Consider the following 56,176-nt stretch of genomic DNA (forward strand, 5'->3'; position numbering starts at 1 on the left):
ATGATGGGTAATTCATGCCGGTGTGGAACTCCAAAGTATCCGTATTCATACGAGTATGTAACTGGTTCCGCTTGCCCGTAAAAGACTGGAGCAGCTTTTGTTTTGAAAGCGAAGCGGTAGCCCCGCTTGAAAACGTATTGTGAGCAAGCATTTCATGTCGAGATCGAGTGCGAAGTCGCTCCCTTCCCTCAGCGTTCGCATCGATCTGGGTGCAGACGCCCGGATCGGGCCGGGCAAGATCCAGCTGCTGGAGAACATCCACACCTGCGGCTCGATTTCGGCCGCCGGCCGCGCGATGGAGATGTCGTACAAGCGAGCGTGGGATCTGGTCGACGAGATCAACCGCATCTGCCGGCAGGCCGCCGTCGAGCGGCAGACCGGCGGCAAGAACGGCGGCGGCGCGGTGCTGACGTCGTTCGGCATCTCGCTGGTCAAGCGCTACCGCAAGATCGAACGCAACGCCGCGAGCGCGGCGCGCAAGGAGTTGCAGGCGCTGCGCAGCGAGATCGGCCGGAAGAAGCGGGCGGGGTAGTACTACTCGTCGTCCCGGCGAAGGCCGGGACCCATACGCCGTGACGCTCGTTGTTATAGAAGGCATCTAACGCCAGCACTCTCACCGATGGGCCGCGGAGTATGGGTCCCGGCTCAAGGCCGGGACGACATAGACCTTCGCTAACCCGTCTTGATCCAGACCGCCTTGACGTTGAGATACTCCTCAAGGTGCTGCTTGCCTGACTCGCGGCCGTAGCCGCTCATCTTGTAGCCGCCGAACGGCACCGCCGGATCCATCGCCTGGTAGCAATTGACCCAGACCGAGCCGGCGCGCAGCGATTTTGCAATCTGATGCGCCTTGCTGACATTGGTGGTCCAGACGCCGCTGCCCAATCCAAACGTGGTGGCGTTGGCCCGCGCGATCAGCTCGTCAGTGTCCTTGAACGAGATCGCCGAGATGACGGGTCCGAAGATTTCCTCCTGCGCGATCCGCATATTGTCCTGCACGTTGGCGAACACCGTCGGCGCCACGAAATAGCCCTTCGACAGCGCGCCCTCGGTCAGCGGCGTACCGCCAGTCAGCGCCTTGGCACCCTCCTGCTGGCCGATCGAGAGATAGCCGGAGACGCGCTTCATCTGCTCCGCCGACACCAAGGGTCCGATCTGGGTATTCGGATCGAGTCCGTTGCCGACCTGCAGCTTCTTGCCGAATTCGGCGACGCGGCCGACGAACTCGTCATAGATCTTGTGCTCGACGAACAGCCGCGTGCCCGCGCTGCAGATCTGGCCGGAATTGGCGAACACCGCCATCGCCGCGCCCGGCACCGCCGCATCGAGGTCGGCGTCGGCGAACACGATGTCCGGCGACTTGCCGCCGAGCTCCAGCGACACCCGCTTGAGGTTGCCGGCGGAGGCCCTGACGATGGCTTGCCCGGTCACATGCGAGCCGGTGAAGGCGACCTTGTCGACGCCGGGATGCGAGGACAATGCCGCGCCCGCGGTCTCGCCGTAACCAGGCACCACGTTGACGACGCCGGGCGGGATGCCGGCCTCCATGCAGAGTTCGGCCAGCCGCAGCGAGGTCAGCGGCGATTCCTCGGCCGGCTTCAGGATCACGGTGCAGCCGGTCGCGATCGCCGGACCGATCTTCCAGACGCTGGCGCTGAGCGGGCCGTTCCAGGGAATGATCGCGCCGACGACGCCGACCGGCTCCTTCAGCGTGTAGGAGAAGATGTCGCCGGGCAGCGAGTTCTCGATGGTCTCGCCATGCAGCGCGGTCGCCTGGCCCGCATAATACCGGAGCATGCCGAGCACGCGCAGCCGGTTGCCACGGGTGCGGCTGATCGGCGCGCCCATGTCGAGCGTATCGAGCTGCGACAGCTCCTCGAAATTCTTCTCGACGAGATCGGCGAGCTTGAGCAGCAGGTTCTGCCGTTCGAACGGCTTGACCTTGCTCCACGGACCCTCGAAGGCCCGCCGGGCTGCCGCGACCGCGCGGTTGATGTCCTCGGCGTCGCCCTCGGCTACCGTGGCGAGCAGTTCGCCGGTCGCCGGGTTATGAGTCTCGAACTTCTTGCCGGAGGCCGCGTCGACCCATTGGCCGTCGATCAACATCTTCTTGTAGGAACCATCCGCATAGGGGTGGCGCGTGATCGGAATTGCCTGTGATACAGCCATGTATTTACTCCCTTGGATCGACAGCCGTTTTTGTGATGAAGATCGTTATATCTGGATAACTATATCGTTGGACTCCGAACCGTAAAGCGGAATGAGCCGCCGGAAGCGGGACGGGAAATGAAGACCTGCCATGCCGGTTCGTACGTGCCGATATTGTCCTGATGAAGATTTGCGCCGATAAATAGTGTAACCCGATTTGTGTCCGGAGGAAGTCTGCATGCCACATCCAGCCATGTCCACCAATCATGTCGCCGTGATCACTGGAGGCGCGTCCGGCATCGGGCTCGCGGCCGCGATGCGGTTCGCCGGCCTCGGCATGAAGGTCTGCATTGCCGATATCGGCGCCATCAGGCTGGCGGAGGCTGCCACAAAGCTGTCGCCTGTCGCCAAGGGCGGCGACGCCGATGTGATGACCGCCGAGGTCGATGTCAGCCGGTTTGAGGACGTCGCCAGGCTCGAAGCTGCGGTGCAGAAGCGGTTCGGCGGCACCGATATCCTGATGAACAATGCCGGCATCGGTCCCGACAGCAACAGCTTTGGTCCGCTGGAGAACTGGCAGCGCATTCTGAACGTCAACCTCTGGGGCATCATCCACGGCACCCAGGTTTTCGCGCCGCACATGATCGAACGCTGCCGGCCCGGGCTCATCATCAACACCGGCTCCAAGCAAGGTATTACGACGCCGCCCGGCAATCCCGCTTACAATGTCTCTAAAGCCGGCGTCAAAGCGCTGACCGAGGCGCTGCAGCATGAACTGCGCAACACCGAAGGCTGCCGGATCAGCGCGCACCTGATGATCCCCGGTCATGTTTTCACCGCCCTCACCTCCCGCGGCCGCACCCAGAAACCTGATGGTGCCTGGACGCCCGAGCAGACCGTCGATTTCATGATTGAGCGCATCGATGCTGGCGATTTCTACATCCTCTGCCCTGACAATGACGTGCCGCGGCAACTCGACGAACGGCGCATGCTGTGGGCCGCCGGCGACATCGTCGAAAACCGCCCGGCACTGTCGCGCTGGCACAAGGATTACGCGGAGGCATTTGCGCGGTTTGTGAAGGGCAGATGATTTCACTCGACGTCGTCCCGGCGAACGCCGGGACCCATACGCCGCGGCGGATGTTGTTTGCAGAAGGTCTCTATTGCCAGCGCTCCAATCGACGGGCCGCGGCGTATGGGTCCCGGATCGCGTTCGCTGCGCTCACTTGTCCGGGACGACGAAAATTGTTCTCGCGACGCATTGCGCCCGAGCTTTGCTGGAAACTTCCCGCCCTCCTCAAACAGAGGGCGCAGGGAAGACCGGGTGCGCGCTGCACCCGCGGTCCCGTGTGCGGTTTGCACTAAGTAGGCTGCACACGAGCATACAGGGCAGCGGAGAACACCCGGCCTTCCCTGCGCAATGGCTTTACGGCTTATGCCGTGATCTCCCCGGAGACGAGTTCTTGGTTGACTCCGTCGCTGCCGTTTCCGCTCGCGCTTCTCCGACAGCTTGACACCGGCAACGGGTGCCAGGACCACACGGTTTTGCCGTACGCCTGTCCACGCCATCGTCAGGCGTGAACCAGCGTCCACCGCATCCCGCCGCGCGTTCGTGACGGTGCGCAACGCCCCTCTTGTCGGGCGGGACGCGACGATTCAAACCGCTGATTTGCCCGACGAGGGAAGCGGAATTTTGCCCGTCGGGTTAATTTGTCGCAGTTCTCTCCGTCATTCCCCGATGCGCAATTGCGCATCTGAGGGCTCGCAACTTGTCCGCCGAAGCTCGCAGAGCGTAGGCGGAAGCGAGAGCCCGGAATCCATCGGGCGACGACACATGCGGCCTGATGGATTCCGGGCTCGCGCTACGCGCGCCCCGGAATGACGACAGGAGAGAGTCGTGATATGAGTACTGGCCAACTCGCGCGGGAGCGGCTTGTGAAAGCATTCGGTCTGGCTGTCATGCTGGGCGTCATGGTGACGCTGTCGCCGGCGTGCGCGCTTGAGGTGAGCGGGACTTCCGGCTTTCTCGGGGAATGGGAAGTGACTGCCACGGTCACGGAAACGGCATCCGGGCGCATCAGGGACTACCGTGGCCCGCTCGTGCTGAAGCATATCGGCCTGTGCACGCAGGACGGCCCGGTGGAGAAAAAGGGCGAAATGCGGCTGCAGATTTCGGCTTCGTCCCAATTGAACGCGACATTGTCGATGCCGGGCACCGAATGCACGGCGAGCGGACCATTGTCCGATGGCTACAACGGCACCATGACCTGCTCCGATCGGCAGGTCATTCCGCTTCGGCTCCGGGTGAAATAACCAAGGCGGACGCCACTGGCTAGAGTGTGATGACTTCTCTTCGATCCGTCATCCCACTCTAGCTCTTTGTTTGAGCATGACCTTTTCGGAAAACCGGTTCCCACTTTTCCGGATCATGCTTTAGCCGCCGGTTATGCCGGCGACGCGCAGGCCCGCGACGAACCGGTCGATGAAGCCCTGATCATTGCAGAAGAAGAGCTCCTGCCGCGCGGTATCCGTTTTGTAGCCCGGCTTGCGTTGCAGCAGTTCAGCGGCCACCGCTTCGGCCTGAGCCTTTTCGCCTTGACGGCCGAGCGCGGCCGCCAGGGTCGCAAACGCCCGATACGGGACATTGGGCTGCCGGGTTGCCCTGCGGGCAAACTCGACGGCGATGTCGTACTCACCGAGCGAGAAATGCGCCCAGGAGCGCACGTGGTGGAAACTCCAAAGATGGCTGTCGCGCGGACTGAGCATGGTCGCTCGATCGAGCAGCGTTTCCGCTTCGATCTCCCGCCCGTACCACAATAGATTGAACCCTTGCGCAAAATACCCTTGCGCAAAGCTTGGATTGAGTTCCAGCGACAGGTCGATCGCCGCCAGCGCTTCATCATTCTGACGGTTCAGGCACAGCGCGCGGCCGAGCACGCAGTGACAAAAACAATCGAGGTCGTCGAGCGCCACGGAGACACGCGCCTGGCGCAACGCCGTCTCCAGCCGCGCCGGGCGATCCCTGGGCTCGTCATACAGCGCGCGCTGAACATTGACGTAGCCGAGCGCGCCATGGCCGCGGGCGAAATCCGGATCGGCTTCGAGCGCGCGCTTAAAATAGACCTCGGCCTGGTCAAACCCCGGTGTGGTAAATCGCCATAAATTCCATAGGCCGCGCTGGTAGCAATCCCAGGCATCCAGGCTTTCCGGTGCCTTGCGGGCAGCCAGCTGCTGCTCCACCTTCGACAGCTCCGGTTCGATCGTGGCCGCGATCTGCCGCGCCATCTCCTCCTGGATGTCGAAAATATTCTCGAGCTGAAGATCGTATTTGTCGGACCAAAGCTGTTTTCCGTCCGCAGCCCGGGCCAGTTCCGCCGTGATCCTGACCGCGTCGTGACTCTTGCGAACACTGCCGGACATCACATAACTCACGCCGAGCTGGGCACCGACCTCACGCGCATCGACCACGCGCCCCCCGAATCCCACCGTCGAGTGGCGCGAGATCACGGAAAGCCAGCGATTGCGGGCCAGCAGGCGGATGATGTCTTCGGTCAGGCCGTAGCTGAAATAGTCGTTCTCCGGGTCATTCGACATGTTCTCAAACGGCAGCACCGCGATCGACGATCGCGCGATGGCTTCCGCCTTCACGACTTCCGAGACGACATCGTCGAGATGAGACACGTCGGTGGCAATCGAGACCCGCGCGGGAGCGACACCCGCCGCAGCGCCATCGTCAGGCGCAAGCCGGACCGCATCGGCATCGGACGCTGCGACCGCCTGAACATCGCCGACGAACCGGAAGCCGCGCCGGTGCAACGTCCTGATAAAAAGCTGATCCGTTCCGTTGTCGCCAAGCACGCGTCTGGCGCCATTGATGCGGCTGGAGAACGCGGCTTCCGAGATCACCCGGCCATGCCAGACCGTGTCGATCAACTCATCCTTGCTGACGACCCGGTCATGGTTGCGCACCAGGTGAACAATGACATCGAAGACCTGAGGCTCGATGTGGACGGACACGCCCTCGCGGCGCAGCTCGTGTTGACCAAGGTCGATCTCGAAATTGGAAAATCGGTATCTCATTACCACCTCAGCGGAGGCCGCGCCACAATCCTCAGCATTGCAGATCGAAATCAACCTCTGGCGGAGGAAAAACCAACGTCTCCTGAAGGAGTCCGCCAAGCGTGAGGGCGCATCTCAATTTACAGACGGGTCAAGGATCATACAACCGGAGACGCCACATGATCGGCTCATCTGATTTCCACGCTTACGGATATTCCGCCAGACGGCCCGTTGCCGCACGGCAACGCGGCCAGCATCATGCAATGTGGGCGCTTGCGCCGTTCCAGTCCACGACGGTGCCAACCCTGCTGAGGAAGATCCTCGTCATGGCCGCGCGCCTGAGGCGATTCCTCAATGGCCAGGTGGCGGCCGCGATCGCCCACCAGGAGCGAGAGGCCGCGTCAATCGCGCAGCGAAAGCTCGATCAACCCCGGCTGGACAAGACGCGGATCTACTGCGGCCCGCTCGACCAGATCGTGGCCGCAGCGAGGCAGCGCAAGCACGCCGCCTGACACGGCTTGAACGAAGCGATTTCCGAGCAACTGCATACTTCAAAGGAGACTGAAGATGTCGATTACGATGCAAACAAGTACGCCTCCCGCCATCCCTTCCTTTGCGATGAGAATGCTTGCCCTCTGTTACGGCGGCCTCGCCTATCTGATTTTCCTCGGCACTTTCCTGTACGCGGTCGGCTTCGTCTCGCGACTGGTCGTCCCCAAGACCATCGACACCGGCCCGACCTCTTCGCTGTCGACGGCGTTGCTGATCAATTTGGTGCTGATGTCGATCTTCGCCGTACAGCACAGCGGGATGGCGCGGCAGGGCTTCAAACGAGTGTTCGCACGCTTCGCCTCACCGGCGATCGAGCGCTCCACCTACGTCCTGCTCGCCAGCCTCAGCCTGATCCTGCTGTTCTGGCAATGGCAGCCGATGCCGGCGGTGGTCTGGAACATCGAAGGCCCCGTGTTCGCCGGCGTCGTGACCGCGATTGGCTTCATGGGCTGGCTTATCGTGCTCTACAGCACCTTCCTGATCAGCCATTTCGAGCTGTTCGGATTGACGCAGGTGGTGGCGCATTTCGCCGGACGCCTGACCGCGCCCATCGCGTTCAGGACGCCCGGGCTCTACAGCCTGATCCGGCATCCGATCTATCTCGGCTTTATCATCGCCTTCTGGTCAACGCCTTTCATGACGCTGGGGCACTTGCTGTTCGCGTCAGTGACGACGGCCTACATCTTCGTCGGCATCTGGCTGGAAGAGCGCGACCTGGTCGCATTCTTCGGCGACGAATACCGCAAATATCGCGAACGGGTCGCCATGCTTTTGCCGGGCCTGTTCTGAGCGAACGCGACGATTTCCACGACGACGTGAAAAGGCCCCCGGCGACGCCGGGGGCCTGGAGATCATTGGTCCTTCGCTGGGTTCAGCGGCAGATCGTCTTGTAGGTGACGACGTGCTCGCCGGTGTAGCGATCAAAGCGGGTGACTTTCTTTTCGAAGCAGTCGTCGTTGTAGCCACCGGTGCGGTATCCATGGTCCTGGCGCGCATTGGCCGCAGCGGTGGCGACAACTGCGCCGGCGACCAGAGCGGCGGCGACGCCGAGGACAGAGCGGCCATTGCCGGCGGATGCGGTGGTCGGCGCGACAATCGTCGAGCCAGCGATCAGAGCGACGGTCAGGGTAGCGATGATGGTCTTGCGAAACATGATGATCTCCAGGGGGTATCTGTGGCGGCGAACCATTTCGCCGATGACCTGACCCTAGAGAGCTTCCTTCCGACACGCTGTTCCCTGGGGAACAGGCCAGACTCCGCACCGTAACGAACTACGGCATAACCCGAATGGGTTGGATTACAGCGTCTCTTGCTTGTGGCCGCATTGCTTGCAGGCGAATTTGACGCGGGTGGCGCCCTTTTCGGCCTGCAGGCGGTTTGGCGCGCCACATTTGCCGCAAGTTGTCTCGATCCGCGTATTGCCCTGCTTGATGGTCAGGTTTCTTTTTTCCATGGTCTCGCGGATCAGGCGCTCGGCCTCCTCGCGCATCGCTTGCTTGTCCATCAGCCGCACCTGTCATGAAGAACGCTTGCCGCGCACGTTAGATTGTGACGACGCATCTTCGAAGCGGCGTCACAATCCATCTTATCGTTTGAGCATAATCTCCTCGGAAAACCGGTACCCACTTTTCCGGATCATGTCTGTCAGGCACCTAACACATTTCGATGTCGGCCGTCACGCCGCTTCCGGCGTCAATGCGAGGATGCGCCGCACCAGCGCCAGCGCGGTTTCGGTGGCGGGATCGGCGGAAATGACGGGAACGGCCAGCACCAGCAGATCGACCGGTTGATGCGACAAAATAATCACATGCGTGGCATTGCCGGCCTTCATCAGCGACATCAACCGTTCGACCGCGGGATCCGTCGCGGCAAGGCCCCATGGCGCTTCGGGACGGCGCAACACCCGGCGCGTCGACAGCGCGTTCCGCAACAATGGCGGATCGTAGGCGGCAAGATCGCTTTCGCGGTAGCGCCGGGCACTCTCGAACATCGGATGGCGCGCCAGTTCCGCGATCAATTCGTCGCGGGTACCGGCCGCGGACGCCGCGACGGAATTCAAAACACCCGGCACCTGGGCTTCGAACAGCGCGCGCAGCGTATCGGTCATCAGGCCGATGGTCAGCACGCCCGCAATCGCGATCGCGCAAAACCGCATGATTTGCGCGGCATCGACATCCGGCGACACGCAGGCGGCTGCCGCGCCAAGCAATGCGGAACTCACCAGCCGCAGCGCCGTCATCAGGATACCCTGACGCCGCGTTTCGGTGCCGCTGCCTGCGATCAGGACGGCGGTGACGACCAATAGCGCGCCGAGCGCGCCAAGCCGGACCGGCATATCAGGCGCCAGCGCCTGATAATCCGTGACGATGAAGGGGATCACGATCAGCGCGCCGGCCGCGAGGCGGCCGATGCTGCGGTTTTCGGAGGCCAGCAGCGAGGTACGGTCCCGCGTCGCCAACAGCCACGCGCAAACGACAAATCCCGCAAGCTGGAATATCGCCAGCGCGATCGCATAAGGCGTCGTGTAGCTCTCCAGCCCGAACACGCCGCCGAGGCCGATCACGACCGCGCCCGCCATTGCCGCGATCTTGGCCGCACGCGGCGCGTGACGCCGCAAAATGCCTTCGGTGACAATCAGCGCGCCAAGCGGCAGCAACGCTGCCGGAATCAGCGACAGCCGGTCGAGCAGCACACTGCCGGTCCACCACGCCACGCCGCGCGCAAAAAACAACAGCGCGACCACGCCGAGCAGCAGGAGCAGGCGCAGGGTCAATGGGCTTCGGGGATCGCGCCGGTAGAGCGCGAACATCGCGACGCAAAGCCCGAGCGCGCCGCAGAGATTGACGATGGAATCGGCGATCACGCCTGATGACATCGGGCTCATCGGCCACTCCCTCGCGGCCGCAAGGTGCCGAACGCGCGCGTATCGTCCATCCAGTGCATCACAGGCAGCACCAGCCGTTGCAGCGCCAGCACGGCGGAGGCCGCCAGCAGCGCCGGCATCGAGCCGGCCGGCACCTCGCGCTGCAGATAGCGCCGCGCCCCGGCGAGATCGACGCGGCCGAGCTGCAGCACATCGTCGCCCCTGGCGTAGTCGAGCTCGCGCAGGCAGAACGCGTTGTATTGCTCGTCGCGATGCTTTGGCGCGGCGTCCCAGGTTTTCTTCAGCGCGTCCGACCCGCCGGTATAGGCGTCGGTGATGACGAAACGCCCCTCGTCGAAACCGGCGTCGTCGCCGACGCCGAACACCGCGCGATGGTGCCGCATGATGCCGCGCGCCAGTTGCAGATGGGCGAAGCTCTGCCGTGCGCCGGCATCGGCCGAGGGGTAGACATCCGAAAACGTGTCGCAGACCATGCCGAACACGGAAGGCACCTGCGTGACGTTCGAGATCCATTTGGGACGAAAGCCGTCGCGGGCGAACAGCACCAGCGTGGTCAGGCCGTACAGCACCCAGGACAGCCCCTGCCCCTGCACGTCAGGATCGACCATCACGAGGCCGAGATGGGTGACCTCTTGCTCCTCGCCGTCGAGCTCGACGGACATCACCGACAGCGCGTTGAAGGCGATCGGGCGGCCGGTGGCTTCCTCACGGATCAGCGTGACGATAGCGCGCGACAGACGTTCGCGTTTCCCGGAGAAGATGCCGTAGGTGAGGCTGCCGGCCGGCAGGGTCTTGCCGGCGACGGTGCGCAAATCCGCAACCAGTGCGTCGAGGTCTGGCTGCGCCAGTGAAAGCCCCGGGCTTTCGACGATCCGCGTCTGCAGGCCGGTATGGGTGCGCAAGGTGAGATCGATGGTTTCCTGCGAGAACGCTTTTAGCCAGAACGCGCCATAGCTGCGCAGGCGCCCGGCCGCGGAGCTGATCTGCCCGAGGCCATGACGGATCGCCGAATTGCCGCTCCCAGAAGACGCCATGACACCTGCCATTATACAGGCAAGACTTGTGCGCGGCGCCTGTTAAGGAGCCATGAGTTCGGCCGGTCAGGGTTGCGAAAGGGTAAAAGATGTTTGAACGGCGACGTGAAAGTGGCGGGGACAGTGTGACTAGTCGCGAGATACCTTAAGCCCAAGACTAGCGAGAGAAACGCCAATACAGGCCGTTGCGAGCAGGAGCGGAAAGCCGGAGTAAAAATCGAGGACGATTTGAAGTGCGACCCAATCAGATTGTGGGTCCGGATGCCCCTTCCAGAGGACACGCATTGCAATGGGCGTCCAACTGCCTGTCATAAACCAGTACACGAACTGGCTTAGAGCTCCGAGCGCCGCCCACAATGTTGCTAGCGATCCAAGGACAAACACAAGCCAGCCAAGCTTTCTCGTTAGCCAGATCAAGGCCTAAACCCCTAAGCCAATTGCGACGATCGCCGGACAGACAAACGGCGGATGCCGAAGCACCCGCCGTCTGCCTTCGCCAGCCACGGCGCTCAGGTAACGCGGACCGATTACGTTGATTTGGAAACTTCCATCAGCAGGCGCTCGGCCTTGGCGTCCTCGAGACGGTTCACCATCCGGTCGCTCTCGTGCATGTCGCGCACGGTCTTGGTCAGGGTGACGCAGCACTGCACGAGCATCAGGATGCCCATCGTGAGATAGCCCTTGATCCAGAGATCGACGGGCAGGAAGTAGACGCCGACGGCGACCATGAAGGCCGAGGCCGCGAACGAGACGTAGGTGAAGGTGACCCACGCGTTGCTGTGATGCTGGACATTCTGGTTCATGGCTCGATCCTGCTGATGCGGCTGAAGTGAATGACCGGTCCCGGCCCGCTGACGTGAACCCCGTTGCGGAACTTATCCGCCGTCGGATTTCTGCGCCCGCGCCAGTTAAGGAGATATGACTCAAGCACCCTCAGGTTGCACAAAGGTAAACGATACATTGAGCGGCCATTGCAAATGACTCATGATCGGGAACTGCTGATATCGTCGGGCCGGGTTTTTTGGGCGTTATAGTCGTGCGCAAGCAACGAGCACAGGCCCATGCAGAATGCGCCGCCGAGGCCTAACTGCACCGACATATCCTGCGGCATCGGTCCAAGCAGGGCGCGCGGCAGCACCATGGCCGCCGTCGCGCCGACCAGCGCCGTCAAGGGCGCCCTCAGCAGAAGCGGGATCGCGCGGGCCAGTTGCCCGTCAAGGACGCCCACGATCGCCGAAACCGGAAAGGTGACAAGAAACAACAGCACCGCGAAGAAGAGGACAAAGCTTTCAAAGGGCATTCCAACCGCGACCCAGGTCGCAAGGACGACCGATAACGGACCCAGCAGCAGGAACACCAGCGTTCGATTCATTGAAATCAGCCCTCGTCAAAGTCTGGCTCTGCAATCGTTGATCGGGATCGCTCCCGGATCAAGCCCTGGAGCCGCGATAATCGTGAGACAGCAGCGAGCACACGCCCATGCTGAGTGCGCCGATCATTGCGATCGGAAACAACCGATGCAGCGACGGCGGCACCGTCGTGTTCCCGAGATGGACCCACAAATAGAGCCCGACGGCAACGGCCGCACCGACCATGGTAGTCATGGGAACCCTCAGCCAAATAGGCACGACATAGGCCAGAACTCCATCAACGGGTCCGACGATCGCACATACGATCAGGGTGAAGAAAAACACGATCGGAACGCCGTAGGAATCGAAGTGCGCCCCGATCGCGACGGTAACTATCGACCACGCAGCGAGAACCCCAAATACCGGACCCAGCAATGCGAACACGAGCGCTCGATTCATTGAAGTCAGTCCCTCATTGCCACTTGGCTACGGCCATATTCGTGCGACAGCACCGAGCACACGCCCATGCAGAATGCGCCGCCGATCGCAAGCGCCATCGACATCTCCTGCGGCAGCGGTCCGAGCAAGGCGGCCGGCAGACCAACGGCGGCCACCGCGCCGACGAGCCCGGTCAGGGGCGCCCGCAAGAAGATCGACAAGGAGCGGGACAGGATGCCGTCGACGAGTCCGGTGATTGCCGAGACCAGCAGGGCGATGACAAACACCTGCTTGGCGATGAGCACGAGCCAGGCGTTAAGTCCCCCGCTCGCAACGTCGGGTGACAAGGCGACGAGAACGCCGAGGATCGGGCCCAGCAACAGGAACACCAGCGCCCGTCGCAGCGAGGGCGGACCCCATGCCGGTACGCCGCCAAATTCATCATCGAGAGGATTTTCGGAAGACATATGCATCGTCCTCACCTTTCTCTTGCCAGGTAAATTGGAGTTCGCGCGGGATTGCGCTCCAACGCGATCGTTGATGGGCCGGGGCGCGCCCCCGGAGAAACGGACGGCGGATGCCGAAACACCCGCCGCCCGCCTTCGCCAGCACGCGCCACAGGTTTACGCGGCCTTCGAAACTTCCATCAGCAGGCGCTCGGCTTTCGCATCTTCGATGCGGTTCACCAGCTTGCCGCTTTCGTGCATGTCACGGACGGTCTTGGTCAGGGTGACGCAGCACTGGACCATCATGATGATGCCCATCGTGAGATAGCCCTTCATCCAGAGATCGATCGGCAGATAAAACAGGCCGACGGCGACCATGAAGACGGAGGCGGCGAACGAAACATAGGTGAAGGTGACCCAGGCATTGCTGTGGGGTTGGACATTCTGGTTCATGATAATCTCCTGTGTGTGGACGTTTGAGGTTGGGTATCAATCGAAGGCTTGCTTCACAAAGTAAGTTCAGGTCGTCTGCGTGCGCTTGGCGTTCAGCCGCGCGAGCACGTCGTCGGCGGTGGTTTTCAGTCGCGGGCCAAAGCCCTGTTCGGCGAGCTTCTCGGCGGTCGCCAGCGGTCCTGAGGCGGCATCGAGTTCGATCAGGGCTTCGTCGGCGGCCTGGGCTTCCATCTGCCTTTCGCGCAGACGCTTCAGTGTCCGCTCGGCTTCCGGCAGCGTGGATTCGTAAGGGCGCGTCGCCTCCACCCCGCCGCGGCGCATGGCGCGGACCGCTTCCGAAGCACGGGCGATGCGGCGACCGCGGTCGAGTTCGGTGATCCGGGACTCCGCACCGGCGACCTGGCGCTTCATCCGCGTGATCTCGGACGCGAACAGCGTGCGCGCGGTCATCGCGGCGTCGCGGTCGGCTTCGAGGTTGGCGATGGCCTGCGCGGCCTCGCGGGCGAGATCTTCCCGGCCGGCATCAAGCGCCGCGGTGGTGCGCACTTCGAGATCGGCGATCCGGGCGTTGGTGGCGTCGAGCCGGCGGCCCTCCTGCTGATCGCCTGCGATCGCCAGCGCCAGCGTCCGCTTGGAACGCTCGACCGCCGCGGCGGCGTCGCGCATCTGCTGGTCGAGGATCAGAAGCGCCGAGCGGTCTTCCAGTTCTTCTCCCGCCGCAGCCACGCTGCCCCGGAAAAGCGTCAAAACAGTTTTGAACATTTGCAGCTCCCTGTGTTATGAGCATTGCTCATGAATTAGTTGTAGCACATCTTGAGCATTGCTCAAGAACTATTTTGAGCATCGCTCAAGAAAAATGAGAGAAATGTCTAAGGCACTGGAAAGACGAGCTAAATTACGCAAGGATTTGATCCTGGCGGCGGAACGGAGCATTTCCACGGGCGGTTTGGGGGCCCTGAAGACGCGGGAACTGGCGCGGGAGATCGGCTGCGCCAACGGGGCGGTGTATAATCTGGTCGACGATATGGACGAACTGGTCCTGCTGGTGGGATCGCGTACGCTGCGACGGCTCGACGCCGCCCTGAGCGAGGCCGAAAGCGCAGGTCCCCCCTCACCGGCCGAAACGCTGGTGCGCATTGCGGTCGCCTATTGCGACTTCGCCGCCGAAAATCTCGAACTCTGGCGCGCACTGTTCGAACACCGCATGACGCCGGGTAAACCGATTCCGGAATGGGCGGTCAGCGAGCAGATGGACCTGTTTCGTCACATCTTCCAGCCGCTCGCGGCACTGCTGCCGTCACGATCTCCAGGCGAACTCGGCGTCACGGCGCGCAGTCTTTTCTCGGCCGTGCACGGCATGGTGCTGCTCGGCCTCGAACAGAAGCTGATCGCGGTGCCGGTCGAGGCGCTGCGCGCGGAGATCGCGGTGATCGTGCGGGCGATGGTGAAGGGGCTGACCTAGAGCCATATCCGTTCCGATCAAATCGGAACGGGGCTCTGGATTCTTAGTTTGACGCGTTTTCTTGACGCGAACCGGTATCCACTTCGCTCGAAAACGCTCTAGCCTCGCAATGCAGCCGGCATCGCCTGCGGCGCCCACGCAAGTCCAAGGGAGGCGAGCGCATGGAACAGGCCGCACACGAACCAGCCCATCGTCAGCGCCAGAAACGACAACTTCGCCAGGATATCAGCCAGCGGCAAATCATGGCCCGCGATCGAGCTGTTGTAGATCTGGGCCGAAATCACCAGCAACAGCGCGCCGATCAGGGCAAAGAAAGTGGCGCGCTGCGATCTGGTGAGCCACCGCATCACCAAAAAGTAGAACGGCGAGACGAACGCCCCCGCCATCAAACCACCGACGATCCAGAAATCCGCCATCTCAGCCCCCTGAGTTTCTCGTAAGCCAGAGATACACGGGAGGCGTTGAAGGGCGTTGCGGAGGTGGAGTCGGATTTTAGTAAAATTGTATCGACCCGTAGGGTGGGCAAAGCCACCGGGTCGCGCGAATGCGCGCCCGATGACAGGCTCCGCGTGCCCACCATTACACGATCGGGCTAGAATGGTGGGCACGGCGCAAGGGCGCCTTTGCCCACCCTACATGTTCGTCACACCGTCAGAACCGTAGACCCCGTGGTCTTGCGCGCGGCGAGATCGGCATGGGCCTTGGCCGCGTCCTTTAGCGGATAGGTCTGGTGCACCTCGATCTTGACCGCGCCTGATTTCACCACCTCGAACAATTCGTTCGCCATCGCCACGAGATTCTCGCGCTTGGCGGCGTAGGTGAACAGCGTCGGGCGGGTGACGTAGAGCGATCCCTTCGCAGCCAGCAGGCCGAGGTTGAGCGGTTCGACCGGACCGGAGGCCGCGCCGAACAGCGCGGCGACGCCGAGCGGCGCCAGGCAATCGAGCGATTTCAGGAACGTGTCCTTGCCGACGGAATCATACACCACGGGCACCTTGGCGCCGCCGGTGATTTCGTCGACCCGTTTTACGAAATCCTCCTTGGTGTAAATGATCGTGTGGGCGCAACCATGGGCTTGCGCGAGCTTCGCCTTCTCCTCACTGCCGACGGTGCCGATCACGGTGGCGCCGAGATGCTTGGCCCACTGGCCGAGGATCAGGCCGACGCCGCCGGCGGCGGCATGCAGCAGGATGGTATCGCCGGATTTGACGCGATAGGTCTGGCGGATCAAATATTGCGTGGTCAGACCCTTCAGCATCATCGCGGCCGCGGTCTTGTCATCGATGCCGTCGGGCAGCTTCAGCAGGCGATCGGCCGGAATCAGCCGCGCCTCGGAATAGGCGCCAAGCGGCGAGGCGCCATAGGCGACGCGATCACCGGGCTTCAGGTCGGTGACGCCGGGACCTACTTCCTCGACCACGCCGGCGCCCTCGCTGCCGAGCCCGCTCGGCAGTTGCTGGGGATAGACCCCCGAGCGGTTGTAGATGTCGACGAAGTTCAAACCAACCGCGGTGTGGCGGATGCGCGCCTCGCCGGGGCCGGGCTTGCCTACCTGGACTTCCTCCCAGCTAAGGACCTCGGGACCGCCGGTCTTATGAAAACGAATGGCGTGCGTCATGGGATGCTTCTTCCTTCGGGTGGGATGAAAAGAGAAAAATGTTGCGGCGGTTCAGGTCTCGATGATGACGTAGCTGTCCTCGACATGGACCGCGAACGTCTCGGCCACGTAAGGGCCCTTCTCGAGGTCTTCAAGACCTTTGGCAAGATCTTCGACAAGTGCTTCGCCGCTTTCGATCGCGACCGGATAGGAGCGGATCTTGAAGCGCTTCGGATCGAAATATGATTGGCCGTTGCGCATGTCGAATTCCCAGCCGTGCCAGGCGCAACGCAGCAGTTCGCCGACCCGCGAGCGCCGATAGACGCCCGGCTCCGGCGAGGTCAAGCGCGCCACGCACGCCGCCTTTTCCAGCGGCGCACCGGCATGCGGACAGCGATTGAGCAACGCGAAGAACTCGCCATTGACGTGGAACACGACGATATCGCGGCCTTCGACGCCGAAAACCTTGTTGCCGCCGGGCGGGATGTCTGACGTGCGGGCGACGATGTGCCGGGTCATTATAGTTTGTACACCCCGCGCGCATTGCTCGAGAAAATCTTCTGCCGCTCGATCTCCGACAGCGGGGTCCTGAACGCGAAGCGCGGATCGTCAAAATCCCAATGCGGGTAATCCGACGAGAACAGCAGGCGATCGACACCGACCCATTCGATCAGCGAGCGCAGATGTTTTGCCTCGTCCGGCTCGTCGATCGGCTGCGTCGTGAACCAGAAATGCTCCTTCACATATTCCGACGGCTTGCGCTTCAGGTGCGGCACCTCGCTGCGGAAGGTCTCGAAATGCCGGTCCATCCGCCACATGGCGGGCGGGATCCAGCCGAAGCCGCCTTCGATGAACACGATCTTCAGGTTCGGGAAACGTTCAGGGATTCCTTCGAGCACGAGGCTGCAGAGCATCGACGCCATGGTATGCGCGTTGCTCTGGTGCTCCTCGGCATAATAAGACGGCCAGCCGCCACCGGTCGGCGCGTGCCCGCCATAGCCGCCGACGTGAATGCCGAGCGGCAGGCCGAGCTCCTGGGCGCGCTCATAGATCGGCCAGTAACGCCGCCGCCCCAGCGGTTCGTTGGCGCGCGGGCAGACGTTGATCTGCACATAGCGGCCGGTCTTGGCGCAGCGTTCGATCTCGGCGATGGCGAGCGCGGTGTCGTCCTGTCCGGCGAGGATCGAGGCCTTCAGGCGCGGATCGCGATCCGACCAGAAGGCGAGCTGCCAGTCGTTGATGGCGCGCTGGATCGCGGCGCCGAATTCGAGATTCTGCTGCGAGAAGATGAAGAGGTCGAGCACCTGCAAAATGCCGTACTCGACATCGAGGGGATCGAGGTGCTGCTTCTGCATGAAGGCAAGATCGGAACCCGGAGGCCCGCCGGTCGGCGGCCACGCGTCACGCCGCGCGATCAAGGGCGAAGAGCGCGGATAGGGCGTGGTGCCGATGTAGGGCGTGCGAAGATGGCTGCCATACTCCCTGAAATGCTGTTGCCAGCGCTTCGTCATGAACTGGTCGAGGTCGCTATGCGCATGAATGCTCGGATGCACGTCGCAATCGATGATCCGCAGCCGGCTCTTGGCGGCGACTTCCTGTTCAAGAATCGGGCGGTCGATGACATCACTCATGCGATCCTCCTTGGTAGAATGTTAAGCCGCAAGCTTCAGCCGCGGAAACGTCTCAAGCGGATTGTCGGCGCACATACGCTGCACGATGCTGGCCGGCAGATGCGGCGGCATCGCGTCATCGCCGTCGAACTGCCAGTGCGGATAATCGGACGCAAACAGGAACATCTTGTCGGAACCGATCTGTTCGATGATATCGGCAACACCAGCCGCATCCGGCGGGCCATCGAACGGCTGCATGGTGACGCGAAAATGATCGCGGATGATCGCGGCCGGTTCGCGCTCGACCCAGGGCACCTCGACGCGCACGCCGCGCCAGGTCTTGTTGGCGCGCCACATGAAGGCGGGCAGCCAGCTGACGCCTGATTCCATCAGCACCACTTTGAGGCCGGGGAATTTGCCGAACACGCCCTCATAGACCAGGCTCAGTATCTGGGCCTGAAACGCCTGCGCCTCCATCAAATAAAATTCGTAGCGGTAGGACGGCCAGCCGACCGAACTCGGCGCGCCGCGATACTGGCTGCCGGCATGGATCGCGATCGGGAGCTTGTGTTTCTCGGCGGCCTGGTACACCGGCCAGAAGTGCCGCTTGCCGAGCAGCTGATCGCCCTGCGCCAGCACCAGCACGGAGACAAAACGATTGTCGGCGGCCCTGCGTTCGATTTCCTCGACAGCGAGATCCGGCGCCTGCATCGGCACCACGATCGAGGCGCTCAAACGCGGATCCTTTGCCAGCCATTCGGCCGATATCCAGTCGTTGATCGCCTTGCAGAAGTCTGCCGCCATATAGGGATCGAACACCGCCTGCGCGCCGTAGAGCACGTTGCAGATCGCGTGGCTGGCGCCGAGCTGGTCGAACGCACCGCGCTGCACCATCGCCAAATCACTGCCCGGCTTGCCCATCGCGGGGCGCCAGTCGGCGCGGCCGGACAGCGGCATGCTCGGCGGATAGGAATTGAGATCGAGGCCGTCGATGGCGCGGCTGACGACCTGCTCTTTCCAGTGATCGTCGAGATAGGGCAGCAGCGTGGTGCGGGTTCCGCCCACCGCGGGATGGATGTCGCAGTCGATCCGCGTGGCGCTCATGCGCGTTTCCCTGGAATATCTCGTTATTGGCGACCGTTCCGCCGCGCCGCAAATGTGCCGCCGATGCCCCGGCAGCGCAAGGGTCGAGCGTGGAAACCGACCGGGTGGCAGACCTTGGATGGACGCATAGCGAGCGAAATCCGCGGCTTGCGGCACGGCGGCAAAGCGCAAATACTCGCATCAAGCGGGCCGGGAAAGATTCCACCTGAACCCGCAAGAAACAAGGACCGGGGGAGAAACGTTATGACGCATACGGAGCGGAAGGCCGCCAGTAGCGAGAACAGCATGCAGATCGACCGGCGCAGATTCCTGGGGAGCACGGGTCTTGCTGCCTTCGGCATCACCCTCGGCATTTCCGGCGGCGGCGCCGGCATTCCCGCCGCCTATGCACAAGGCGCCGCGCCCGCAGCGGCCGCGCCGAAGGGGCCGCAATATCTGAAATTCCCCGGCAAGAATGAAAAGCTCGTCCTGCTCGGCGACAAGCCGCTGGTGGCGGAGACGCCGGAGAGCCTGCTCGACGACGACACCACGCCGATCGAAAAATTCTTCATCCGCAACAACGGACAGCTGCCCGAAGAAACGAAGAATCCCGACGCCTGGAAAATCACCATCGACGGCGAGGTCAACAACAAGATCGAGATCACGCTCGGCGAGTTGAAATCGAAATACAAGGCAGTGACGCGGCGCATCGTGCTGGAGTGCGGCGGCAACGGCCGCGGGGCGTTCTCGCCGCCGGCGCGCGGCAACCAGTGGAGCAATGGCGGGGTCGGCTGCGCCGAATGGACCGGCGTGCCGCTTGCCGATGTGCTCAAGAGCGCAGGGCTGAAGCCAAGCGCAAAATACACCGCGCATTATGCCGCCGATTTGCATCTGTCCGGTGACGCAACCAAGCCGACCATCTCGCGCGGCGTTCGGATCGAAAAAGCGATGGATCCCAACACGCTGATCGTATGGGCCATGAACGGCCAGCCGCTGCCGAACATCCATGGCGGGCCGGTGCGCCTGATCGTGCCGGGCTGGCCCGGCTCGGCATCGCAAAAATGGCTGACGCGCATCACCATCCGCGACAAGGAACATGACGGGCCGGGCATGACCGAATTTTCCTATCGCGTTCCGATCAAGCCGATGATCCCGGGCGACAAGGGCGACCCGGCGAATTTCCGGATCCTGGAATCGATGCCGGCTCGCTCTGTCATCACCAGCCCGGCGAACGGCGCCAAGTTCGCCGCCGGGACGAAGGAGCTGAAACTGCGCGGCGCGTCATGGGCCGGCGATCTCACGGTCAAGCAGATCGACGTCTCGACCGATTTCGGGGCGAGCTGGCAGCGGGCGAAACTGGAAAAGCCGAAGAACAAATATGACTGGCAGCGCTGGACCGCGAGCGTGAAGCTGGCTTCCGACGGCTATTTCGAAATCTGGACCCGCGCGACCGATTCAAAGGGAACGATGCAGCCGCACCAGGCCGGTTTCTGGAATCCGCAGGGCTATGGCGGCAACGCCATGCACCGGATCGCGGTGCTGGTGGGCTGATGCTGCGAGCTTTGGGAATGGCGGTCGCCACACTGCTGTCGATGACGCCGGCGATCGCCCAGACCGCCTTCACGCCGCGTGACGAAAGCCCGGAGGAATTTGCCGCCGGGGCCGGCCGCGACGAGACCTTCTATGCCTGCACCGCCTGCCATGGCTTCAAGCTCGTGGCCCAGCAAGGTTTGACGCGCGCGCAGTGGGACGATTCGATCAACCTGATGATCAGGCGTCACAACATGCCGCCACTCGACGACAAGGATCGCGCCGTGGTGCTGGGCTATCTCGAAGCTGCCTATCCGCCGCGGCCGCCGGCGGGTCGCGGCGGCTGGCAGAACCCGTTTGCCAAGTGAGGCGACGCGGTTCGCACAGCGGCGGCGGCGCTGGTTCTTCATTTGAACCGGACAATAGAGGTTCCCGACATCAGAACCGGGGCCGGTTCCTTGCGCTCGCGGCTCCGGATCATCCGAGGTACCTCCGCTGCGCAGTAGAGGGAAAAAACGGCATGAGCGTAGGTTAGGCGCCGCAGGCAAGCATTACTTGCCATCTGCTGTCCGTAAAACGGCGACGTACCGAACTCTCCGTTTCTTCCAAGTGGCAGCGTTGGTGCCATCGGCAGGCTCTTTCAAGACTTCCGCCTTTCTGAAAGCCAACCGGACGCGCGTTTGTACGCGTGAGCCCAGTTCTGTGACGAGCAGATAGGCCGAGCCCTGCCAACTTTGTGCAGTCTGGGGGAGAACGGCAACAGCACCTTTCAGCAACCACTACGTGACCGGCCCCCTTCTCGCTGCCATCGCTGACCTCAAGGGAGATGGCAAATTGGATCTTGAGTGCGGGCACTACTCGCCTCGCATGGTCTCAAAGGGAGAAGTCAAATGGCGATAACGTTTGCCACACACACCGACTATGCCGTTGGACCTCAGCCGCAATTCATCACCAATGGAGACCTGAACTCCGACGGTGTCCTTGACCTGGTCGTTGCGGACCGGAGCGGCGGGTTTGTTTCAGTGCTGCTCGGGACCGTCAATGGCACCTTTCTGGCACCCACGAACTATTCGACTGGATCGGGCAGCAGGATGGTAAAACTGGGTGACTTTGACAATGACGGGGCGCTTGACATAGCGGTCACGAACAACAGTTCCCAGAATGTTTCAGTATTACTTGGAAACGGCGATGGCACTTTTGGGGCAGCGACGAACTTCGCGGCAGGGTCGGGCCCTTTTGGTTTAACCGTTGGGGACTTCAATTCTGATGCCATGCTCGACCTTGCGGTAGCAAACGTAGGCTCGAACAACGTATCTGTGTTGCTCGGCAACGGTAATGGTACATTTGGTCCGGCCTTGGACATCGCGGTAGGACAAGGTCCGAGTGATGTTACCAACGGCGACTTTAATGGTGACGGGGAGCTTGACCTCGCCGTTTCGAGCAGTGGGGCCAACTACCTATCGGTGCTGATCGGAAATGGTGATGGCACCTTCAGCCCACCAATTAATTTCGCTACAGGCCCATACAATCCATATCGTATCACTACCGCCGATGTTAATGGGGATGGCAAGCTTGACCTACTAACAGCCAATGCCGTCTATGATAACGTGTCGGTACTGCTTGGAAATGGCAATGGCAGCTTTGGGGCGGCCACGGCCTTTACGACGGGGCCAGAGCCTTTTGCTATCGAAGTGGCCGATTTTAACGATGATGGCAAGCTTGATGTGGCTGCCGCAACCATTGGCAATAATAAGATCGCGGCACTGCTCGGCTTAGGGGACGGTACGTTTGCCGCGCCGCTTCATTTTGACGTCGGCTCTAGCCCCCAATCTCTCACGAGTGGGGATTTTAACGGAGATGGCAAGCAAGATATAGCTGCTTCCAATGTTTTCAGTGGCAGCGTTTCAGTTCTGCTGAATACAACAACAACACCCAACAACGCTCCAGTTATCACCTCCAACGACGGTGAGTTGGCTGTCTTCTACCCCTTCGATGAAACGGGCGGTTCGATCGCGCACGACCAGCAGGGCGAGCACGATGGGACGATTATCGGCGCCACTCACGTGCCGGGAGTGACAGGTAACGCCCTGCAATTCAATGGATCGTCGGATTATGTCAGCGTGCCCGATTCACCCGATTGGAATTTGGGAAGCGAGTTCACCATCGAGTTCTGGGCCAACTTCAATTCCGTCCCCGATGGTGGCCAGGGAGGCGGCTTAGGGGGTGTCCCGATAGGGCAAGATGAAGGTGGCGGATCACGGAATAAATGGTTCTTCGAAGTCTTTTCCGGGGGGATCGGCTTCCACGTCAACACAACCAGCGGAGAGCTCTTCTTTATTGCCGCCCCGTTTGAGCCCACACCCGGACAGTGGTACGCGTTCGCTCTCACCAAGTCTGGATCGTCCTACCAGTTTTATGTCGACGGGCAACTTGTCGGCTCGGCCGAAGCGACATTGGCCATCCCGGATGTCGCCGCGCCGCTGATGATCGGGCGGGCCGAGGAAGCTTTTTACTTCGATGGCCAGCTTGACGGTGTGGCAATTCATCACCGCGCGTTGTCGCCAGCCGAGGTCCAGCAGGGCTATCAGGATGGCGCAACGACGCCAGATGCAATCTCTGCAACAATCTCGATATCCGAAAATACCACCGCGGTAACGACGGTAACGGCGACCGACCCCGATGCTGGCCAAACTCTGAGCTATTCAATCGTTGGCGGCGCTGATGACGCGCTGTTCACGATCGACACGGAGACCGGCGCGCTCGCCTTCGTCACGGCGCCTGACTTCGAGGCTCCAGCCGACGACGGTCCCAACAATGTCTATGACGTGACCGTGGAGGTCTCGGATGGCAACGGCGGCACAGATACGCAAGCAATCGCGGTCACCGTGACAGATGAGAATGAGGCCCCGACCATCACCTCCAACGACGGTGAGTTGGCTGTCTTCTACCCCTTCGATGAGACTGGCGGTTCGATCGCGCACGATCAGCAAGGCGAGCACGACGGAACAATTTTTGGCGCCACTCACGTGCCGGGAGTGACGGGTAACGCCCTGCAATTCAACGGTTCGTCGGATTATGTCAGCGTGCCCGATTCACCCGATTGGAATTTGGGAAGCGGCGACTTCACCATCGAGTTCTGGGTCAATTTTAACTCCATCCCCGGCGGCGGCCTCAATGGTGACGCCCCCATAGCGCAAGACGAAGGTGGTGGAACAACGAACAAGTGGCTCTTGAATTTTAACGGGAGCAGCATTGACTTTCACTTCGTCAACCCATCCCTCGGAGGGAGTGTCTCTATTTCTGCACCATTTGAGCCGGCAACCGGACAGTGGTACGCGTTCGCTCTCACCAAGTCTGGATCGACCTACCAGTTTTATGTCGACGGGCAACTTGTCGGCTCGGCCAACGAGACATTGGTCATCCCGGATGTCGCCGCGCCGCTGACAATCGGGCAGGCCGAGGGAGCTCTTTACTTCGATGGCCAGCTTGACGGTGTGGCAATCCATCACCGCGCGTTGTCGCAAGCCGAGGTCCAGCAGGGCTATCAGGATGGCGCAGCAGCGCCAGATGCAATCTCTGCAACAATCTCGATACCCGAAAATACCACCGCGGTGACGACGGTTGTCGCAACCGATCCGGATGCTGGCCAAACTCTGAGCTACTCAATCGCTGGCGGCGCTGATGCCGAGCTGTTCGCGATCGACACGGAGACCGGCGCGCTCGCCTTCGTCACGGCGCCCGACTTCGAGGCTCCAGCCGACGACGGCACCAACAATGTCTATGACGTGACCGTGGAGGTCTCGGACGGCAACGGCGGCCTCGACACACAGGCCATATCGGTCACCGTGACCGATGAGAATGAGAATGAGAACGAGGCGCCGACCATCACGTCGAACGGCGGCGGCGACACGGCGGCGGTAAGCATCTTGGAGAACGCCACCGCGGTGACGACGGTGGAGGCCACCGATCCGGATACGGCGCCGGCGTCGTTGAGCTATTCAATCACCGGCGGCGCGGACGCCCTCAAGTTCACGATCAATTCGACCACGGGCGCGCTCGCCTTCGAAAACGCCCCGGACTTTGAGGTCAAGGCCGATGCCGGTGCCGACAACGTCTACGACGTGACCGTCCAGGTCTCGGACGACAACGGCGGCACTGACACGCAGGCGATTGCCGTCACAATCCAGAATGTACCCGGGCTCACCATCAATGGCACCAGCAAAGCAGACACCCGGACGGGAGCGGGCGAGGAGGATGTCATCAACGGGCTGGGCGGCAACGATACGCTGAGCGGTCTGGCTGGCAACGATGTGCTCAATGGCGGGGCCGGCAACGACACGCTTAATGGCGGCACAGGCAATGACGCCATGACCGGAGGGACTGAAAACGACACCTACGTCGTCGACAGTCTTGGCGACACGGTGACCGAAGCCGTGGGCCAGGGCACAGATACAATCGAGACGACGCTCAATTCGTTCTCGCTGGGCAGCGTGGCCAACCTCGAGAACCTGACCTTTACCGGAGCCGGGAACTTTGTCGGGACGGGCAATGCCCTGAGCAATACGATCAGGGGAGGCAACGGAAACGATCGCTTTGTCGCGACCATTGGCGACGGCAATGACAGTTACTTCGGCGGCAACGGTGTGGATACGATCGACCTGTCCGGCACCACGGCTGCGGCTACCGTCACCGGCGGCAACGCAACGAGCGCCCAGATCGGCAGTGATGCGTTAAACGGCATCGAAAATGTGATCGGCAGCCAGGGAAACGACCAGATCACCGGCACCGGCGACGCGAACGTGATCGAGGGCGGCGACGGCAATGACAATATCAACGCCGGCGGCGGCGCCGACCGCATTATCGGCGGAGCGGGCAACGACACGATGGACGGCGCCGGCGGCAGCGACAACTTCATATTTGCAGCCGGCTTCGGAAACGACAGCATCACTGCTTTCGACGCCGACCCGAAAGGCGGGCAGGATCTCCTCGACATTTCGGCATTCGGGATAGCGGGCGGCGATTTTACCACCAGAGTCACCATTGCCGACGTCGGGGCTGATACGCTCGTCACGATCGACGGCGACCCAGGCCAGACGATCCGGTTGGTTGGCATCGGCAACGCCGCAACAGTTACGCAGACCGACTTCTTGCTCTAAACGTCACACAAAACCAGCGTGATACCTCACGTCAGATCCGGTACAGCCGGCTCGCGGTGTCATGCAGGATGGCGGCCTGTTCGGCATCACTGAGATGCGCGATGGCGTTCCGGAAGGTGCGGTACAGCGTGCCGTAATCGGTCCAGAGCTTTTCGATCGGAAAATTGCTGCCGTAGAAGCAGCGATCCGCGCCGAACATCGCGACGGTTTCAGCCACGATCGGACCGATCAATTCGGCGCGGCAGGCGTGAACGAAGGTGCCGAGCCCGGAGAGCTTGACGTTGACATTCGGGCATTGCGCCAACGCGGCCATGCCGTCGCGCCAAAGCTGCCAACCCGACACCGACATATCTTCCAGCATACCGGCATGTTCCAGCACGAACACGATGTCCGGGAACGACCGCGCCAGCTTCGCGCCATCCATCATCTGGGAAGCGAAGATCTGCAGTTCGAACAACAGACCGTGATCGGCCAGCATCGCGAGCCCACGGCGCCAGTCCGCATCGTTCATGACGTCCGCGCGCGGCGCGAAGCGATATTGTGCGTTCTCATGCCAATGCAGCTGCTGCCGGATGCCCCGTGTCGCCGGCAATGCGGCCAGACGCTTGAGCAGCGTGCCGGCGTCGGGATCGGCGAGATCGGCATGGGCGACATTGGCGTGCGGCCAGCCCGCCGTATCCGCAATCGACTGAACCCACCGCGCCTCGTCGTAGCTCCGCCCCGCCGGCCAGTTGGTCTGGACATAGATCGATTTGACGATCTCGCAGTCCATGATGTCGCTGCGGTATTCGTAGATCGAGTAGTCGCGGCAGATCGGCTTGTAAGGTCCAAAGATGCGCGGCACGGGCGGCCCGGACAGCCAGGGCAGATCATTCAGGCGCCAGACATGATGGTGCGCGTCGACGGTTGGAACGGATTTCATCGACGGAATCTACTTATGGCTTCGTGGCGGGATCGGCGATCTCGCCGAAAACTTCGGCGGCGATGCGCGTAGGCTCGATCGCGGCCGGCACGCCGCAATACATCGCCACCATAAGCAGGACGTCCTGCACCTGCGCCGCCGTGCAGCCGTTCGCCAGCGCCCCCTTGGCGTGGACGCGGAACTCGGCGGGCTTGTTGCTCGCAGCCATCATGCCGAGCATCACCAGGCTGCGGACGTCGTCGGAGAGCGCCGGCCGCTCCCAGACGTCGCCATAGACATAGGCATTGATGATGTTCTGCAGCGGCGCGCCGAATTCGCCTGCTGCAGACATGCGCTCGGCGACATCGGCCTCGCCGAACAGCTTTTTGCGCCGGCGCAGGCCTCGGGCGTACAGTTCACTGGTGTCCAATTCGAACTCCCCACGCCGCGTTGGCAATTTGGCCCGATTTATACGGTTATTTCGCGAACGGATAGATCCGTATAAATAGCCATTTTCAGCCACCGTCTCTTGCACCATATCTATTTGTCCGTATAAATCCAGCACAGAAATTCGTAAAGAGATTTCGCCGATGATGGCTGGAGGAAACAGGATGAAGCTGCGCTTACGCATTCTCGCCGGTCTGGTCCTGCTCGGACTGTCGGGACCGCAGGCCAGCGCCGCCGACGACTATCCGACGCGGCAGATCAAGATCATCGTGCCGTTTCCCGCCGGCGCCGGACCCGACCAGGTCGCACGCCTGATCGGCCAGCGCCTGCAGGAAGATCTTGGGCAGACGGTCGTGATCGAGAACCGCAGCGGCGCGCTCGGCAGTCTCGGCGCGCAGGAAGTCGCGCGCAGCACGCCTGACGGTTACACCCTGCTGATGGGAACCAACACCACCCAGGCCAGCAACGTCGCGATGTTCAAAAGCCTGCCCTACGATCCGGCAAAAGATTTTGCACCTGTCATCCGCACCATCACGACAGCGATGGTGCTGCTGGTGAAGCCGGACTTCCCGGCCAGGGATCTCAAAGAGTTCATGGAATACGCCAGGAGCCGTCCGAACCTGACCGCGGGCTACGGGTCCGGCGCCTCGCAGATATCGAACGCGCAACTGCAGAGCCGGGGCGGCATGACGATCCTCTCGGCGTCGTATCGCGGCGTGCCGCTGGCGGTCACCGACGTGATCTCGGGCGTGATCGATCTGGCCTTTGCGGATTTCTCGGTCGCGATCCCGCAAATGCAGGGCGGCACGCTGCGCGGCATCGGTGTGACGTCGCCGAAGCGGAACGAACTGACGCCGGACCTGCCTCCGCTCGCCGATGCCATGCCGGGCTTCGAGGCGACGATCTGGTACGGGCTGCTGGCGCCTGCGAAGACGCCGGAGCCGGTCGTCAACCGGCTCTACACCGCAACCCAGAAAATCCTGTCGACGCCGGCGGTGCGCGAACGGCTTGCGAGCCTCGGCATGGTCGTTGCCCCGATGCCGCCGGCCGAATTTGGCGCATTCATCGCCAGCGAAATCACGCGATGGACGGCGGATGCCAAGGCCGCCGGCATCGAAGCCAAATAGGCACGGGATGACAGCATGACAACGGACGCGCCGGTCGGGATCGTCGGCCTCGGCCTGATGGGAATGGCGCTGTCGGCGCGGCTGATCGACGCAAAGATCCCGCTGGTCGGGTTCGATATCGACCCGGTCAGATGCAAAATGTTCAACGCCAGTGGCGGCATGGTCGCGAATTCGGTGCGTGAACTCGCCGGGCGCTCTCGAACGATCATCGTCGCCGTCTATAGCGGCGAACAGGTCGCGGCATTGTTCGATGACATCGACGATGGCGCCGGCGCCGCGCGGCCGGTCGTGATCTGCACCACGACCTGCGGCCCCCGCGAGATCGTCCGGATTGCCGCGCGCGCATCGGACGCCAGGCTGCCGCTGGTGGAGGCGCCGATATCCGGCACCAGCACCGAGGTGCTCGACGGCACCGCCACGGCGCTGCTGGCCGGCGACGACGGCGTCATCGACCACACCGGCGGACTTTTGAAGATTCTCTGCCCGCGCAGCCTCCGCATCGGCGCGATCGGCGATGCCAGCCGGGCCAAACTCGCGATCAACCTCATCCTGCAGAACAACCGCGCGGCCCTGGCCGAGGGAATCGCGTTCGCCGAACGCCTGGGTCTCGACGGACACACGTTCCTGGCGGCGGCGCGGCAATCGGCCGCCTATTCCCGTGTGATGGGCGCCAAGGGCGAGAAGATGTTGACGCGGGACTATCGGCCACAGTCACATATCGCGCAGACTTTGAAGGATGCCGAATTGATCATCGAGGAAGCCGGGCGATGCGGCATGCATCTGCCCCTCACCACCATCCAGGCCGAACTTCTGCGCGCCACGATCGCGCTTGAGGGCCCGGAGCGCGACAGCGCCGCGGTCATCGAGGCGATCCGGCGGCCATCGGCCCTAGCCGAGGTGTTGCGATGATCCGTGCCGCCATTGCCGGTCTCGGCCGCTGGGGCCGCAATCTGGTCGAAGCCGCCAGCGGCCATCCGCAGCTGAAAATCGTCCGCGCCGTCGAGCCTGACATGGCGGCGCAGCAGTTTTGCAGCCAGCACGATCTCGAACTGACCGCCGATCTCGATGCGGTCCTGGCCGATGACACGATCGGCGCGGTCCTGCTGGCGACGCCGCATTCGCTGCATCCGGCGCAGGTGATCGCCTGCGCCCACGCGGGAAAGCAGGTTTTTTGCGAGAAGCCGCTGGCGCTGACGCATGCCGACGCCGCGCGGATGTTCGGCGCCTGCCGCGAGGCCGGGGTCATGCTGGCCGTCGGCCACAACCGGCGGTTCTGGCCATCGATCCGCGCCCTGCACGAAACGCTGGCGAGCGGCCAGCTCGGGACCATCCTCCACGTCGAAGGCCACAACAGCAACGAAAACTCGCAGAAAATCACCAGCGGATGGCGGCTATCGCCGGAGGAATCGCCCGGCGGCGGCTTCACCGGCGCAGGCCTGCATGTGCTCGACGCCTTCGTCAGCATGCAGGGACCGGTGGAACGGGTCTATGCCCGGCTGCGTCAGCGCGAGACCGGCCCACCGCCGCTCGATACGGCGGTCGTGGCGCTGGATTTTGTCAATGGCGTCACCGGCACCCTTGCCACCGTGCGCGCAACGCCGTTCTACTGGCGCATACACCTGTTCGGAACGGACGGCTCCGCCGAGGTGCTGGATGAAGGGACCATGATCCTGCGAAAGAGCGGCGCTGCGCCGCAACGGCTCACCTATCCAGCTACCGACGTGCTGCGCGCCGAGCTCGACGCCTTTGCCAGCGCGATCGAGAACAAGGGTGCATTCCCGGTGCGGGAAGCCGAGGTGCTGGCGACCTTGTCGGCGTTCGAGGCGGCGTTGCAGTCGATGAAATCCGGCCTGCCCGTGCAATGTCTTCAAGAAAATGCCGGTCACCATGGCCGCTAAGAAAGAACCACGCAAATCGGCGCGCTATCGCGACATCGCCGCCGAGCTGCAGAAGGAAATCCGGCTCGGCTCGACGCCGGTCGGCGAACTGCTGCCGACCGAGACCGAATTGATGGCGCGCTTTGGCGCCAGCCGCCAGACCGTGCGCGAGGCGCTGCGGATCGTCACCGAACAGGGCCTGATTGTGCGGCGGGCCGGGCTCGGCTCGGTGGTGATCGCGGCCGAGCCGCCGGTATTGTTCACGCACAGCGTCAAATCGCTCAATGAATGGCTGCGATATTCCAACGAGACCTATCGCCAGGTGGTGGGCTCCAGCGATGTTGTCGCCGACCGCAACCTCGCCGCCCTGCTGAAATGCGAGCCCGGCAAACACTGGTTCCTGATCGAGGCGATCCGCCGCTCCGATGAATTTGCGGATCCGCTGGGATGGGTCGAAATCTATGTGCTGCGGAAATTCGCCGGCGTGGTGAAACGGCGCGATCATGGCCGCAGCCCCGTGCATGAGCAGATCGCAAAGATGTTCGGCGAGACCATCGAATACGCGCAACTTGAGGTGTTCGCGCGTGGCATGCCGGCGAAACTGGCAAAGGCGCTCGGGGTCAAGGCCGGCTCACCCGCGCTGACGATGGTGCGGCGTTATTACGGGCTGCGCGAGGAACTGTTCGAGGTCACCGTCACCACGCATCCGGAGGGACGGTACACGTACACCATGGACATGCAGCGCTCGCTGCGGCCGAAGGTGTAGGGTTGCTCTCCTCCCTCTCCCCGTTCTTTACGGGGTCGAGACGAGCGAAGCTCGCTCTTAGAGGGTTGGGGTGAGGGGCTCTCTCCGCCACCTATGGTCTATCGATGGACCTGTACCCCCTCACCCGCCGCGCTATGCGCGTCGACCTCTCCCCGCAAGCGGGGCGAGGTGAAGACAGCGGCGCCGAAACTTGCTTAAGTTTCCAAAATTGGATCACGGGGAGATCGCGTGGCGGGCAACGAACAAGAAACGTATCAATGCGACGTGCTGGTGGTGGGCTCGGGTTGTGCCGGCCTGTCGGCGGCGGTCACCGCGGGGCATCAGGGGCTCAAGGTGCTGGTGGTCGAGAAGGAGCCGCGCTTTGGCGGCACCACCGCGCGGTCCGGCGGTTGGCTGTGGATTCCCGGCACCTCGCTGGCGCGCAACTGGGGCATCGTCGAAAGCCCCGAGCAGGCGCGGACCTATCTGCGGCATGAGGCGGCCAATTCCTACGATGCCGCCCGCGTCGATGCGTTTCTGACCTCCGGGCCCGAGGCGGTGGATTTTTTCACCACAAAGACCGCGGTGCGTTTCGACATGCCGCTGACCTTTCCGGATTATCACGCCGAGGCCCCCGGCGGCACGCAGGGCGGCCGCTCGATGGTGACGCGGCCGTTCGACGGACGAGAACTCGGCGAGCACCTCAAGGATATCGGCGCTCCCCTGCCCGAACTCACCGTGTTCGGCATGATGCTGGGCTCCGGCAAGGAGATCGTCCACTTCATGCGCGCGACCAAGTCGCTGACCTCGGCGCTGTTCGTCGCCAAGCGGCTCTCGAAGCATCTCGTCGACGTGCTGCGTCATGGCCGCGGCATGAACCTCACCAACGGCAATGCGCTGGCCGGACGCCTCGCCAAATCGGCGTTCGACCTGAAGATCCCGTTATGGCTGTCGTCACCGGTGCGCGAGTTGATCAGCGATAGCGGCGCGGTGCGCGGCGCCATCGTCGAGCGCGACGGGCGCAAGATTCGCATCGATGCAAAGCGCGGCGTCATCCTCGCCTGCGGCGGCTTTCCGCATGATGTGTCGCGACGCAAGGCGATGTTCCCGCACGCCCCTACCGGCAACGAGCATTATTCGCCCGGCCCGACCGGCAACACCGGCGACGGCTTGCGGCTGGCGGAATCCGCCGGCGGCCGCGCCGAGGATTCACTGCCCAACGCCGCAGCCTGGGTGCCGGTCTCGATCACCACGCGCAAGGACGGCAGCAAGGGCGTGATGCCGCATTTCATCGACCGCGCCAAGCCCGGCGTGATCGCGGTGACACGCGAAGGCGTGCGCTTTGCCAATGAAGGCAATTCCTACCACGACTTCGTGCAGGCCATGATGAAGGTCGCAAAACCCGGCGAGGAGATCGCGGCGTTCCTGCTGTGCGATCATCGCGCCTTGCGCAAATACGGCCTCGGCTGCGTGCCGCCGTTTCCGATGCCGCTCGGCCATCACTTGCGCACCGGCTATCTCAAGCGCGGCGCGACCTTGGCCGAGCTCGCCGCGCAGGCCGGCATCGATGCCAAGGGGCTCGAGGCGACGGTCGCGCAGTTCAACAAGAACGCCGCCGACGGACAGGACCCGGCATTCGGAAAAGGCTCGCGCGCCTACAACCGCTACCAGGGCGATGCGCTGCACGGCCCCAACCCCTGCATCGCGCCGATCAAGGACGGCCCGTTCTATGCGATCAAGATGGTGATCGGCGATCTCGGCACCTATGCCGGCATCCGGACCGACGCCAATGCGCAAGCGCTCGATGCCGACGGCCAGCCGATCGCGGGCCTCTATGCCGTCGGCAACGACATGGCGAGCATCATGGGCGGCAACTATCCGGGCGCGGGGATTACGCTGGGGCCGGCGCTGACGTTCGGGTACATCGCGGGGAAACACATCGCGGGCGGAGGTCTGAGCTAATATCCGGAGCGAAACGCCGTCGCTTTTGGAACGAATCCGGATCGATGCGATTGTGTCGATCAAACCGGAGATTCTGACGTGGCTATGTTTCGGTTACTCGCTATCCTTGTCATCGGCCTAGTGCCGGCGACGGTCCTTGCGGCCAGCATCCAGTGGCAGCGATATGTCATCCCGAGCACCGGGACGAATGTCGAAATTCCCGTGACGATTTTCAGCAGCGACACCGAACTGCCGGATGGTGGAACCGGGAGGCGTTTCTACACCGACGATCGCCGCGCTGATTTGACCGTCCAGTCGGTTGCAAATCCCGAGAACTATTCGCCCGCAGCGTTTCTGGCGAAGAAAAATCCGCCGCCCGGCATCATTTATCAAAGGGTGACACCGAATTTCTTCGTGGTGTCCAGCATCCGCAACGACCGGATCTGGTACAACCGCTGCAACCGCTCGGCTGGTTACATGAATTGCGTCATGATCAATTATCCCGCCGCGGAAAAGCGGCAATGGGATGGCGTGGTTACACGAATAAGTCACACGTTGGCGAACTAGCATTGGCGAGCGACCGCTGTCGAGCAAGGCGTGCGCCACAACGGATTTGGCGTTAGGTCCTCTGCTGCTCAGGCGCCGACCCGATTGACCAAACCAGCGCTTCGCTTTCAAATAGCCGCATGGCGGAGCAAACGACGGTAACCGAACCGGCACAAATTCCACGCTTCACCGCGAAAGGCGTGTGGCGTGGCTGCGTTGAAATCGCACCGATCGCCGTGTTCATCATCCCGTTCGGGATCGCGTTTGGCGTCGCCGCTTCCGCCAAGGGTATCGCGCCGGAAGTCAGCATCCTGATGAGCATCGCGATCTATGCGGGCGCCTCGCAATTCGCGCTGCTGGATCTCTGGTACGCGCCGCTGCCGCTGGCGACGCTGGCGCTCACGGTGCTCGCGGTCAACGCACGGCACATTCTCCTCGGCGCGGCGCTCGCGCCGTGGCTGCTGCAGATCCCGATCAAGGGGCGGCTGGCGGCGCTGATCGGGCTCAGCGACGGCAGCTTTGCCTACGCCATGTCCGCCCGCGAGCGGGGAGAAGTCGACGCCGGCATTCTGTTCGGCAGCGGCATCGCGATGTGGCTGATATGGATCGCCAGCACCGCGGTCGGCGCCCTTGCGGGTTCGTTTCTCGGCGATCTGACGCGCTTCGGCTTCGATGCGGTCATGGTGACGTATTTCGCGGCCGTCGTCGTCGGCCAATGGAAGGGGACCAAGGACCTGTATCCCTGGCTTGCGGCGGCGGCGGTTGCCGTGATCGGGACGTATGTACTGCCGCCGGGCTGGCACATCATCGCGGGCGCGCTGGCCGGCGGGATCGTCGGAACCTGGCGCCATGGTTGATACGGTTGCGGCGGTTGCCGCCGTCCTGCTGCTGACGTTGATCACGATGGCGACGCGGGTCGGCGGCGTCTGGATGATGTCTTACGTCAAAATCACGCCGCGCATCGAGGCCTTCCTCAAATACATGGCGGTATCGGTGCTGATTTCGATCGTCGTTCCGACAACGCTGGCCGCGGCGCCGCGGATCTGGATGGCGGTCGCGGCGGCCGCGATCGTCGCCGCCGTCACCCGCAGCGCGCTCAGCGCCATGCTGGTGGGCGCGGCCGTGGCGGCGGCGGTGAAGACTTTGGGGATGTGAGGGATGGGGCGGTCTTGCCTGCGGAGACAGTCCGTCTTCGCTTTCGCTACGCTCAAGCTTCGCCGGACACGCTTCGACCTGAAGGTCTCCGCGTGGCTTGCCTGGCCCGCCTACGCCAAGAGGCTTCGGCGAGGCAGCCTTCGCACACTTCGCTACGATAGAATTGAGTTCGGCTTGCCCAGCCGTAGCTCGCGAAGCGAGCGAAGGCTGGTGGGCGCGACAGGGATCGAACCTGTGACCCCTACCATGTCAAGGTAGTGCTCTCCCGCTGAGCTACGCGCCCTAGATTGGGATGACCATCCCGCTCCAGCTTTGATCGTATTGGGTGCGGTCCGTATATCGGCTCCAAAGCGCCCCCGCAAGGATGCTTCTGGGTAATTTCCGGTGTGATTTCGAGCTAAATGGTACCCGAATCAGGCCGCAAGCATCTTGTTCACTTCGCTGACCAATTCGCGAAGATGGACCGGCTTGGCCAGCACCTTGGCGTTTTTCGGGGCTTCCGAATCGGAATTCAGCGCTACGGCCGCAAAGCCGGTGATGAACATGATCTTGATATCGGGGTCGAGTTCCGAGGCGCGGCGCGCCAGTTCGATGCCGTCCATTTCGGGCATCACGATATCGGTCAGCAGCATCTCGAACGGCTCCTCGCGCAGCCGCTGATAGGCCGACAGGCCGTTATCATGGGGCGAGACCTGAAATCCGGCGTTTTCCAGCGCCTTGACCAGGAAGCGGCGCATGTCGTTGTCGTCTTCGGCGAGGAGGATTTTGTGCATGGCGGTCTGTCGTCGAATCCGGCTTGGAGGGTCAGTCTGCACACTAAGCCCGACAGACGGTAAAGATCGGGTGAAAGGCAGCAGTGTGCAGGTCACGGAGAGCGGCGCTATTTCTGTACCGGAACGCGCCAGAGATCAATCAAGGCAGGCGTTTTCCGCATTTGAGATGTGTTCCAGCACCATTGCGGCTTTTTTCACTTGGCAGAATGATTGTGATTACCGACAATGCGTTCTCATAAAATCTCTGGTTTTCCGGCAGAATCGGTTGCTCTATCGCGAGTATTGATCGACTGCCTGGGAAGCACGGATCCAAGGGACGGCGCCCGACGATGACCCAGTTTGATGGCGAACTGTCGCCTCCGTTCGAGATCGTGGAGCCGGCCAGCTGGCGGGCGCCGATCATCTTCAATTCCCCGCATTCCGGCTCGGTCTATCCGCTGGAATTCCTCAACGGCTCCCGGATCGATCTGGCAGCATTGCGCCGCTCCGAGGATTCGTTCATGGACGAACTGATCGCCGATTTGAGCGATCGCGGCTTTCCGACGGTGCGGGTCAATTTTCCGCGCTCCTATGTCGACGTGAACCGCGAGCCCTATGAGCTCGATCCGCGCATGTTCACCGGCCGGCTGCCGAGCTTTGCCAATACCCGCTCGATGCGGGTCGCCGGCGGTCTCGGCACCATCCCGCGCGTGGTCGGCGACGGGCAGGAGATTTACCGCGAACGGCTCAATGTCGACGAGGCGCTGGGCCGGATCGAGGCGCTCTACAAGCCCTACCACCGCGCCTTGCGGCGGCTGATCAACAAGGCGCACCAGGCGTTCGGCACCGTGATCCTGGTGGATTGCCACTCGATGCCGTCGATCGGCGTATCGCGCGACGAGCCGCGGCGGCCCGATATCGTGATCGGCGACCGCTACGGGACCAGCTGCGCCGCCCTGCTGCCCGACGTCGTCGAGGACGTCATGAGCGGGCTCGGCTATTCGATCGGCCGCAACAAGCCCTATGCCGGCGGATTCATCACCGAGCATTACGGCAACCCGGCAAGCGGACTGCACACCGTGCAGCTCGAACTTAACCGCGCGATCTATATGGATGAACGCCGCCGCGAGCGCTCACCGCGCTTTGCGCAGGTGGCGGCCGATTTCGCTGTTCTGGCCGACGCGCTGGCCAACGTGCCGCTCGGCGACCTCGGGCCGTTCCAGGCCGCGGCGGAGTAGGCTGCGAACTCTTCGTCATTCCGGGGCGCGCCTCTTGGCGCGAGCCCGGAATTCATTCATCGACGTCACATGCTGCCTGATGGATTCCGGGCTCGCGACTTCGTCGCGCCCCGGAATGACGGAGACAAGAAAAAAGGGCCGCTTGAATGAACAAGCGGCCCAAGTCTAGGGAGGAAACGCCCAAGGAGGGCAGCGATAGGGCGAGGCCCTACCGCACCGCAACAATATGCGGCCGCGCTGCACAAAACGCAAGTCCTTTCGAAACTTTGCCTGCGTAATCCCGGCGAGGCTGGCCGTTATGCAACAGGTCAGTTAAATACAATTTTTACTTTTATATTCAATAGCTTGCGAAGAAAAATCCGTGGGAACCCGGTGTTACGGAGCGGCCACAATTCACAAATCTCGATGTTGTGAATAGCCGTGTCACCAAAAATGCATGCCTAAACGAAGCCGATTCGAAACCTCGAAGGGAGCCCTGAGTCGGATGAAAAGGGGCACCTGCGTCGGATGAGATGGGAATAACATTCCGTTAATCGTGCGCGGATCTCAGGATTGAGCTAGGCAAGAACGCGAACGCTTGAACGCCCCTCCGCCCTTTCAAGGAACTGCCGTGACGGTCATCGATTTCACAGCCTTTATCGGCCGCCTTGCAACCGCCTCCGGCGAAACCATTCTGCCGTTCTTCCGGACCTCGCTTTCGATCGACAACAAGAGCGCCAAGGATTTCGATCCCGTCACCGAGGCCGACCGCGCCGCCGAGGCTGTCATGCGCCGGATGATCAAGGGCAACTTTCCACAGCACGGCATCGTCGGCGAGGAATTCGGCAATGAGCAAGAAAACGCCGAATATGTCTGGGTGCTCGATCCGATCGACGGCACCAAATCCTTCATCGCGGGATTTCCGATCTGGGGCACGCTGATCGCGCTGATGCACCGGGGCACGCCGGTGTTCGGGATGATGCACCAGCCTTATATCGGCGAGCGTTTTTCCGGCGACAGCGGCTCGGCGCAATATTCCGGCCCCTCCGGCGAACGGAAGCTTTCCGTGCGGCGCTGCGCCTCGCTGGCGGACGCGACTTCCTACACGACAAGCCCGCTATTGATGAACGCCGCCGACCGGGCCGCCTTCGGCCGGGTCGAAGAGGCGGTGAAGCTGACGCGCTATGGCGGCGATTGTTATTCCTACTGCATGCTGGCGGCCGGCCATCTCGACCTCGTGGTCGAGACCGAGCTGAAGCCCTATGATATCGCCGCCCTGATCCCGATCATCACCGGCGCCGGCGGCATCGTCACCACCTGGGACGGCAAGCCCGCCCAAAACGGCGGCCGCATCATCGCCGCCGGCGACGCCCGCGTGCATGAAGCGGCGATGAAACTACTCAACAGCTAGCGCATTCTTTAAAGACGATCTTCAGGCAAGCGCTTGGTGTTTGCCCGGCGATCGTGCTCCAGGCCACCGAAGGCATCGCATGGACGCACTGCTGATCGTGGACATGCAGGTCGGGCTGCGGAGCGGCGATCCCAAGCACGATCTGCCTGATGTCATCGACCGCATCAACCGGCTCGCCGCCAGCGTGCGCGCGCAGTCCGGCATGGTCATCTTCATTCAGCACTGCGGCGACGCCGGCGACGATTTCGAACCGCAATCGCCGGGCTGGGCGCTGCTTCCCGAACTTGTCAGGGATCCCGCCGATGTCGTCGTTCAGAAGAGCATGAACGACCCCTTCGCCGGCGCCGAGCTGCAGGCCCGCCTCGGCAGGATCGCGCCGGACCGCGTGCTGGTGACCGGCTGGGCCACCGATCTGTGCGTCGATGCGACCGTCCGATCCGCTGTCTCGAACCAGCACAACGTCGTCGTGGTGACCGATGCCCACACCTTGAGCGACCGCCCCCACCTCGATGCGGTCAGCGTCATGCGGCATCATCATTGGGTCTGGTGCAATCTCATTTCCCAAAAACCCGTCCGCCTCGCGGCCACCGACGAACTCGTGCCTTGACCAAGCGATGACGTAACCCGGGGTGCAAAAAATCTGCTATAAGCCACGACGCGACAGACGCTTTAGACATCTGCGCAGGGAGGCTTGCATGAGGATTTGGGGCGCGCTGGCGGCTGGATTGTCGCTGCTATTATTGCCGGCCGCGGGCACGGCACAGGATTTTCCAACCAAACCGATCAAATTGATCGTGCCGTTCCCACCCGGCGGGCCGAACGACATCATTGCCCGCGTGGTCGGCCAGCGCATGTCGGAACTGGTCAAGCAGCCGATCGTGATCGAAAATCGCAGCGGACAGGCCGGGGTGCTGGGCACCGACGCGATCGCGAAAGCCGCGCCCGACGGCTACACCATCGGCATCACCAGCGCGAGTTCGCTCGTCATCAACCCGTCACTGGAGAAAATGCCCTACGACGTGCGGAAGGATCTCGCACCAGTCACGCTTGTTGTGACCGTGCCGGAAATGCTGGTCGTGGCCAGCAACGTTCCGGCCAACAACATGGCCGAACTCATTGCCCTCGCCAAGGCGCAGCCCGGCAAGCTCAATTTTGCCTCCGCCGGCGTCGGCGGCCTGCCGCATCTGGCCGGCGAACTGTTCAAGCTGACCGCAAAACTCGACATCGTGCATGTGCCGTATCGCGGCGCGGCGCCCGCCATCAACGACCTGCTCGGCCAGCAGGTGCAGATGACGTTCCTCGACCTGCCGGTGATCCTGCCGCATATCAAGGCGGGCTCCCTGAAGCCAATTGCACTGGGCTCCCCCACCCGCGCGCCGACCGCGCCCGACGTGCCGACCACGGCGGAAGTCGGCATGCCCGATCTGTTGATCGAAAACTGGTATGGCATGATCGCGCCGGGAGGCACACCCGAGAAGATCATCACTGAGCTGAACCGCATCGCCAACGAGGCGATGGCCGACGCGAGCGTCAAGGCAAAACTCGCCGATCAGGGCCTCACCGTGGCCGGCGACAGCCCGGAGCATTTCCGCGGCTTCATCGACTCTGAAATCAAGAAGTGGTCGAAGGTGATCAAGGACGCAGGCCTCGAAACGGCGAAGTAATTCTCGCCAGGGATGCCGCTGTGCTCACGCCCCGCTGCCGCTCTCGCTTCGGCGCGGGGGGCAGAAAAAGACGCCGCTACGAAATCCTCCTGGTGCCTCCGCCAGCGCAGGACGTAGCGGCTAGTATCGCGCGCGGATCAGGCAGCTGCTTACCTGCCGGTCGCAGTAGAGCATGCATTTGTTCTGATGCCCTCGCCAGTCACCGCCCCCGCCCGTGGGGTTGGCACATCTGCCGACGCAATTTGCGGCCCGATCCTCGCATCGCGAGGCTGTCACGGCTTCTGCCTGTGCATTGAGGAGCATTCCGGTGCCTATGAGGGTGATCGCGAAGAAAAGGTGCCGTGTCATGGTCTGACCTCCTGAAAAAGCCATGAGACGCTCGCCAGCCTACTCCTTTCGAAAATGTCGTCTATTGGCCTTTGCGCCATTCCCGCTGCAATGCGGAATTTGGCGTCGTCCGCTTGCAGCGTGCGACAGCAACGCGCTGATAATGCTTGGTGCTTTTGCCGTATGGTTCAGTATTCTGGCCTCCAAACCGAATGTCGAGGACGTGCCATGGTGTCGCAAACGATCGACGGGCTGGACTCCAAGGTGGACTCCAAGGCGCGCCTGGCATCGGACCCGATCGAATCCACGCCCGAATCCACACCGCTGGTGCGCACCTTCCACCAGATCCTGCTCTGGCCGCTTCAACTGCTGCCGCTGAAGGAAGGTTCGCAAATCCATCATCACTGGGAGCTCCTCGAGAAGGATGCTGGCCGGATCTGGAAGGAAGTGGATGACGAATTCTGCGCCGATCCCGACGCCTTCCAGGAACGGCACTATCGCGAGTTCGTGACGTTCCTGCCCTATGTGCAGCGGCTGCTGTACGGCGAAGGCGCCAAGCGCCGCTCCATGGCCGCCTACGGCGAATCCCCGATAAAAGCTTACCGCCGGACGGACGTGGCAGCGGTGCGGATCCTCTTCCCCGAACGGGACGCACCTGTCGTCTTCGATGTCCGGCACGTCGATCTCTATTTTTTCTATGACGTCGACCTCGTCATTCTTGCCGTCGAAGTGTCCGGCTCCGACCTGCCGCTCGACGTGGTGCAGGACTCCCTGCATCGGTTCGGCCGCGCCTATCCTGCGGGCTGGACCGCAGAGGGAGACGGCATCAACTGCCCCCGCAAGGTGGAATGGCTGGCGGCAGACGGGCGCGTGCTCGCGGTGTCGGACTACGAGGACAGAAAGCAGTATCTGGCATCGGTATGTCGCGAGCGGGCGCCGCCGCTCGCCGCGCACTGGCAATATTTGCTCAACCCGATGGCGGCCCATCACTCCGATCAGGCGGGAGCGCTGCGGTTCCGCCAACTCGAATATTATCGCATGCCGTTGATGGCTTATCTCGCCGTCGAGCATCCCGAGCGGCTGACGCGGGCAGACTTCGCCCGGCTAGCCTACGCGAACGCGCCCGGCGACCGGCATGCGCTGCCCTACTCCGAGAAGTATCTGACGAGCTTCGAAGAAAACCATTGCTACGACAGGTACTATGACGAAACTCAATCCGACGCCCGGCTGCGCACACGCGTGATGTGCTGCGATCACGCATTCCTCATCGTCGGCGACGCCGCAAGGCCCGTATTCCTGGATGCGGAGCGCGGCGTTCTTGGCCAGTTCCGTCATCAGTTCTTTCTGCTGGCGCTGATCGCGCACATGCACAAGGGCGCCTTGCTGATGATGTCCGACCGCCTCGTACACGCCGTCACGCGCCTCAATATCGAGCAGCAGGAAACCGTGCGACGATTCCGCGCCGAGATCAGGGGCCTGCTCGAAATATTCCTTCGCTTCACCCACCGCTACTGGTTTCACGACGTATCGGAGCACGTGCAGACGCGCGAGGTGTTCCACGCCCTGGTCAAACACCTCGGCACCGATCGCCTGTACGTCGATATTCGGGAAGAGCTGAAGGATATGGGCGCCTATCTCGACAGCGATCTGCTGCGTCGCCAGTCGAACATCTTCCTCAGGCTGACCGTCGTGACCATGATCGGCCTGATCGGCACCACCACGACCGGCTTCCTCGGCATGAGCAGCCTGATCGCCGCAACCGACCATCATCTCGCGGCGAAGGCAGTTTACGTAGCCGTAACGGCGGCCGCTTTCGCCGCCCTCACGCTCTATACGCTGGCAAAGTCGCAGCGCATTGCGGGTTTCCTCGATGCGCTGACCAACGAACGATTGCCGCTGCGAAACAAGGCCGACGCACTGCTGGATATCTGGCGCAGGAAGTGATGATTTATTGCCGCTTTTGGCGAGATAGCGGCCATTCGGCCGCAGCGTGATCTATCGATTGCCACCGACTCGGTAAAGCGGCGAGCCACAAACTCGTATCAGAGCCACCGGGCGCGCTTGAAACGCACATAAAGCACCGCGCAAAGCAGGGCGATAATTCCGACCACGACAAAGTAGCCGTACTGCGTCTTCAGCTCGGGCATGTTTTCGAAATTCATGCCGTAGATCCCGGCGATCGCGGTGGGCACGGCCAGGATCGCGGCCCACGCGGCCAACTGCCGCGTAATCGCGCTCTGACGCTGCTGCTCCAATAGATTGCTCACTTCGAAAACCGAGGTCAGCACGTCTCGCAACGAGTTCACCATCGCTTCGACGCGCCGCACGTGGTCCAGGACGTCTTGAAAATAGGGCCGGGCGTCGGCATCGAGGCACGGTGTCTCAAGGTGTACGAGCCGGCCGCAGACCTCCATCATGGGGCCGATAATTCGCTGAAAGCGGATCAGTTCCTGGCGCAGCCCGAAGAGCCGTTTGACGTCCGCGCGACTGAGGAAGCTGTCAAGCGCGCTTTGCTCCATCTTGAGAACGTGTTCCTCGATCGTCTCGACCACCGGCAGGTATCCGTCAACGATAAAGTCGAGGATGGCGTGCAATACATAATCCGGACCATGTCTCAGCAGGCTGGGAGCCGCTTCGAGTTGGGCGCGCAATTCGCTGTGCGCCCGAGCCGAGCCATGCCGAACCGTGATGATAAAATTCTTTCCGACAAAAATCGCTGTTTCGCCATAGGCGATGTGATCCTGCTCAAGATGAGCCGTGCGCGTCATGACAAACAGCTGGTCGCCGTAGACGTCAACCTTCGGCAGCTGGTTTGCCTTGAAGGCGTCCTCGATCGCGAGCGGATGAAGCCCGTAGTTCTTCTCGAGTTGCTCAAGCTCTCGTTTCGAAGGCTCGAACAACCCGATCCAGACAAACTCGGACTTGCCCTTGCAATCGATGGGCTCGTCCAGCGAAACGGTCCTTGCACTCTTGCCGTTGCGATACAGGTGGGCAGCCACGACGCTCACAACAAACTTCCTCCGGACGACCTATTCAGCGGGGCTTCCAGCCCGTGCATGTTGACGGTCTAGCACCAGGGCCAAAACACTCACAACGATGTTGACGAGCGTATCCGGCGACGAAGGGCGTTCATCCGGGTCGAACGCCAGTCCAATGACGGCATTCGGGCCTCCCGCCGTCTTTACGGGCCAAAAATCGAACCGCGACGCCAGGTTCGGATAGACTTCGCCACGCAGTACAGTTCCCGTCGACAGAGATGATCGCGCCGCATTCAGTTCGGCCTCCTGGGGTTCCACATCGCCGGCTGCCTTGAGGGAAACGACCCTGTCCCCGGTAACGAGCATCACGACAGCGGGAACCTGGAAGATCGCTGCAAGGGCCTGGGAAGTGATCGAGACGATCGCGTTGGTATCGTCGGCCGCGACGACGTCACGGCTATAGTTTTGCAGCGCCGTCGCCTGCCTTTTTAACGAGGCCGCTTCGGCCGCCCTCCGGCCGGAGGTGAAGGCAACGCCACTCGCAATGAGGCCGACCACGAACAGCAGCCCGATCGCCCAGATGTTTGCCACATCGTCAACGGCGAGTGAGTAGCGAGGTTCAATGAAGAAGAAATTGAAAGCAAGGGCGCCAAGAACAGCCGAACACAGCGCCGGTCCCAAGCCGAGGCTGACGCCCGCGATGATCACCGGCACGACGAAAACGAGGGACAAATTGGGAATCGCAATCTTGCTGTCCACGCCGATCGCGACGACCGTCGCCAGGGCGATCATTGCGATTGAAGCAAGGTAGCGCATCACCGGCGATGCGATCGGGCCCAGGAGGCTATCGGTATCGGACGCCGGTGCAATGTCCAACGGCAGCTTCGATTCAATATTGACCATCGCTTCAACTCCTGGCTGGTACGCAGGGCCACACCGGTCGGCGACGTCGCTCGATAGTGGTTCCGACCGCATATAGAGATCGGTGCGTCGGCATATAAAATCGATGTGATAAACCTGCGAGCGATATAGGAATCTCATAGGGAAGTCGGTTCGACGGCGATGGCCAAGTTGGACTTAAAGAAGGCCTCAGTAATCCAGCCGCCCGAACAATTCGCCGAACGGGATCATGATGTGGGTCCGGTATGCGTCACGCCCCTGCAGCGTGCGATACCAGCGTTCGACCTGCGGCAATGACGGGCGGTCGATTTCCAGTTCGAAGTAACGATAGAGCGACGTCCCGGCCGTGATGTCGGCAAGCGACAAGCTTTCGCCGAGCAGGAAGCTGCGCCCCTCCAGCAACCGGTCGAGTTTTTCGAAATCCCTGGCGCAACGCGCCAGCGCCGCATTGATCGCCGGCCAGTTCCGCTTTGCTTCCGGCGTCCGGTAAAGCCCCCAGAACACGCCGGTGAGGAAATCCGGTTGCAGCGCGGTTTGTGACCAGTCCATCCAGCCGTCGACGGCGGCCCGCGTGACGGGATCATCGGACCAGAAGCGTCCGGCGCCATGGCGTGCCGCCAGATACCGGAGAATCGCATGCGATTCCCACACCACGGCGTCGCCGTCCTTGATGACGGGAATCCGGCCGTGCGGGTTCATCGCGAGAAATGCCGGCGCATCGAGTCCGCCGGCCGAACCGCCGGCGTCGATTTGCTCATGGGCAAGATCGAGTTCGCCGATCAGCCACATGACTTTCTGGACGTTGAACGAACTGCGGCGTCCCCAGACCTTCAGCATTGCGTTTCCTCCAAATTATTTCGGCGCCATCTTGCGCAGATGTTCCACCAATTGCTGCGCGGGCTTCGGCAGCGACTTGAAACTACGGGCGCAGATCGCAAGCTGGCGGTTGGCCCAGGGGTCCCTGATCCTGACGACATTGATCTTCATCGAGCGCGCGCAGCGCTTGGCCGCCACTTCGGGCATCACGGCGACGCCGATGCCGGCAGAAACCATCTGCCCGATCGCATCGAAATTGTTGAGCCGGGCGCGGAACCGCAGGCGCGCGCCGAGCCGCGCGGCGTGGCCGGTGACATGGGCGTGCAGCGCGCTCGAGGTGATCAGGCCGACGAAATCCCGCTCCACCACCTCGCGAAAATCGACCTGCCGCCGGTTCGACAATTCGTCCTGGCGCGCGGTGACCAGCACCAGGCGGTCTTCGCTATAGGGGATTCGCTCGATGCCGTCGGGCAGCGCGTGTTCAGCGGCGAGCCCGAGATCGGCGGCGCCGCTGGCGATGGCCCGCGCGATGTCGGCGCTTTCGCGCTCCTCGACGTCGATCGAGATATGCGGATGCTGGCTGAGGAACGCGGCCAGCGCCTTCGGCAGATATTCCGACAGGCCGGAAGTGTTGGCGAGGAAGCGGACGGTGGCCTTGACGCCGCGCGAGAACGCGGCGAGATCGCCGCGCATCGCGTCCACATTGTGCATGACGATGCGGGCGTGATCGAGCAGGCTTTCGCCGGCCGGCGTCAGTTCGACGCCGCGGCGGCCTCGCTGCAGCAGTGAAACGCCAAGCGCGGTCTCCAGGCCCTTGATGCGCGCGCTGGCCGAGGCCAGCGCCAGATGCACGCGATTCGCGCCATTGGTGATGCTGCGCGTCTCGGCCACCGCGATGAAGAGCTGTAGGTCGACCAGATCGAAGCGCATCACGAATTCCCTAACCCTCATGGTGAGGAGGCGCCCTTGCGCCATCTCGAACCATGAGGCCCGTGGCCCATCCTTCGAGACGCACGCTAGCGCGTGCTCCTCAGGATGAGGCTGGTGTAACCTGCCTTCGGCCTGGCCGAATGCTGTCTCCGTAATCTCCAGATTGTGCCTGATAGCGCGATCGGTCAATGTGGCCGCATGATCGATTCCATGCTCATTCTCATCGCGGCCGCGTTCCTGCTCGCCGGTTTCATCAAGGGCGTCATCGGGCTCGGCCTGCCGACGGTGTCGATGGGCCTGCTCGCGGTGACGATGCCGCCCGGCCAGGCGATCGCTATCGTGATCGTTCCGGCGATCGTCACCAATATCTGGCAGACCTTCGGCGGCCCTTATCTGCGCGACATCATGCGGCGGCTGTGGCCGCTGATGGTCGGCACCGTGATCGGCATCTGGCTCAACGGCGGACTCTTGACCGGGCCCTATGCGGCCTATGGCACCGTCATCCTCGGCGTGCTGCTGGTGATCTATGCCATCGTGGGCCTCAGCAAATTCAGCTTCAAGGTCGCGCAACGCGACGAGAAGTGGATCGGCGGCATCGTCGGCCTTGTCACCGGCGTGATCTCGGCCGCGACCGGCGTTCAGGTCATCCCCTCAATGCCGTTCATGCAGGCAATCGGCATGCAGAAGGACGAACTGGTGCAGGCGCTCGGCGTGTTCTTCACGGTCGCCACCGTGGCGCTCGCCTTCAACATCACCGCGGCGGGCCTGCTGACGGCCGCAACCGCGCTGCCGGGCGCGGTGGCGATGGCGGCGTCCTTTGCCGGCATGTTCATCGGCCAGGCGGTGCGAACGCGGATGCAGCCGGACGTGTTCCGCCGCTGGTTCCTGATCGCGATGATCTTCCTCGGGCTCTATCTCGCCGTCGGCGGGTTTCTGAAAATACACGGCTAGAGCGTGATGATTTCTCGATGCGTTTTCCTGACGCAGACCGGACTACCGCGCCTAACGACGCCTCACCCAAATGGGGTAGGTCAGCGGGTCTGCAGCATCGCCACGCGAAACCCGAGATAGACGAACATCCCGCCGAGCACGCGGTTGATCCAGACAATCACGCGCTGGGAGTGCCGGATGCGGGAGGCTGCCTTCGACGCAAACGCCGCGACACCGAGGCACCACAGCGTCCCGTTGAAGATGAAGATCAGGCCGAGGGCCAGGAAGGCCGCCGTCTTGTGTGGCGAATCAGCGGCCACGAATTGCGGCAGGAACGCCAGGAAAAACAGTGCCACCTTCGGATTGAGCGCGTTGGTCAAGGCCCCCTGCCAGAACACCTTGCGTAGCGGGATGGCATCGTCCTGCACGGCTATGTCGGCGACCGGACTCTGGCGTGACAGCAGCATCTGGATGCCCGTGAACACCAGGTAGGCCGCCCCAACCAGCTTCAGGACGGTGAAGGCGGCCGCCGACGTCAGCAGCAGCGCCGACAGCCCGATCGCGGCGCCGAACACGTGAACCAGGCAGCCGAAGCTGATGCCGAGCGCAGCCGCCGCCCCGCCGCGCCACCCCAAATGGATGCTGCGGCCGATGATGTAGGCGGTATCGGGCCCCGGCGTGACGTTGAGCAGCAGCCCCGAGAGGATGAACAACCAGAGTTCGTTTATGCCGAGCAGCTCGCCCATGATTTTGACCAGTTCCCTCGTGACAACCCATTGTTCCAGCGCATGCCAATCACAATTGGATTGCGTTACTATCACTTCTGGATCGGCCTTTCGCCAGATACAGCGTATTTAATAATCATTGGAATCGCTTGGCCGACCACATAGTGGTATGCAAGCGCGGGAGTTTTAGGGGATACATGGAAAGACGGCTAGCCGCCATCGTTTGCGCTGATGTCGCCGGCTATTCCCGCATGATGGGAGCCGACGAGGCGGGCACGCATGCCACCTTCAAGGCCCATCGGACCGCGATCTACCCGATCATCCTCAATCATGGCGGCCGTCTGGTGAAGAACACCGGCGACGGCTTCCTGCTGGAGTTTCCCAGCATCGTCGGCGCCATCGAGGCCGCGGTCGCGATGCAGATGATGATGGCTGAACGAAACCATCATTTGCCCACCGACCGCGTGATGCAATTCCGTATGGGCATCCATATGGGCGACGTGATGGCCGACGAGGACGAGGTGTTCGGCGACGACGTGAACATCGCCGTCCGGCTCGAATCGGTGGCCGCCCCAGGCGGCGTGGCGGTGTCGGGCAAGGCCTATGGCGAGGCCGGCAAGCGCCTCAGCGTGCCCTTCATCGATGCCGGTCCGCACCGCTTCAAGAACATCGAGGAGCCGGTCAGCGTCTGGACCTGGGAGCCTGAAGGCGCGGACCACCGCAGCCGCGAGGCAAGGGATCCCGCGAACCTGCCTGCGCAATACCGGACCGCGATCGTCGGCGTGCTGCCGTTTGCCAATTTGAGCGAGAGCGCGGACGAGTATTTCTCCGACGGCCTCACCGAGGACCTGATCCACGCATTGTCGCTGCAATCGTTCTACCGGGTGCTGAGCCGCAACTCGACGTTCTCCTTCAAAGGCAAGAACCTGAGCACCCGCCTGATCGCGCGGGAGATCGACGCGAGCTACCTGATCCAGGGCTCCGTGCGCCGCGCCGGCAGCAAGATCCGCGTCACGGCCGAACTGATCGCGCCCGAGAACGGCGAGCAATTATGGACCGGCCGCTACGACCGCGACATGGGCGACCTGTTCGCGATGCAGGACGAGATCACCACCAGCCTGTCGGCGGCGGTCGCGGCCGAGATCTACCGCGCCGAGGCTTCCGCGCCTCCCCGGCCGTCGTCGAACGACCTGACCGCATGGGACCGCTTCCTCAAGGGGCTGTCCTATTATTACCTGCAAACCAAGGCGGATTTCGAAACCTCGATCGGCCTGTTCAAAGAAGCCGTCGCGCTCGATCCGACGCTGTCGATCGCACGCGCCTATCTTGCCACCATCATGATGCAGAGCATCCAGTTCGGATGGATCAAGAGCACGCGCGAATTGTGGACCACGGCGATGGATCTGGCGGAGAGCAGCGTCAGGCTCGATCCGCGCTCGTCCTTTGCCTTCCAGATCGTCGCCTATCTGCACGCCCTGGAAGGGCATCACGAGGTTTCCATGGATGCCGCGAACCGGGCGGTCGGGCTGAACCCCTACGACATGGGCGCCCGCGGCGTTCTCGGCTTTTGCTATTTCTACGCCGGCGAACACCGCAAGGCGATCGAACTGATTTCAATGGCGGCACAGCGCGGCAACTCCGACCCCCGGTATCAATGGGAGGCGGTGAACGCGTTCAGCCATTACCTCGTCGGGCAATATGACGCGGCGCTGTCCTGGGCGCGCGAACAGCTGTATCTCAATCCCAACCATCTTCAGGCGCTAGCGATCCGGGCGGCCGCGCTCGCCCAGCTCGGGCGCGCCGAGGAGGCGGCCAACGCCACCGAGGTCCTGCTGCACAATTATCCGACCTTTACCGTCGAACGCCATTTGAGCAATTTCCATTGGAAACGGCCCGAAGACATCGCCCATTACCGTGACGGCCTGCTGAAGGCCGGCATTCCCTCCACCAGATTGACGCTCGTCGAGTCCGCGCCAAAGCTCGCCGCCGATTCCTGAAGAGGACGCGTTGCTTTGCGCCAAATTGTCATCCCGGCCGGCGTGCCTTCGGCCTCCGGTTGACACGGCTTCGAATCCGGCGAAAATCGTTTGCACCCTGAAGTAGTACACGACCGGCGGATTCGCTTTTCGAATCCCATTCCCCTTCAGACCGAGGCCGATTGTCTTTTTCATACTCGCTGCCTTTTCAGGATTGGATCCATGCCAGACCAAGCACCGGCCACGCAGATCGCCGTCTCCAAGAACAATCCCTGCCCTTTCCTGCGCGCGCTGGTCGCGAACGGCTATGTCGACGGCCACATCGTGCCGCTGGGCACGCTGACCGAAGACATCGGGCTGGCGAGCGGCAAAACGGGAATGGGTTTGATCCGGGCGAAGGTGCTCACCTACGGAATTGCGATGATCGCAAACGGCCACCCCCTGAGGAGCGTGACATCAGGCGCCATTCTCGATGAATTGCGCAACGGCCCGCTCGACAAGCATGGCGCCGGCTCGCGCATCCTCGACGTGGATGGACAGGTCAATCTGGAGCAGATCGAACGCTTCGCGAGCTTTGGCCAGGAATACCGTAATCCCGATGGCGGCACCGAGCCCGGGCTGAACGCCAAGCAGATCGAGACCTTCATGGCGGACAATCTGAAGCGCGACGGCGATAAGGCGCGCTGGACCTATCCGATCATGATGAAGGGCGAATGGCCGGTCCTGCTCGACATTCTCGGCAAGGGCGAAGGCGAAACGCGCTACCTCAGCGTCGCCGATGTCCGCACGCTGTTCGTCGAGCGGAAGCTGCCCAAGCGCATCACCGACCGGTTGCCGGCGCCAGCCGGCTAGGCCGTGCAGTCATAAAATTGATCACGTCGTCGTCAGTCGCCAGGATGCTGGCCCCTCGCATGCCATGCGGCAAGCACTTCCCTTTCTTCGTCGAAGGTTAACCCGACGACTGGGCCGTTGGTGGCACGCAACCAGCCAAGCGTGTCACGCGCGGTCTCCGGAAGAGGCCGCACGGTGAGGCCGGCATGACGCGCCGGCGTCGTGTCGCGCGTGGCAAAGCCGGCAAAGTCCGGCAAAGGGAGCCACAAGGGGAGTGATCGAGGGCCCGCCCAACGTCTGACGTCGTGCTGCTCCAGGAACGCACGATCTACCCATGTGAACGTACAGGATGACCCCAGTGCCGCCGCGCAGTCAGCCAGCAACTCGCCGCGGGTGCGCGTTGGCCCAATTGCGTCAAAGATACCCGTCAGGCGGGCTTGTGCGGCATGAACGATCCACTGCGCGAGGTCGCGCACGTCGATGAACTGAACGGCATCCTCCGGGCTCCCGGGCGCAAGCACTTCGCCTCCGCGGGCAAGCCGTGCCGGCCAATACGTGAACCGACCCGTCGGATCCTCCGGGCCGACAATAAGACCCGCCCTGCAAATGAAGGCGCTTTCGCCCACCGCCTGCTCGCACGCGACTTTCGCGGCACCATAGATTTCTTCACTGCTATACTCGACATCAGGGGCGGTGGGTGCGCGCAGCGCAGCCGTGTCCGCCCGCTGCCCGGGCGTGCGATTGTCCGCATAAACGCTTACCGTCGAGACGAAGGTCCAGTGCCCGGCCTGCTGCTTGAGTGCGGCGACCGCGCGGCGCACCTGGCCCGGATGACGTGATACATCCACGACGGCATCGAACTCCTGGCGCGCAAGCGGCTCAAGCCCGTCTGAAACGTCGCGGTCGACAGCAACAAATTTCGCGCCGGTCGCAATCGGACCCGCAAGCCCCCGTGCGGCACACGTCACGTCATGTCCGGCCGCGCAGGCATGAGCCGCGATCGCGCGCCCAAGAAACTGGCTCCCGCCCAGAATCAACAGACGCATGAAACCGCCTCCCGTACCGATCGGATGTAATCACTTGAACAGCGGCGTGCCCGGAACGAAGGCGTCGAACGCGGCCCAGAATTGCGAGCGGTAGCGGTCCTGCTCCTGCAGGATCTCGTGCTTGGACCCGGCAATCACCAGATGCGAGCCGGCGCGCAAATGATAGGCGAATTCCTCGATCGCCGCGGTCGAGACGATGGTGTCGCTGCTGGCGGCCAGCATCAGGATCGGCTGGCGGATTTCGGAAGGATAGTTCGACGCGCGAAAGCCGTGCATCGCGCGAAACGCCGTGTCGGCCCAGGCGACCGTCGGCGAGCCGATGCCCAGCGTCGGGTCTTCTTCCAGGATCGCGGCGTTGCGGGCAAAGCGCACGGGATCGCTGGTGAAGGGATTGTTGATGAAGGACTCGGTGCCGGTCAGCGCGTCGCTGCCTCCAGGCACGTAACGGCCGCCCTGACCTGCGAGCCGCAGCACCCGCAACAATGTGCGCGCCGCAAACGAGGTCCGGCTTCCCGGCAGATCGATCATCGGCGCCGACAGCACCATGCGGTCGAACCAGCGTTTTCCCGCATGCGCGACGCGCAGCATCACGGCGCCGCCCATCGAATGCGCCAGCGCGAAATAGGGCGGCGGGCAATCCGGCAGCACCACCTGCTGCACGAAGGTCTCGACGTCGATTTCGAAATCGGAGAAATCGCGGACATAACCCTTGCGCGGATCGCGCAGGCGCCGCGAGGAATGGCCCTGGCCGCGCCAGTCGATCATCGCCACCGCGAACCCGCGATCGCGCAGGTCGCGCACCGTCTCGAAATATTTCTCGATCTGCTCGCTACGGCCGGTAAAGACGCAGACGGTGCCTTTGCGGCCTGCCGGCGGCGCCCAGCGCGCAAAGCGAAGTTCGGCGCCGTCAGGCGTCTTGATGGTGCCGCTGACGACATCCTCCGGAACCGGATTGGCAGGGATCGAGACGAGCGTCATGGACGGGGAACCGGCTAGGAAAGGAGGAATGGAAATCAAGGCGGGCTGGCAAAAAGAGGCTCGATTCGGCCCCTCTTGAACGGTGTTCGGCCCCTCCCATATCATTTCTGTGCAGGCCGCTACCAGTGTTTCGGGAACCCGGACATTGAGGCTGCACATGGACGAAAGCCCGGCCCGATGGCGGGCGGGTTAACTGCAACAGTCGCTCAATGGAGGACTACCCTATGCGTACCTACGATCTCGCCCCGTTTTATCGTTCCACCGTCGGCTTCGACCGCTTCTTCTCCCTGCTCGACCAGGCAGCGTCAGACGGCAGCCCCGGTTATCCCCCCTACAACATCGAGCGCACCGGCGAGAACGCCTACCGCATCAGCGTCGCGGTCTCCGGCTTCTCGCAAGGCGAGCTTTCGATCGTCGCCAAGGAAAACACGCTGACGATCAAGGGCGAGAAGTCCGCCAACGAGAACGGCCAGGACAAATCCGAAGTGCTCTATCGCGGCATCGCGGCGCGCGCCTTCGAACGCGCCTTCCAGCTTGCCGATTTCGTGCAGGTCAAGAACGCTTCGCTGGAGCACGGCCTGCTCCACGTCGATCTCGTCCGCGAGATTCCCGAAGCCAAGAAGCCGCGCAGCATTCCGATCAGCAACGGCTCGCAAACCCCGCGGGTCGTCGACAGCTCGGTCGCCGCATAACACTGTCAGGCTTTCAGCAGATATTGGCTGAACGCGAAAACGCCCCGGGAAACCGGGGCGTTTTTTCGTGCGTCATGTTCGTGATCTCACACTGCCGTGAGCGCCGTAACGTCACGCCCCGCACATCGAAACTCCCATCATGCGCAGCGCATCACGCTGAGAAAATCACGGAGCAGGTTCGATGAAGATGGTTCAACTGGTAACGGCGCTCGCGGTCACGGCATTTGCGGGATCGCTTGGCACACTCCCGGCGCAGGCCGAGGCGGCGACGCCGGTGGCGCGCAATGTTGTGCTGGTGCACGGGGCGTGGGCGGACGGCTCGACCTGGTCGGAAGTCATTCCCTATCTTCAAGCCGCGGGGCTGAAGGTCACCGCCGTACAGAATCACTGACGTCGCTTGCCGATTCCGTCGCCGCGACGCGACGCGCGCTGGCGATGCAGGACGGGCCGACCGTGCTGGTCGCGCATTCCTGGGGCGGCACCGTGATCAGCGAGACCGGAACGGATCCGAAAGTATCGGCGCTGGTCTATGTCGCCGCGCGCGGCCCTGATGCGGGCGAGGATTTTGTCGCGCTCTCCGGAAAATTCCCGGCCGGACCGGTGCGCGCCGGGATCCGGGAACATGACGGCTTCACCAAATTGTCGGAAGATTCGTTCCTGAAATATTTCGCCAACGGCGTCGAGCCCAAGAAGGCCGAGGTGCTCTACGCGGTGCAGGAGCCGACCGCCGTTTCCCTGTTTGCGGGACGCACCACCGTAGCCGCCTGGCACTCCAAGCCGTCATGGTATGCGGTCTCCAGGCAGGACCAGACCATCAATCCCGACCTCGAGCGGTTTCTGGCCAAGCGCATGAACGCGACCACGGTCGAACTGGACGCGGGTCATCTGTCGCTGGTGTCGCATCCAAAGGAGATTGCCGACCTGATCCTCGCGGCGGCGGGTCATAAGGAATAGCTGGCCGTGGTCTGATCCCTCCCCGCAAGAGGGAGGGATCAGGAAGCGCCGCTGCGGTTAGGTTTCTACTCCAGCCCCTGTACGTTGGGCATGTCCTGGGTCGGGGCGATCTGCGGTACCGGCTTGGCCGGGACCGAACCTGTGGTCACGGCCGCGGGCGGCGGCGTTTGCGCTTCAGCCGATTTCGGCTGGGCTGCCGCCGATTGCTGCACCGGTTCCGCCGCGGCGGCGGGCTTGGCCGCAGGCTCGACGGTGGCCGGCCGGGCGGCGGCCACCGGTTTGGCCGCCGGTTCGACAGCCGTGGACGGCTTGGCGGCGGCGGCGAGCGGGCTCGGCTTCGGAACCGGCACGGTGCGGCTGGCGACCTGTGGGGCCGGCTTCGGCGCCCGCGGCGCGCCCCGGACATGGGTCGGCGGCAGCGGTCCGGGCGGGCCGTAATTCATGGTCAGATCGTCGTTGAAATTATCGCCCATCCGGTGCGCCGGTATGAAGCGGATGATCCGGCCGGTGCGCGCGTCGATGATCAGGCGGCCGTCATCGCCGCCCCGGTCGATCACCGAAATCGTGTAAACGAGACCGCGCTGCTGCGGGATGCCGAGCGGCGAAAATCCGCTCTCGCGCAGCACCGTGTAGACCTCGGTCGGCGGCAGCAGCATCGGCCCCTGCCCGTAGCCGTAGCGCGGCCCGGGATAGGCCGGCGGCGGCGGCGCATAACGGGGTGGCGCGTAATAGGGGTCGCCAATGTCGGATACCGAGTAATAGGGCGAGCGTCCGGCCTCGTAAGGCGCCGGTACCTGCGCCTGCGCGGCCGTTGTGGCGAGAACCGTCCCCGCCGCAAAAACCCATCCTGTGAAGAACTTCATCATTCCTAGCTCCTGTTAGCCCCTGCCTGGAGCGTGTTCGCTCTCTTGCCCGGCCGTCCCGGAACCGAATTTCCTTGTGAAATCCGGCGGTCCTTGGGCCGGATCGCGGCGCGTTTGCCCCAAATCCGGGGCAGTATGTTTCGGCAAACCCGGGCAGTGTGTTTCGACCGCTACAGGCACGGATCAGCTATGCGGACAGGGACTTTCACGCGCTTGTGTGATAGAGAAAAATTTGGCATGGTCGGGAGTTAGGACAGTATCACTGTCTCAATCGTGGGGCATTCCCGGCACAGGGATTGCAACGAAAACCGGGCGGTTTCGAGCTCCGGTAAGTACAGGCAAGGCCGTTCCTCAGGGACGTTGAACGCCCAAGCCTGAATTTAGGAAATTTCGGCTCGCGGTGGACGAGCGGTGGCCCGGTGGGTGCCGCAAGCGCCCAAGGTGCGCCGGTGACAGCTAAGGCCCTTGACCTGATTGAGAGGACTAAGATGAGCGGGTCGGAATTCGAGCGCGAAAACATCGTGACAGAAACGCTGTCGGCGACCGCTATCTCGAAACCGGACGACGCCGCGTATTCAGAACCTTTGCATACCGAGCCTCAGCGCGAGTGGAGCTGGCGTCCGCCGGTCGAGGGCCTCTACGACCCGAGCCTCGAAAAGGATTCCTGCGGCGTCGGCTTCATCGCCAACATCAAGGGCAAGAAGTCGCATCAGATCGTCGACGACGCGATCAACATTCTCTGCAACCTCGAACATCGCGGCGCCGTGGGCGCCGACCCGCGTGCCGGCGACGGCGCCGGCATCCTGGTGCAGATCCCGCACGCGTTCTTCGCGCGCAAGGCCGCCGAGATCGGCTTCAAGCTGCCGAAGCCCGGCGAGTACGCCATCGGTGCGCTGTTCCTGCCGAAGGAAACGGCGTGGCGCAAAGTCATCCAGAGCATCATCGCCGACCAGATCAAGAACGAAGGCCTGAAGCTGCTCGGCTGGCGCGACGTGCCGACCGACAATTCCTCGCTCGGCGAAACCGTCAAGCCGACCGAGCCATCCTGCATGCAGGTGTTCATCGGCCGCAACGGCGCGACCAAGACCGAGGATGATTTCGAGCGCCGGCTCTATATCCTGCGCAAGTCGATCTCGCAGGCGATCTATCAGCGCCGCGATCGCGGCCTTGCCGGCTATTACCCGGTCTCGATGTCGTGCCGGACCGTGATCTACAAGGGCATGTTCCTCGCCGACCAGCTCGGCAAGTATTATCCCGATCTGCACGAGCCGGACTTCGAGAGCGCGCTGGCGCTGGTGCATCAGCGCTTCTCGACCAACACCTTCCCGGCCTGGTCGCTGGCGCATCCCTACCGGATGATCGCCCATAACGGTGAAATCAACACGCTGCGCGGCAACGTCAACTGGATGGCGGCGCGGCAGGCCTCGGTGCATTCGGAACTGTACGGCAAGGACATCTCCAGGCTGTGGCCGATTTCATATGAGGGCCAGTCCGACACCGCCTGTTTCGACAACGCGCTCGAATTCCTGGTGCAGGGCGGCTACTCGCTGCCGCACGCCGTGATGATGATGATTCCGGAAGCCTGGGCCGGCAATCCGCTGATGGATGAGACGCGCCGCGCCTTCTACGAATATCACGCCGCGATG

Annotated in this window: 55 protein-coding genes, 1 tRNA gene and 3 pseudogenes (2 of these 59 cut by a window edge); 28 read left to right on the forward strand and 31 right to left on the reverse strand. The window is 62.6% G+C overall.

The features are described 5' to 3' along the window. A protein-coding gene (locus tag JQ641_RS00775; protein ID WP_211993831.1) for an alkene reductase crosses the window boundary here: on the reverse strand, nt 1-16 show its beginning. The gene continues 1,112 nt to the left of window position 1, outside the view; the window shows 16 of its 1,128 coding nt (coding positions 1-16); the start codon lies at nt 14-16; its stop codon lies off the left edge, out of view. A 138-nt stretch (nt 17-154) separates the two neighbouring features. On the opposite strand from JQ641_RS00775, the gene JQ641_RS00780 reads away from it, so the two are divergent. Continuing rightward, nucleotides 155-532 carry a winged helix-turn-helix domain-containing protein gene (locus JQ641_RS00780; RefSeq protein WP_211993833.1) on the forward strand — a complete coding sequence of 126 codons (378 nt, stop codon included), beginning with the start codon at nt 155-157 and terminating at the stop codon, nt 530-532. Between the two features lie 140 nt (nt 533-672). Here the strand turns inward: JQ641_RS00780 and JQ641_RS00785 are convergent, their stop codons facing one another. After that, nucleotides 673-2,169 carry an aldehyde dehydrogenase family protein gene (locus JQ641_RS00785; RefSeq protein WP_211993834.1) on the reverse strand — a complete coding sequence of 499 codons (1,497 nt, stop codon included), beginning with the start codon at nt 2,167-2,169 and terminating at the stop codon, nt 673-675. Between the two features lie 217 nt (nt 2,170-2,386). Here JQ641_RS00785 and JQ641_RS00790 point away from each other — a divergent pair, with 217 nt between their 5' ends. Both JQ641_RS00790 and JQ641_RS00795 read left to right on the forward strand, forming a co-directional pair. Continuing rightward, the gene (locus JQ641_RS00790) at nt 2,387-3,238 is read left to right on the forward strand and encodes an SDR family NAD(P)-dependent oxidoreductase (RefSeq protein WP_211993838.1); all 852 of its coding nucleotides are present in this window, start codon (nt 2,387-2,389) and stop codon (nt 3,236-3,238) included. Between the two features lie 812 nt (nt 3,239-4,050). Beyond that, entirely contained in the window at nt 4,051-4,461 is a 411-nt protein-coding gene (locus JQ641_RS00795) for a hypothetical protein (protein WP_211993840.1), read from the forward strand. Between the two features lie 120 nt (nt 4,462-4,581). On the opposite strand, the gene JQ641_RS00800 is transcribed toward JQ641_RS00795, so the two are convergent. Next, nucleotides 4,582-5,796, reverse strand: coding sequence for a tetratricopeptide repeat protein (locus tag JQ641_RS00800; RefSeq protein ID WP_249150124.1), 1,215 nt, complete (start codon nt 5,794-5,796; stop codon nt 4,582-4,584). A 204-nt stretch (nt 5,797-6,000) separates the two neighbouring features. Then, nucleotides 6,001-6,228, reverse strand: a pseudogene (locus JQ641_RS38815) (winged helix-turn-helix domain-containing protein); the annotation flags it as partial. A 158-nt stretch (nt 6,229-6,386) separates the two neighbouring features. On the opposite strand from JQ641_RS38815, the gene JQ641_RS00805 reads away from it, so the two are divergent. Both JQ641_RS00805 and mddA read left to right on the forward strand, forming a co-directional pair. Beyond that, complete coding sequence (locus tag JQ641_RS00805) at nt 6,387-6,719, forward strand: hypothetical protein (RefSeq protein WP_211993844.1); 333 nt, start codon at nt 6,387-6,389, stop codon at nt 6,717-6,719. 106 nt (nt 6,720-6,825) lie between these two features. Further along, nucleotides 6,826-7,548: a methanethiol S-methyltransferase gene (gene mddA, locus JQ641_RS00810; RefSeq protein WP_502754925.1), complete on the forward strand. Its 723-nt coding sequence runs from the start codon at nt 6,826-6,828 to the stop codon at nt 7,546-7,548. 82 nt (nt 7,549-7,630) lie between these two features. On the opposite strand, the gene JQ641_RS00815 is transcribed toward mddA, so the two are convergent. From JQ641_RS00815 to JQ641_RS00860, 10 genes are all read right to left on the reverse strand, one after another. Next, on the reverse strand, nt 7,631-7,912 hold the full coding sequence (locus tag JQ641_RS00815; RefSeq protein ID WP_211993848.1) for a hypothetical protein: 282 nt from the start codon (nt 7,910-7,912) through the stop codon (nt 7,631-7,633). A 144-nt stretch (nt 7,913-8,056) separates the two neighbouring features. Beyond that, on the reverse strand, nt 8,057-8,263 hold the full coding sequence (locus JQ641_RS00820) for a hypothetical protein (RefSeq protein WP_192740350.1): 207 nt from the start codon (nt 8,261-8,263) through the stop codon (nt 8,057-8,059). A gap of 171 nt (nt 8,264-8,434) precedes the next feature. Beyond that, complete coding sequence (locus tag JQ641_RS00825; protein ID WP_211994262.1) at nt 8,435-9,634, reverse strand: hypothetical protein; 1,200 nt, start codon at nt 9,632-9,634, stop codon at nt 8,435-8,437. A gap of 5 nt (nt 9,635-9,639) precedes the next feature. Continuing rightward, nucleotides 9,640-10,677, reverse strand: coding sequence for a hypothetical protein (locus tag JQ641_RS00830; protein ID WP_211993851.1), 1,038 nt, complete (start codon nt 10,675-10,677; stop codon nt 9,640-9,642). A 527-nt stretch (nt 10,678-11,204) separates the two neighbouring features. Then, entirely contained in the window at nt 11,205-11,480 is a 276-nt protein-coding gene (locus JQ641_RS00835) for a YiaA/YiaB family inner membrane protein (RefSeq protein WP_192740352.1), read from the reverse strand. A gap of 179 nt (nt 11,481-11,659) precedes the next feature. Then, nucleotides 11,660-12,034, reverse strand: coding sequence for a hypothetical protein (locus JQ641_RS00840; RefSeq protein WP_211993854.1), 375 nt, complete (start codon nt 12,032-12,034; stop codon nt 11,660-11,662). Between the two features lie 73 nt (nt 12,035-12,107). Continuing rightward, a complete protein-coding gene (locus tag JQ641_RS00845; RefSeq protein WP_211993856.1) occupies nt 12,108-12,485 on the reverse strand; it encodes a hypothetical protein in 378 nt (125 codons plus the stop codon). A gap of 5 nt (nt 12,486-12,490) precedes the next feature. Beyond that, nucleotides 12,491-12,931, reverse strand: a complete 441-nt coding sequence (locus JQ641_RS00850; RefSeq protein ID WP_211993857.1) for a hypothetical protein — start codon at nt 12,929-12,931, stop codon at nt 12,491-12,493. Nucleotides 12,932-13,087: 156 nt separating this feature from the next. Beyond that, nucleotides 13,088-13,363: a YiaA/YiaB family inner membrane protein gene (locus JQ641_RS00855; protein ID WP_192740356.1), complete on the reverse strand. Its 276-nt coding sequence runs from the start codon at nt 13,361-13,363 to the stop codon at nt 13,088-13,090. 66 nt (nt 13,364-13,429) lie between these two features. Further along, nucleotides 13,430-14,125: a PspA/IM30 family protein gene (locus JQ641_RS00860; protein WP_211993859.1), complete on the reverse strand. Its 696-nt coding sequence runs from the start codon at nt 14,123-14,125 to the stop codon at nt 13,430-13,432. 103 nt (nt 14,126-14,228) lie between these two features. Here JQ641_RS00860 and JQ641_RS00865 point away from each other — a divergent pair, with 103 nt between their 5' ends. Then, nucleotides 14,229-14,825 (forward strand): TetR/AcrR family transcriptional regulator, encoded by a 597-nt coding sequence (locus tag JQ641_RS00865; protein ID WP_211993862.1) that lies wholly within the window; start codon nt 14,229-14,231, stop codon nt 14,823-14,825. 98 nt (nt 14,826-14,923) lie between these two features. On the opposite strand, the gene JQ641_RS00870 is transcribed toward JQ641_RS00865, so the two are convergent. The 5 genes from JQ641_RS00870 to JQ641_RS00890 all read right to left on the reverse strand — a co-directional run bounded on the left by JQ641_RS00870 (nt 14,924) and on the right by JQ641_RS00890 (nt 19,136). After that, complete coding sequence (locus tag JQ641_RS00870) at nt 14,924-15,241, reverse strand: hypothetical protein (protein WP_211993864.1); 318 nt, start codon at nt 15,239-15,241, stop codon at nt 14,924-14,926. Between the two features lie 227 nt (nt 15,242-15,468). After that, a complete protein-coding gene (locus JQ641_RS00875; RefSeq protein ID WP_211993866.1) occupies nt 15,469-16,443 on the reverse strand; it encodes a quinone oxidoreductase family protein in 975 nt (324 codons plus the stop codon). 51 nt (nt 16,444-16,494) lie between these two features. Beyond that, complete coding sequence (locus JQ641_RS00880; RefSeq protein ID WP_211993869.1) at nt 16,495-16,941, reverse strand: Rieske (2Fe-2S) protein; 447 nt, start codon at nt 16,939-16,941, stop codon at nt 16,495-16,497. Beyond that, nucleotides 16,941-18,053 (reverse strand): amidohydrolase family protein, encoded by a 1,113-nt coding sequence (locus JQ641_RS00885; RefSeq protein WP_211993871.1) that lies wholly within the window; start codon nt 18,051-18,053, stop codon nt 16,941-16,943. Before JQ641_RS00885 ends, JQ641_RS00880 begins: the two co-directional genes overlap by 1 nt. Nucleotides 18,054-18,074: 21 nt before the next feature. Beyond that, the gene (locus JQ641_RS00890) at nt 18,075-19,136 is read right to left on the reverse strand and encodes an amidohydrolase family protein (protein WP_211993873.1); all 1,062 of its coding nucleotides are present in this window, start codon (nt 19,134-19,136) and stop codon (nt 18,075-18,077) included. Between the two features lie 243 nt (nt 19,137-19,379). Here JQ641_RS00890 and JQ641_RS00895 point away from each other — a divergent pair, with 243 nt between their 5' ends. The 3 genes from JQ641_RS00895 (at nt 19,380) to JQ641_RS00905 (ending at nt 25,801) form a co-directional block, all read left to right on the forward strand. Further along, nucleotides 19,380-20,666 (forward strand): sulfite oxidase, encoded by a 1,287-nt coding sequence (locus tag JQ641_RS00895; protein ID WP_211993875.1) that lies wholly within the window; start codon nt 19,380-19,382, stop codon nt 20,664-20,666. 17 nt (nt 20,667-20,683) lie between these two features. Beyond that, nucleotides 20,684-21,013 (forward strand): hypothetical protein, encoded by a 330-nt coding sequence (locus JQ641_RS00900; protein WP_249150127.1) that lies wholly within the window; start codon nt 20,684-20,686, stop codon nt 21,011-21,013. A gap of 522 nt (nt 21,014-21,535) precedes the next feature. Then, on the forward strand, nt 21,536-25,801 hold the full coding sequence (locus tag JQ641_RS00905) for an FG-GAP-like repeat-containing protein (RefSeq protein ID WP_211993879.1): 4,266 nt from the start codon (nt 21,536-21,538) through the stop codon (nt 25,799-25,801). 31 nt (nt 25,802-25,832) lie between these two features. On the opposite strand, the gene JQ641_RS00910 is transcribed toward JQ641_RS00905, so the two are convergent. After that, nucleotides 25,833-26,723: an amidohydrolase family protein gene (locus JQ641_RS00910; RefSeq protein ID WP_211993881.1), complete on the reverse strand. Its 891-nt coding sequence runs from the start codon at nt 26,721-26,723 to the stop codon at nt 25,833-25,835. Nucleotides 26,724-26,736: 13 nt separating this feature from the next. After that, nucleotides 26,737-27,333, reverse strand: coding sequence for a carboxymuconolactone decarboxylase family protein (locus tag JQ641_RS00915; RefSeq protein WP_211993885.1), 597 nt, complete (start codon nt 27,331-27,333; stop codon nt 26,737-26,739). On the opposite strand from JQ641_RS00915, the gene JQ641_RS00920 reads away from it, so the two are divergent. The 8 genes from JQ641_RS00920 to JQ641_RS00955 all read left to right on the forward strand — a co-directional run bounded on the left by JQ641_RS00920 (nt 27,314) and on the right by JQ641_RS00955 (nt 34,540). Continuing rightward, a complete protein-coding gene (locus tag JQ641_RS00920; protein WP_211993887.1) occupies nt 27,314-28,276 on the forward strand; it encodes a Bug family tripartite tricarboxylate transporter substrate binding protein in 963 nt (320 codons plus the stop codon). The two genes, JQ641_RS00915 and JQ641_RS00920, sit on opposite strands and share 20 nt — an antisense overlap. Before the next feature lie 15 nt (nt 28,277-28,291). Continuing rightward, nucleotides 28,292-29,185: an NAD(P)-dependent oxidoreductase gene (locus JQ641_RS00925; protein ID WP_211993891.1), complete on the forward strand. Its 894-nt coding sequence runs from the start codon at nt 28,292-28,294 to the stop codon at nt 29,183-29,185. Beyond that, the gene (locus JQ641_RS00930) at nt 29,182-30,174 is read left to right on the forward strand and encodes a Gfo/Idh/MocA family protein (protein ID WP_211993895.1); all 993 of its coding nucleotides are present in this window, start codon (nt 29,182-29,184) and stop codon (nt 30,172-30,174) included. The genes JQ641_RS00925 and JQ641_RS00930 overlap by 4 nt, the downstream gene beginning before the upstream one ends. Beyond that, nucleotides 30,164-30,919, forward strand: coding sequence for a GntR family transcriptional regulator (locus JQ641_RS00935; RefSeq protein WP_211993898.1), 756 nt, complete (start codon nt 30,164-30,166; stop codon nt 30,917-30,919). The genes JQ641_RS00930 and JQ641_RS00935 overlap by 11 nt, the downstream gene beginning before the upstream one ends. 228 nt (nt 30,920-31,147) lie before the next feature. Further along, complete coding sequence (locus JQ641_RS00940) at nt 31,148-32,860, forward strand: FAD-dependent oxidoreductase (protein ID WP_211993900.1); 1,713 nt, start codon at nt 31,148-31,150, stop codon at nt 32,858-32,860. Between the two features lie 84 nt (nt 32,861-32,944). Beyond that, nucleotides 32,945-33,406, forward strand: a complete 462-nt coding sequence (locus JQ641_RS00945) for a hypothetical protein (RefSeq protein ID WP_211994263.1) — start codon at nt 32,945-32,947, stop codon at nt 33,404-33,406. 119 nt (nt 33,407-33,525) lie between these two features. Beyond that, nucleotides 33,526-34,242: an AzlC family ABC transporter permease gene (locus JQ641_RS00950; protein ID WP_192740372.1), complete on the forward strand. Its 717-nt coding sequence runs from the start codon at nt 33,526-33,528 to the stop codon at nt 34,240-34,242. Then, the gene (locus JQ641_RS00955) at nt 34,235-34,540 is read left to right on the forward strand and encodes an AzlD family protein (protein WP_211993901.1); all 306 of its coding nucleotides are present in this window, start codon (nt 34,235-34,237) and stop codon (nt 34,538-34,540) included. The genes JQ641_RS00950 and JQ641_RS00955 overlap by 8 nt, the downstream gene beginning before the upstream one ends. A 208-nt stretch (nt 34,541-34,748) precedes the next feature. On the opposite strand, the gene JQ641_RS00960 is transcribed toward JQ641_RS00955, so the two are convergent. Together JQ641_RS00960 and cpdR are read right to left on the reverse strand one after the other, a co-directional pair. Then, a tRNA-Val gene (locus JQ641_RS00960) sits at nt 34,749-34,823 on the reverse strand. A gap of 130 nt (nt 34,824-34,953) precedes the next feature. Further along, complete coding sequence (gene cpdR / locus JQ641_RS00965) at nt 34,954-35,313, reverse strand: cell cycle two-component system response regulator CpdR (RefSeq protein WP_074823489.1); 360 nt, start codon at nt 35,311-35,313, stop codon at nt 34,954-34,956. Nucleotides 35,314-35,642: 329 nt separating this feature from the next. On the opposite strand from cpdR, the gene JQ641_RS00970 reads away from it, so the two are divergent. The 5 genes from JQ641_RS00970 to JQ641_RS00990 all read left to right on the forward strand — a co-directional run bounded on the left by JQ641_RS00970 (nt 35,643) and on the right by JQ641_RS00990 (nt 41,855). Next, nucleotides 35,643-36,530, forward strand: coding sequence for an N-formylglutamate amidohydrolase (locus JQ641_RS00970; RefSeq protein ID WP_192740374.1), 888 nt, complete (start codon nt 35,643-35,645; stop codon nt 36,528-36,530). Between the two features lie 610 nt (nt 36,531-37,140). Further along, nucleotides 37,141-37,920 (forward strand): histidinol-phosphatase, encoded by a 780-nt coding sequence (gene hisN / locus JQ641_RS00975; protein WP_211993905.1) that lies wholly within the window; start codon nt 37,141-37,143, stop codon nt 37,918-37,920. Between the two features lie 79 nt (nt 37,921-37,999). Further along, nucleotides 38,000-38,527, forward strand: coding sequence for an isochorismatase family protein (locus JQ641_RS00980; protein WP_211993934.1), 528 nt, complete (start codon nt 38,000-38,002; stop codon nt 38,525-38,527). Between the two features lie 88 nt (nt 38,528-38,615). Next, complete coding sequence (locus tag JQ641_RS00985) at nt 38,616-39,584, forward strand: Bug family tripartite tricarboxylate transporter substrate binding protein (protein ID WP_211993935.1); 969 nt, start codon at nt 38,616-38,618, stop codon at nt 39,582-39,584. Between the two features lie 555 nt (nt 39,585-40,139). Next, nucleotides 40,140-41,855 (forward strand): hypothetical protein, encoded by a 1,716-nt coding sequence (locus JQ641_RS00990; RefSeq protein ID WP_211993936.1) that lies wholly within the window; start codon nt 40,140-40,142, stop codon nt 41,853-41,855. 98 nt (nt 41,856-41,953) lie between these two features. Here the strand turns inward: JQ641_RS00990 and corA are convergent, their stop codons facing one another. The 4 genes from corA to JQ641_RS01010 all read right to left on the reverse strand — a co-directional run bounded on the left by corA (nt 41,954) and on the right by JQ641_RS01010 (nt 45,535). Continuing rightward, on the reverse strand, nt 41,954-42,919 hold the full coding sequence (gene corA / locus JQ641_RS00995; protein WP_211993937.1) for a magnesium/cobalt transporter CorA: 966 nt from the start codon (nt 42,917-42,919) through the stop codon (nt 41,954-41,956). Nucleotides 42,920-42,940: 21 nt separating this feature from the next. Next, nucleotides 42,941-43,792 carry a DUF4118 domain-containing protein gene (locus tag JQ641_RS01000; protein ID WP_249150129.1) on the reverse strand — a complete coding sequence of 284 codons (852 nt, stop codon included), beginning with the start codon at nt 43,790-43,792 and terminating at the stop codon, nt 42,941-42,943. A 186-nt stretch (nt 43,793-43,978) separates the two neighbouring features. Continuing rightward, nucleotides 43,979-44,626, reverse strand: a complete 648-nt coding sequence (locus JQ641_RS01005; RefSeq protein WP_211993938.1) for a glutathione S-transferase family protein — start codon at nt 44,624-44,626, stop codon at nt 43,979-43,981. Nucleotides 44,627-44,641: 15 nt separating this feature from the next. Beyond that, nucleotides 44,642-45,535 carry a LysR family transcriptional regulator gene (locus JQ641_RS01010; RefSeq protein ID WP_211993940.1) on the reverse strand — a complete coding sequence of 298 codons (894 nt, stop codon included), beginning with the start codon at nt 45,533-45,535 and terminating at the stop codon, nt 44,642-44,644. Between the two features lie 198 nt (nt 45,536-45,733). On the opposite strand from JQ641_RS01010, the gene JQ641_RS01015 reads away from it, so the two are divergent. After that, the gene (locus tag JQ641_RS01015) at nt 45,734-46,486 is read left to right on the forward strand and encodes a sulfite exporter TauE/SafE family protein (RefSeq protein ID WP_211993942.1); all 753 of its coding nucleotides are present in this window, start codon (nt 45,734-45,736) and stop codon (nt 46,484-46,486) included. 80 nt (nt 46,487-46,566) lie between these two features. On the opposite strand, the gene JQ641_RS01020 is transcribed toward JQ641_RS01015, so the two are convergent. Further along, entirely contained in the window at nt 46,567-47,202 is a 636-nt protein-coding gene (locus tag JQ641_RS01020; protein WP_211994265.1) for a LysE family translocator, read from the reverse strand. Nucleotides 47,203-47,387: 185 nt separating this feature from the next. Here JQ641_RS01020 and JQ641_RS01025 point away from each other — a divergent pair, with 185 nt between their 5' ends. Both JQ641_RS01025 and JQ641_RS01030 read left to right on the forward strand, forming a co-directional pair. Beyond that, the gene (locus JQ641_RS01025) at nt 47,388-49,187 is read left to right on the forward strand and encodes an adenylate/guanylate cyclase domain-containing protein (protein WP_211993944.1); all 1,800 of its coding nucleotides are present in this window, start codon (nt 47,388-47,390) and stop codon (nt 49,185-49,187) included. A gap of 201 nt (nt 49,188-49,388) precedes the next feature. Beyond that, nucleotides 49,389-50,009 (forward strand): annotated as a pseudogene (locus JQ641_RS01030) (di-heme-cytochrome C peroxidase); the annotation flags it as partial. Between the two features lie 41 nt (nt 50,010-50,050). Here the strand turns inward: JQ641_RS01030 and JQ641_RS01035 are convergent. Together JQ641_RS01035 and JQ641_RS01040 are read right to left on the reverse strand one after the other, a co-directional pair. Further along, nucleotides 50,051-51,043 (reverse strand): NAD-dependent epimerase/dehydratase family protein, encoded by a 993-nt coding sequence (locus JQ641_RS01035; protein WP_211993948.1) that lies wholly within the window; start codon nt 51,041-51,043, stop codon nt 50,051-50,053. 30 nt (nt 51,044-51,073) lie between these two features. Further along, nucleotides 51,074-52,021, reverse strand: a complete 948-nt coding sequence (locus tag JQ641_RS01040) for an alpha/beta fold hydrolase (protein WP_192738158.1) — start codon at nt 52,019-52,021, stop codon at nt 51,074-51,076. A gap of 224 nt (nt 52,022-52,245) precedes the next feature. On the opposite strand from JQ641_RS01040, the gene JQ641_RS01045 reads away from it, so the two are divergent. Next, entirely contained in the window at nt 52,246-52,713 is a 468-nt protein-coding gene (locus JQ641_RS01045) for an Hsp20 family protein (protein WP_192738159.1), read from the forward strand. 181 nt (nt 52,714-52,894) lie between these two features. Then, nucleotides 52,895-53,667 (forward strand): annotated as a pseudogene (locus JQ641_RS01050) (alpha/beta fold hydrolase). Nucleotides 53,668-53,732: 65 nt separating this feature from the next. On the opposite strand, the gene JQ641_RS01055 reads toward JQ641_RS01050, so the two are convergent. Then, nucleotides 53,733-54,533 carry a hypothetical protein gene (locus tag JQ641_RS01055; protein WP_349628474.1) on the reverse strand — a complete coding sequence of 267 codons (801 nt, stop codon included), beginning with the start codon at nt 54,531-54,533 and terminating at the stop codon, nt 53,733-53,735. 485 nt (nt 54,534-55,018) lie between these two features. Here JQ641_RS01055 and gltB point away from each other — a divergent pair, with 485 nt between their 5' ends. Next, nucleotides 55,019-56,176, forward strand: the start of a protein-coding gene (gene gltB / locus JQ641_RS01060) for a glutamate synthase large subunit (RefSeq protein WP_211993951.1). Its footprint extends 3,606 nt past the window's final position; 1,158 of the gene's 4,764 nt are visible here — the first part of the coding sequence; its start codon is at nt 55,019-55,021; its stop codon lies beyond the right edge, outside the window.

This window comes from Bradyrhizobium sp. JYMT SZCCT0180 (assembly GCF_018130165.1).
GTDB lineage: Bacteria > Pseudomonadota > Alphaproteobacteria > Rhizobiales > Xanthobacteraceae > Bradyrhizobium.

Excerpts from the sequence above, each read along its gene's own strand:
- JQ641_RS00880 (WP_211993869.1), bottom strand. The coding sequence starts at position 16,941 with ATGACCCGGCACATCGTCGCCCGCACGTCAGACATCCCGCCCGGCGGC.
- JQ641_RS00845 (WP_211993856.1), bottom strand. The coding sequence starts at position 12,485 with ATGAATCGAGCGCTCGTGTTCGCATTGCTGGGTCCGGTATTTGGGGTT.
- JQ641_RS00905 (WP_211993879.1), top strand. The coding sequence starts at position 21,536 with ATGGCGATAACGTTTGCCACACACACCGACTATGCCGTTGGACCTCAG.
- JQ641_RS00985 (WP_211993935.1), top strand. The coding sequence starts at position 38,616 with ATGAGGATTTGGGGCGCGCTGGCGGCTGGATTGTCGCTGCTATTATTG.
- JQ641_RS01045 (WP_192738159.1), top strand. The coding sequence starts at position 52,246 with ATGCGTACCTACGATCTCGCCCCGTTTTATCGTTCCACCGTCGGCTTC.
- JQ641_RS01010 (WP_211993940.1), bottom strand. The coding sequence starts at position 45,535 with ATGCGCTTCGATCTGGTCGACCTACAGCTCTTCATCGCGGTGGCCGAG.
- JQ641_RS00855 (WP_192740356.1), bottom strand. The coding sequence starts at position 13,363 with ATGAACCAGAATGTCCAACCCCACAGCAATGCCTGGGTCACCTTCACC.
- JQ641_RS00945 (WP_211994263.1), top strand. The coding sequence starts at position 32,945 with ATGTTTCGGTTACTCGCTATCCTTGTCATCGGCCTAGTGCCGGCGACG.
- JQ641_RS01055 (WP_349628474.1), bottom strand. The coding sequence starts at position 54,533 with ATGATGAAGTTCTTCACAGGATGGGTTTTTGCGGCGGGGACGGTTCTC.
- JQ641_RS00830 (WP_211993851.1), bottom strand. The coding sequence starts at position 10,677 with ATGGCGTCTTCTGGGAGCGGCAATTCGGCGATCCGTCATGGCCTCGGG.
- JQ641_RS00915 (WP_211993885.1), bottom strand. The coding sequence starts at position 27,333 with ATGCGTAAGCGCAGCTTCATCCTGTTTCCTCCAGCCATCATCGGCGAA.
- JQ641_RS00895 (WP_211993875.1), top strand. The coding sequence starts at position 19,380 with ATGACGCATACGGAGCGGAAGGCCGCCAGTAGCGAGAACAGCATGCAG.
- JQ641_RS00925 (WP_211993891.1), top strand. The coding sequence starts at position 28,292 with ATGACAACGGACGCGCCGGTCGGGATCGTCGGCCTCGGCCTGATGGGA.
- JQ641_RS00970 (WP_192740374.1), top strand. The coding sequence starts at position 35,643 with ATGACCCAGTTTGATGGCGAACTGTCGCCTCCGTTCGAGATCGTGGAG.
- JQ641_RS00865 (WP_211993862.1), top strand. The coding sequence starts at position 14,229 with ATGTCTAAGGCACTGGAAAGACGAGCTAAATTACGCAAGGATTTGATC.
- JQ641_RS00825 (WP_211994262.1), bottom strand. The coding sequence starts at position 9,634 with ATGTCATCAGGCGTGATCGCCGATTCCATCGTCAATCTCTGCGGCGCG.
- JQ641_RS00805 (WP_211993844.1), top strand. The coding sequence starts at position 6,387 with ATGATCGGCTCATCTGATTTCCACGCTTACGGATATTCCGCCAGACGG.
- JQ641_RS00900 (WP_249150127.1), top strand. The coding sequence starts at position 20,684 with ATGGCGGTCGCCACACTGCTGTCGATGACGCCGGCGATCGCCCAGACC.
- JQ641_RS01040 (WP_192738158.1), bottom strand. The coding sequence starts at position 52,021 with ATGACGCTCGTCTCGATCCCTGCCAATCCGGTTCCGGAGGATGTCGTC.
- JQ641_RS01000 (WP_249150129.1), bottom strand. The coding sequence starts at position 43,792 with ATGGTCAATATTGAATCGAAGCTGCCGTTGGACATTGCACCGGCGTCC.
- JQ641_RS00935 (WP_211993898.1), top strand. The coding sequence starts at position 30,164 with ATGGCCGCTAAGAAAGAACCACGCAAATCGGCGCGCTATCGCGACATC.
- cpdR (WP_074823489.1), bottom strand. The coding sequence starts at position 35,313 with ATGCACAAAATCCTCCTCGCCGAAGACGACAACGACATGCGCCGCTTC.
- JQ641_RS00980 (WP_211993934.1), top strand. The coding sequence starts at position 38,000 with ATGGACGCACTGCTGATCGTGGACATGCAGGTCGGGCTGCGGAGCGGC.
- JQ641_RS00950 (WP_192740372.1), top strand. The coding sequence starts at position 33,526 with ATGGCGGAGCAAACGACGGTAACCGAACCGGCACAAATTCCACGCTTC.
- JQ641_RS01025 (WP_211993944.1), top strand. The coding sequence starts at position 47,388 with ATGGAAAGACGGCTAGCCGCCATCGTTTGCGCTGATGTCGCCGGCTAT.
- JQ641_RS00870 (WP_211993864.1), bottom strand. The coding sequence starts at position 15,241 with ATGGCGGATTTCTGGATCGTCGGTGGTTTGATGGCGGGGGCGTTCGTC.
- JQ641_RS01035 (WP_211993948.1), bottom strand. The coding sequence starts at position 51,043 with ATGCGTCTGTTGATTCTGGGCGGGAGCCAGTTTCTTGGGCGCGCGATC.
- JQ641_RS00780 (WP_211993833.1), top strand. The coding sequence starts at position 155 with ATGTCGAGATCGAGTGCGAAGTCGCTCCCTTCCCTCAGCGTTCGCATC.
- JQ641_RS00850 (WP_211993857.1), bottom strand. The coding sequence starts at position 12,931 with ATGTCTTCCGAAAATCCTCTCGATGATGAATTTGGCGGCGTACCGGCA.
- JQ641_RS00790 (WP_211993838.1), top strand. The coding sequence starts at position 2,387 with ATGCCACATCCAGCCATGTCCACCAATCATGTCGCCGTGATCACTGGA.
- JQ641_RS00820 (WP_192740350.1), bottom strand. The coding sequence starts at position 8,263 with ATGGACAAGCAAGCGATGCGCGAGGAGGCCGAGCGCCTGATCCGCGAG.
- mddA (WP_502754925.1), top strand. The coding sequence starts at position 6,826 with ATGAGAATGCTTGCCCTCTGTTACGGCGGCCTCGCCTATCTGATTTTC.
- JQ641_RS00885 (WP_211993871.1), bottom strand. The coding sequence starts at position 18,053 with ATGAGTGATGTCATCGACCGCCCGATTCTTGAACAGGAAGTCGCCGCC.
- JQ641_RS00835 (WP_192740352.1), bottom strand. The coding sequence starts at position 11,480 with ATGAACCAGAATGTCCAGCATCACAGCAACGCGTGGGTCACCTTCACC.
- JQ641_RS01005 (WP_211993938.1), bottom strand. The coding sequence starts at position 44,626 with ATGCTGAAGGTCTGGGGACGCCGCAGTTCGTTCAACGTCCAGAAAGTC.
- JQ641_RS00875 (WP_211993866.1), bottom strand. The coding sequence starts at position 16,443 with ATGACGCACGCCATTCGTTTTCATAAGACCGGCGGTCCCGAGGTCCTT.
- JQ641_RS00815 (WP_211993848.1), bottom strand. The coding sequence starts at position 7,912 with ATGTTTCGCAAGACCATCATCGCTACCCTGACCGTCGCTCTGATCGCT.
- JQ641_RS00910 (WP_211993881.1), bottom strand. The coding sequence starts at position 26,723 with ATGAAATCCGTTCCAACCGTCGACGCGCACCATCATGTCTGGCGCCTG.
- JQ641_RS00955 (WP_211993901.1), top strand. The coding sequence starts at position 34,235 with ATGGTTGATACGGTTGCGGCGGTTGCCGCCGTCCTGCTGCTGACGTTG.
- JQ641_RS01015 (WP_211993942.1), top strand. The coding sequence starts at position 45,734 with ATGATCGATTCCATGCTCATTCTCATCGCGGCCGCGTTCCTGCTCGCC.
- JQ641_RS00930 (WP_211993895.1), top strand. The coding sequence starts at position 29,182 with ATGATCCGTGCCGCCATTGCCGGTCTCGGCCGCTGGGGCCGCAATCTG.
- JQ641_RS00785 (WP_211993834.1), bottom strand. The coding sequence starts at position 2,169 with ATGGCTGTATCACAGGCAATTCCGATCACGCGCCACCCCTATGCGGAT.
- JQ641_RS00920 (WP_211993887.1), top strand. The coding sequence starts at position 27,314 with ATGAAGCTGCGCTTACGCATTCTCGCCGGTCTGGTCCTGCTCGGACTG.
- JQ641_RS00890 (WP_211993873.1), bottom strand. The coding sequence starts at position 19,136 with ATGAGCGCCACGCGGATCGACTGCGACATCCATCCCGCGGTGGGCGGA.
- JQ641_RS00860 (WP_211993859.1), bottom strand. The coding sequence starts at position 14,125 with ATGTTCAAAACTGTTTTGACGCTTTTCCGGGGCAGCGTGGCTGCGGCG.
- JQ641_RS00795 (WP_211993840.1), top strand. The coding sequence starts at position 4,051 with ATGAGTACTGGCCAACTCGCGCGGGAGCGGCTTGTGAAAGCATTCGGT.
- JQ641_RS00990 (WP_211993936.1), top strand. The coding sequence starts at position 40,140 with ATGGTGTCGCAAACGATCGACGGGCTGGACTCCAAGGTGGACTCCAAG.